Raw genomic sequence first — 57,671 nt, forward strand, 5'->3', positions numbered from 1 at the left:
TAGTTTAATCATGTTATTGAAGTCCATAAGTTGATGAGTTGACAGGTAATACCGACTCTTTGTGAACCTGGTAAATAACTTAGCCTGTCAAAGGCTGTTGAAATAACGAGCAACTGTCTTGAACATAAAAATTATGGAGCAACGTGATGGTACGATTCATTCCATTCTTCGTTCTTTCTGAGCATCGCATTCAGGATAGTCAGCAACTTACGCATACAGGCAACCAGAGCCACTTTTTTGGCTTTTCCGGCGGCAAGCAGACGCATGTAAGACGCTTTTATCACTGGATTAAATCGGGCTGCCACAAGCGCAGACATGTACAGTGCCGTTCTTACCCCGGCCCTGCCGCCAAAAATGCTTCGTCGACCGCGCATAGTGCCCGAGTCTCGGTTTATGGGCGCAACACCCACAAGTGCGCTGATTTCACGCCGCGAGAGGTTACCCAGTTCCGGAACCTCAGCCAACAATGCTGCAACCGTCATAGTGCCAACACCTTTAACGCTGCTCAGCCGTTCAGAAAGCTCTTTAAAGTGGCTCTTGAGATGCCCATTCATATCTGTATCGATTCGGGCAAGTTCACCTTCCAGCGCGTTGATAATGATATTAATGCTCTTTTTGCTTTGCGGATGGGAAGGGTGCAGTCGGTTACGTTCAGCCACCAACATCGTAATCAACTGGCGTCTGCGCACCACCATAGCCGCAAGAACCTGACGTTCAGCATCTGGCAGAGCCCGGATAAAACGTTCCCGTTCTGGGTGATGATTAATGACCTCCGCCATCTGTGCGAGCACTCTGGCATCAATACGGTCAGTCTTTGCCAGGTATCCCGTCGCACGGGCAAAGTCACGTGCCTGCCTGGGGTTAATGACAGCAACGTCAAAACCTTCTGCCTGAAGCGAGCAGGCCACGGCGGCTTCAAGCCCGCCAGTGCCCTCCATCAGAACCAGTTCAACGGAGTGCTTTCTCAACTCAGCAAGAATGGCATCAAAACCATCAGAGTCGTTACCTGCAGTGAACTGTGCAAACTCATTACTGGCAGTGATGTCCAGTGTTGTTTTGGAAACATCAATTCCCACACAGAGTGGATTTGGCAGACTCATTATTACCCCTCCTTGCAAATACGTTATGGATGACGGACAACTGTTCGGGTTTCAGATGAGTAGCTCAGTGTATGCGCCAATTGCTCATTAACGGGCTTTAAACCCCAGGGCAGAACAGGGCATACACTGTGCCAAATCTAATCGTATTTATTTTAACCTACATTTAAGATACAAGGGCAGAGAGTGCGGATTTTCATCAGGACTCGTTAAAGCCGAATATATGTTTGCGACTACTTTTGTCAGAAAAATAGGTTACCCACTTGAATTGAGTCGGTGTCCATATAGTTATTTAAAAGAATGAAACAAACTACATTAGATAAGTGGAAAGTAGTTCAAAACCGAAGAGTGATTCTTAATGATCGAATCAAATTTACCATCTTACAGGCAGGGTAATACCGTAATGGATATAGCTGAACAAACAGAGGCATTGGGATATTGTCATGTAACTTCTGCGATAGAACCGAATATTATAGATAAACTTAAAGCTAAAATTATCGAAATCGCCAAAGAAGACTATTACTATGGAAAAAAACATAAAGTAATGGTTCTTGATCCACAAGAAGAAATCATCCGTGCACTATGTAAGGAAAAAATTATAATAAATAACATAGCAAAATATTTGGGAGATACTTTTAGGGTATCCATGATAGAAGGCGCTTGCAGCGGCCAAGAAGAATACGAGGAAATCAATATTACAGAAGGGTTTTCAAGTGATACTTTTTTAGGATGGCACCGAGACGGTGGTATTTTAAATGAACATTTCGACAACGTATTGAGAGAAAAAAAATTAAGCATAAAATGTGCTGTATGGCTGAGTGAAGTGAAAGATGGCGGAGGTAATCTATTGTTTCTTGAAGGAAGTCACCGTGATTTCCAAAAAAAAAATGAGGAATATAAATTAAAAAAAATCGCGGCAAGTCCAGGAGATATCACTTTCTTTGACCGCCGTATTTTGCATACGCGAACCCCTAACTTTCTTTTAGAAGAAAGATTGGTTATTTTCATCGAGTACTCTGTTAAATGGCTCAAACGGAAGCAAATAATGAACTTTAAAGTTACTGATGATGAGATTGACATTAGCTTGTTCAGCAACGAACAAAAAGGTTGGGAATTATATAAACAGGATGGATGTTAATGAATCAGAGTATTGGAAGACTATATTTTTCCCGGAGACTAATAAAATCTTACATCCATGACCATGATTTTGTGATTAAGAATGCAGAAAACATAGACCTACAACATGCCAATATTAATAAATTATTACCAATAGTTGAGTGGCATTTACGTCGTTTTTCAAGAACTAAAGAGTTAAATTCTAGGAATATCGAAATGATATTTCACTATAACAGGCATCAAGCATGTAAACAGCGTGTGGTCGAAGAGTATTTTCATGCTTTTGTAGTTGATAAATTAAAGAAAAAAGATATACGCTGGGCGTTAAGAAAAGGGATGTCATACACGAAATATTACAAAGAAATATCACACCGAACCTATAACGATATTGATTTGTTAATCTCTGAATGTGATCAAATAAAGTTTGAAGATGCTATGTTAGAATCTGGTTTCGAATGCGGTATCTATGATAGTGAAAAAGGGAAAGTAATCAAACACAACAGAGAAGATATTTTATATTATAAAATGAGCCCAGATCACCTTCCACACTACACTAAAATTTTAGAAGACGGAACAGATATACGGCTTGATGCAGCATTTACACTTGCTTGGAATAATTATGATAATAAAGAAAGACTGGCCGAAGTTTTAAATCTAGAACAGAAAAAAAACGGAGGAACACATATCATGACGGCGGGGGGACACTATCTTGAATGTGCTTTCCATTTATATCGAGAGATGTTTAGTAGATCATCTAAAAAATCCAAAACTTTCAGAGCATCAGGATTGCTAGATCTGGCCCTAATACGAAAAAATATTGATTATCACTATTATGATAGCCTATTCCCAGAAGTTAATATAGTTTCTAGAATACTTGATGATTTTCTGGATATTGATATCCCAGATGAGCAGCTGTTGAATAAAAATTATGGTGACGTTCTTAACAAAGTTAAAACAAAAACGATATGGTATTTCGCAAGCTATAATAACATATGATAGAAAACATTATAAAGATTATTATAATGGGCGATACAGCCTCGGACACCTGAAAGGAAAAGACGTTGAGGAAACATTCCAATTATTACGTGATAAAATCCCACTCTGTTGGATTAATTTAGGTGTAAGCGGAACTTCGATTTATTTATCTATGCCACTATTAAGTGTGATAGTATATTGATATCAGATATGTAATATGGAGAGACTCAAATTTTCCCTTAGACATATTATTAATCGTAAATCAGAAGATAATCGCCGTTCATAAATTATCATCCATCATTCCGCAGCTATATCTGTAATATACTGAATTTAAACCGTTTGTATAAAACTCATGTGTTTGTTAATTCTTAATTAAAAAAATTACGAATGCTGTGCGGAATGTTGGATCATTATAATTATCGATACTTTCCAACCTTGGGAAAATAGTGAAAAAGCTGATCTTGTAACTGCATTTGGAGTGCTTAGCTTATGTGGAAATTACACGCGGTTTAATGATTGCTTCAGATACACACTGACAATCATTGATGAAAAATGAGATTTGATTGGTGGCAACTAGCTGCTCGCCAGTGAATATCCCAGAAGAATAAATATGGATAATAGTTTTGTATTGCGTGAAAGTATTTATCAAAATTGCGAAGGAAAATAATTCAGGATTTATTGATTGAGATCGAACTCTGAGATAAAACTATTCAAACGTAATTATTTATAACTTAATAAGGAAATAGAATGAAATTTCCTCGGGTAGGTGTTACACATCTTATTAAAAGAATAGAAGACTTATACTTAGATGAAATCTACAGCGCCGAAAGCATCACGTTAACAACATCTTCACAACCCAATAGTGCTCCTCATGTTGGAACATTGCTTACTTTTTCATATGTTTTTAACATTGCAAATTATTTTAAAAAAAAGTATGCCAAGAAAGTAAATATCGTCATCGACTTATTAGATAATGCTCCAAGCCAAAGAAAGGTAATTAATGGCGTTGAATATCAGTATATGTTGAAGCAGAGTAATAATGGGTTTAATATATTTGAAGTTAATAGAGAGATCTATAATAACTGCCTAAGAGTTTTATCGTCATTTTCGGCTGTCGATTATAAAATTCGCGATTACAGTGATTTTTGTCTTAATTCTAATTTCTACTATGCTTTAAATAAAATGTTAGTCGAAAACATTTATTTCAATAAAATAACCAATCCGGGAGGAAGATCTGTTCATATTAGAGCTCCTTGCCCGGAATGTGGGATAATTGAAAAAGACCCATCATCCTCTCCTGTCGTGCTTAATGAAGATAAAGAAGTAAAACTCAGTGCAATATGTCCTATACATGGTACGCATGAAACCATAGTTAAATCGAGTAAACCTGTTTTCTTAGATACCGGAACAGCACCACGAGACATAGCTAAGCAATATACGTTAGCAAAGAATAGTATAGACAACGGTACGCTCGAAATTATGATTGATGGTAGCGACTGGGCTGGAAACTGGTTTCATGATGTGATATTACCCGGATACTGCAAATTAGGTATTTCTACGAAGTACATACCCAAAAAGATTTATACTCCAGTGGTTATCACCGATAATGGCTTAAAGCTATCCAAATCTATATATATGAACAAAGGGTATGGCAGCGATATACCACCATTTCTTCTAGACATAACCAAGCTGGACGATTTAGGCATGGAATCCTATCTCTGGACTTTGTATATGCTAACCGCTCAGTGGGTTGAAATGCCGGAGAGATTATTTCATGCGCTTCCCATAAATGAAATAGTGAGTAAACTATGAATCCATTTGAACACCATTCTCTATCAAAAATTGTTGAACGCTATAAAAGAGATGGTTTTTACATAATAAAAAAATGTGTAAATGGCACTGATCTGAAAATAATGTCGGATTATTTAACAAATAAATGGCAAGCTTATTTCCAAAAGGAAGGTTATAAGAAACCACATACTAAACTCGAGCTTCATGGTGATACCTTACTTATTTCTCCAGCCTTCAGAAAGTTGGCACTCAACGATCATCTACTAAAGCTTGCTACTCTGTTACAAGGTGATGATATTCAGATTAATTATTTTGGTGCCCAGATAAATCCAAAACAGAAACCCGAAAAAAATGGAATGTCCATTCATAGAGATGGCGGTGAATTGTATGAAAATTTAGGTTATCCGTTCCCAGATCTTGGCGTAAAGTTTGCACTGTGGCTAACAGACGGTATGGAGTTAAATCGTGGAAACTTTATAGTAATCCCTGGTACACAATATCGTGAAGTAGAAAGTAATAATGACGAAACGTACAGTTTGAAAATAGAAGCTGGCGACGTGATAATGTTTGATCCGAGAATGTTACATGGCAGAGGTCCTAACCATAGTGATATTATACGGCAAGTGATATTTATGGAATATGGTCCTAGGTGGTTAGAGCCGAAATGGAATAATAGCAACTTATTAACAATTAAAAGTAATTTAAGACCAATTGAGTTTCAGTTATATTCATTATTTGATGATCCTTGGCGCTCTTTTGCACCACGCTGGATAGAAAAACCCCTTCACCGTCATCTGAATAAGGATTGAATTAATGAGCATCAGTATTTCGACATTAAATTATCTTTGCGAACTTAAAAAAAATCACGATATACAAGGAAATATATTAACTCTTGGAAAACAGATGGTATTTTTCGATTATGATACTTTAAACAGAGTGCTAAAAGAAAAAGATATACCAAATTGCAATGTAAATAAGAGTTGTGAATTTTCCCAAGACTTTGAACACCTGAAATTTGTTGAACCATATTCGCAATACTGTAATGATAAAGCTGTAATATCATCCTTATTTGGAGTTTCACCAAAAGTAATGGACATTACTGACGAATCCTATGTCGACTTTAGGCAGGATCTTAATTATAAGGTTGGCAATTGCTATGAACAGAAATTTTCTTTTATACTGGACGCAGGTACTATCGAACACATTTATGATATCCGTACTGCTCTTAATAATATTGATGCGATGTTAGTAAAGGGTGGCCTTGTCGTTCATATAACACCTGCTCATGGTTTTTTGGATCATGGCTACTATCAAATCAGCCCTCAGTTATATTATGACTTTTATTCATCTCGTGGGTATCAAATACAGCACTGTTACCTAGCCGAGATGTCTGTCAGAAAAACAAATCATTCTCAGCAAACATTTTGGCACTGGGACTGGAGTATTTCCAGGAAGAAACTAATATCTGAAAAAATGCTATTAGTCTACTTCTGTGCCAAAAAAATAAGTAATAGTGTCAATAACTTTGAAGCACCTGTCCAGGTTTTTAATGATCAGATAACCAATTCAAACATTAATAATGAGTCAATTCCTTGGGGACTAAAAAAGGTTGCCAACCTTCAACCTTTAAATGTATGAGAGCAGATATGTCGATTGGTATTCTGAAAGAGCTTATCACCAGCGAACGTCGCGTTATTGCCAACCCTGAAACTGTAAAAGCTTTATGTGATTTGGGCTATGTTGTTATTGTTGAGGGAGGTGCAGGTGAGGCCATAAATATTTCTGATCAAGAATATATGTTAGCAGGAGCTAACATTAGTGATGCGGAGACGATTTGGAATAACTGTGATTACATCATTAAATACAAAGCGCCTATCCCAGAAGAGTACAATAGAATTCAGGAAGATCAGCATATATTTGCGATTTTTCATGCAGAAGACAATGAAGACCTTATCCGGATCTTATTAGAAAAAAAGGTTACTGCGGTTTCTCTTGAATTTTGTCATGATGGCAATAGTTTCTGCCTTGCCAAAGCTGGCGGAGCCATGGCAGGACGAATTGCGGCTATATACGCACTCTATCACTCGTTGTTACCAAGCGGTAGAGCTGGCAAGATTATCTGCAATGATAAGTCGATTAACCCAGTGACAAATGCCCTGATAATTGGTAGCGGCAATGTCGCAAAAGCTGCGGCCAAAACTTTCATTGAGAATGGATGTGAGGTGACTTTCTTGGTATCTGGAGAACGATCTCTGGATAAATTAAAAACTGAGATGTTTGACTTCGATTTTAATGCTTATATCAATGAGCCTAAGCGCCTGACAGAGATGCTTAAAGTAGCTGATATTGTGATTGGCGCTATACTGATATCAACCTATGATACGCCAACAATGATCTCTGAAGATATGGTTATTAGTATGAAGCGAGGTTCAATCTTAATTGATGCTACTGCCGGTTATGGTCCCGGGTATATAGAAACCTTTGCGCATAATACAAACTTGCGTGACCCCTATTTTTATCTACATGATGTAATGCATATCAAGATCGACAATCTTCCAGCCGCTGCCCCTATTAGCAGTGTGGCATATGCTAACGAAGTTTACCGACCTTATCTTATCGAGTGCTTTCAACACATTCAATCCAGCGGAATAATGAGTGAAACTTTTCGCAACGGTATGATTACCGAAAATGGAGAAGTTACTCATAGTGTAATTAAACATCATCAGGAAATACTACAATGGAATTTTTAAAGAAAAGCCTCACACAAGAATGTGAACCATTTATCATTGCTACGGTTGGGATGCCATGCTGTGAACCTGACGGAATTGATTTACTTCTGCGAAATGGTGTAAATGTATTGCGATACAATATTGCAGCTGATTTAGGCTATTTAGAACATAGTCGAAGAATAAAACTGGCGCGTGGCGAGATATATAAAGCTGGCAAGGCAGGTAATGTTGCGATTATGCTTGATTTGCCGTTTCCCGGAAGAAAAATCAGGATTGGAATGCTGCCTGAAAGGAAGCATACAGTGAAGAAAGGTGAAATTGTGACCTTCAAAACTGGCAAGGAAAGTATTAATTTTCATGACTTTATTCCGGTTAATTACCCTAATATTGCACGTTTTGTCGAACCGGGAAAAGATATTAGCATTGGTGATGGGGAACTGGCTCTTAAGGTTAAACAGCAACTGTCAGATGAAAGCTTCAGTGCAGTTGCCCTGAATGATGGTTTTATACCTTGCCAGAAGTCGGTTAATTTTGGGCATATCGTTGAAGCAGAAATAGATGAGGAAATGTTGGCTTTTGTAGCGGAAACTCGACCTGACTGGATTGCTCTTTCATTTATCAATGATGTTCAGCAGTTAACTAAGTCTTTCGAAATAATGTCCCGATACGGGATTACACGATTAAACACTTCCTTCGTTATTAAAATAGAGACACAGCAAGGGGTAGATAACATTCATCAATTTATAAAATTAGTTGATGCAGTTATTATTGCACGTGGTGATCTTGCAGTTAGCGCAGATTACTTCAGACTTGGTATTAACCAAAAACTTCTAACTGATGCTTGTAAGAGAGCCAAAATGCCAGTTATCTTATCAACACAAATTCTTGAAAGCAGTTGTGAGTGGCATGTACCGGCCAGAGCAGAAATTTCAGGTCTAACGTATGCTATTCTTGACGGTATTAATGGTATTATGTTAGCTAAGGAAACTAGCAGTTTGAATAATATCTCACGCCCATTGATAGTGATGAACGAAATTATCAATGAGTGTAAGAAATTTAAATTACAGTAGAGAAAGGAGTGATATAGTTTGAAATTACTTTCCGCGGCAGATACTATTATATTAAGTCTTCATGAAAATGCGTGGAATATGATAGTATCAGGAATGAAAACTCATGAATTCAGAAGACGATTTCGCCGAGAACAAACATTGGCTTTTATATATGTAACTCATCCCGTAAAAGAAATTAAGGGTGTGATTTTTTTGGATAAACCAATAGAGGGAGATGCTGAGAAAATTGCCAAAATAGCTGAATCTTCTATTCCTGGGAATGGAAAGTCAGTTTATGAATATTTTATTGAGAAAGATTTTGGTCTGGCTATTCCCGTGAGAAGTGTACGTAAAATTAAACCTCTAAGGTTGGACTACTTACGAGAAAAATATAATTTTACTGCCCCCCAGTTTTACTTATCACTAAAAGACAGAGATTCGCTGTATTGTGAATTAATTCAGGCAATTTTGTAATCCCTCTCTAGTTCCTCGACAGGAATTTAGCCATACTGGTTGTTTTCTGTTTGAGGAATTTATTTGCGCTATTTTCATTCTGTTTACCTAATGGAAGCATCAGCGTGTATGGCTGAAATGCCCACTGTTCCGTCGTGCTGGCGACCCGCTTCCAAGCATCCTGGAGAAGCAAAGCCCCTAACTTTTTCCCTTGATATTCCACATCGACAGCCAGACGGCCGAGAAGCACTACAGGGATAGGATCTGGCATATTGCGTTTAAGCGATGGTGTAGATTCAATATGATTAATTGAACCGGCGCTTAGACAATAATAACCGATAACGTCTTTTGTGTCTTCCTTGCAAATAACAAATGTGCGGCTCGCGCCGAGCTTATTATTTTTTAAAGCCCGGCATGAAAGCCATTCGTTTAATGTTTCATTCTGGCAATAAAAATCATTTATATTATGTTCAGCCATTAATATTTCAGGTGCGCTTATTCCCATGGTACTTTATATTCCATGAGTTTTTAAAACCTGCATTATCAGAAAGCGGTTGCTCCAGCATCTGCATGAACGCATGATATTTTTCGTCGTTAATGAAAAAGTGGCTCTGATTGAGTATGGCCTATTCGGCAGCACGTCAGGCAGCATCCAAGATGAAATCAGTTCGGGTCTTTGAGTGCAGGTTTGCTGCATGGTCAATAAGCTCCCGCTGGAAGGCTTTCGCCCGGATGTTGATCGGGGTTTCTTTAGGTTGTGTTCTCATGAATCATCTGTGTAGCAAATTGATAGACAGCCATTATAGCAGTCGTGTAACTAACAGCTAATTTTGTCCGTGAGACTAGAGTCACCATTCAAGATTGTAAAGAGGTAGGAACATACACCGATTCTAGGTCAACAGAATATTATTGTTTGGCAGGTATTGCACAAGGTATTGATGAATGGGAGGATGTTGCCAGAGACAAATCTATTTCAAATAGAGCATGGGCCCACCATGGAATGGGCGACGGTAATATTTATTACAACCCCATTAAGGGACAAATCCTATTTTCACATTGGGCGGGTATGGTTCGTGTTTATAGTTCAAGGGGCTTTAATGACAGCTACACCGAAGATCATCGGCTCGTTTCCGTGTAAGAAAGTGGCGGATTAATCTGATGTATCAGATGTGAAACAGTAGCAAGAACACACAAGAGGTCTGAATGAGTTCAGAGAAAATAGCTTTCATTTTTCCTACCGCAAAAGATGCCGAAGGTAGGGAAGGGCCGATCCTTAATTTTCAATGTGCAGCATTACCTGTTGAAATGAAACTCGCTATTGCAGCTGCTTTTGTTGGACTTCAACAATCTAAAAACTACCTGATTTCTATAGATGTTACTGATAGAAATGGCACAACAGTTTTAAACGGTCAGGCAAAAGAAATACCCGTAAAAATACCAGTAACCGCTAATGATCCTGAGGCAGAACCAACTGACGTGCCTGGGTTTTTGAGTATTTCAGTTTTGACTAGAGTAGCAAATACCGGTGTTCATATATACCCTACGGATTTCAAGATGCATCGCGACGGCAAGGGAGTGAATCCCCGGGAGCATAGCAAACTATGTGACCGGGGTGAGCGAGTGCAGCCAACAAAGAGGCAACTTGAAAGATAACGGGTATAAGATGTTCTATAGCCCATGCTGATACGCCTGACGAGACTATTCATGAAACAGAAGCCCGCTTTAGGGTAAATCTTACCGGAGGCGTGCAATGAACAATGAAAATTCTGTCATTGATGGTATGCAATTTTCTAATGGTCGGTGGTTAGCTAGTAATATTTCACCAAGTAGACATTCACATGATAATGGTTCATCATTAAAACCGGGTAGCGGAGATGGTGGAGGTGGAGATATGTTGGAAGCTCGTGTTGCGAGACTTGAGTCTGATGTTGAGCATATTAAAGCCAGTATGAGCGATATGAAGGCCGATCTGAAATCGGTTACTGGTGATGTCAGCTCAATGAAGACCGACGTTGCTGTTATCATGCAAAAATTAGATGGAATAAGTAGCGTACTATCTAAGGTACCAACAGATGACAAATTGAACATCAAATTTGAGATGATTAACACCAAAATTAGTGAAGTGAAAAGCGAAGTTACGCTACAGGAAGCCAAGACGGAAAGTAAAATCAAAGACGCAAGATTACATATAATTTTGTGGATACTTGGCTTACCATCTCTCGCTTTTGCGCTCTATCGCGCTTATCTGCTACTCTAAAATCATACATCAGCCCGCAAAGCCCACGAGGGGCTTTTCATTTCCAGGCCGCTTAACTGCGGTTTTTTTATGGGGTTTCCCCATGCCAGTATCAACAGAATCCAGAACCGGCGATTTGTCCGAAACGCTGAAAGCGATAAAATTCACGTTCCGTAGCTGCTGTTTAGCTTCCTTAACCGTTAACGGCACACGGGTAATAAGGCGTTGTTTTTGTTGATGAAGTGAAGATATTCGCTTCACTATACAGCGTGGCATCCGCGACAAAATAGCGGCTGTTTTGCGCCGCTTTCAGACAACTAATGTGGTGTTTTGTGACTTCCGCGAACGCTTTGGCATCGTTGGTATTCCCACTCATTTCAAATGGTTTAATCTTTCTTGGTGCTAAGGATATTTTCAATGAGTAAATATGAAAAGCTTGGCATTGGTGTTAACTATAAGTCATCTTTTTCAAAAGAAATTTATAAAAATATTCAACATATTGATGTTCTTGAAGTACACTCCAAAAAATTTTTTTGGGATAAGGAAGACACTTATTTAGAAAAATGCTGTAACGAGGTACCGATTATATTTCATGGTCTTGATATGTCATTGGGAAGCGAGGAGAGCTTGGATAGTGAGTATATATATCTGTCATCTTTCAAGTTGCTTCTTTGTTGGCTGCACTCACTCACCCCGGTCACATAGTTATCTATGCTCCCAGGGATTCGCTCCCTTGCCATCGCGATGCATTTTGAAATCCATTGGGTATATACTCAAGATACTTCAAAGTGCATGTTTGAAAAACGATTATGTTGTTGAATTTAAATGTTTTTATATCTGACGGCTCAAGCATTTTGAAGTTCATTCGGTATATAACATTTTTAATTGAGTTGCTGATTTCTCTTGCAGAAGAGAAAGTTGTTATTTTTAGTTCTCATGATGATAGATTTTTGCAGGAATTGAACTTTATTACCTATGAAATAAAAGGTAACAAAATATCCTGTCCCTCTATTTAGAACTCAACAATGCAGTATTATATCCGCTCGTTAACATTAAACGAGCGAATACGGGTTCAATTACACGATCGCGTCAACGGCCAAATCATTTTCATCCTCACTCACGATAAACCACGGAAAATATTGGCTCTGTCGCAGCCAGCCTTTTGCGGTGATAACCCGGATTTCCCGCCCAATCGGATCATAGATATGCGTATCGGCATAGGCCCCTTTTCTGGCACTGTCATCACTCACATATCGCCAATCGTTGAGGAAATAGGGCTGATAAGTTCGTATCGTCTGACCCTTATTATCATATTCGGTGCGTCCCGTGACCGCCCAGCGCGTTTTGGTATCCTCCATTTTTGTCACCAAAGAGCCGTCTTGGTTACGTTGCCAAGCTTCGCCTGCCTCATGCCGTACAGACGCTTGCAATAGACGGCCAAAACCATCACTGAATGCGACTTGTTGACGAATTTGCTGTTCAGAATCATGGTCATAACGATCCGTGGTCAGTGTAAGGTTATGGGGAGGAAAACCGATGCTATTGGTTAACAGGTTAACCAATGGTGTGCTAGCCTGTTGACTTTGTAGCCAACGGCGGCGAGCTAGCGCGCAAATACGCCAATCTTCCGTGATAATCCGTAAATCACGCAGCGTTTTCTGCTCTTCTTGCGTTAATGTGTTGAAGGTTTCCTGACTGAATGGTGGCATCCAACTGTCTGGCGCATAGACCAGACACAGCGCGACAGGGAGTGGCCCGGTCAGATCAATGGCGGTATTAACATCGGCTGGTGGAGAGAATGGTTTTTCTTCTGGTGAAGAGTAACCTGTTGCCACACCACTTTCGATCCCCCAGAAGCGTTGTGTGACAGGGCGCCCCAGTGCATCCAAGGTCATGAGATGCACATTATCATTGATATCAGTCAGTTGCACAGGTGTGAGAAAACGCCAGTCATAATTGGCTGAGACAGTCAAACCAGCAGCGTCTTGGGTTTGAGTGATGACACAGTAGTAGGTATCCCATTTCAGGGTCGTTTTCCCAGTTAACAGGGTGTTACGTTGTGCGACAGGACGCCAAAATTGTGTCTCAGTCCCGTAATCGGTATAGCCTTTACGTGCTACCCAGACTTTGTTTTCGCCGGTGCGTGGGAAAAGGTAAGGTTCTTGTTGATATCCTGCTTGTGTCAGAATGCCGGGTAATTCATCTGGCGTGATACCGCCATCGAATGCGGATAACAGGGATTCTGTCAATACCGCCGTTTCGGTAAAGGCGATTAAAGCTTGCCATGTCGGTATTTCCAATGGCGCTTGGTTTTTTCCATCGGTATAGAACGTTCGTTGCTGGTTGAGGTATTCGCGTGGTTTATCATCGGCAATCAGGCTATTTTCAGCACATAGGGCTTCCAGATTTAAACCGTCAATAGGCACATGTTTGGCATCGTAAGTAAAGGCATCACTGCGTGTACCATCCGGTAATCCCAACACTCTGAGTTCATTACCGATTAGATGGTGCCAACTGGATTGCTGGTAGGTTAACTGCAATCGCTGTTGTTGGTCGTCATAACTGCTGGCAAACAGCGTATCCGGTAGTGTATCGGGATACGGATTGGTTGTTGGTTTATTGCGGCGGGGATATTGCACTGAAACCTGTTTCAGGGGTTGTCCGAACAGGTCACTGGACAGCGTGATATCCTGATTGCACAGGGGATCACTGATAATACGTTCATAGTGATAACTACGGCTCTCGACGACTGAAGCCCAGAGCACCGGGGAAGAGGTAGTGTCATCTTGTAATTGGCGCACTTGTGGACGGGATTCAGTCACTGTATAGGGGATCTTTTGCTGTGGGCTGCCATCTAGCCCGTAGAGTTCACTACGCAGTGGTTGGCCTTTTAGTGCCCGGTTTAACCAGTACCGATTATGCTCATCTTCCGGTGTCACAGGAACATCTTTGCCCTCTTTCCAGAGAGTAAAGCGTGGCGTAAAACCGGTGAAAGCTTGCTTATCGCCACGCCAATACCCGGCGGATAGCGTATTGTCTACCTCAGGGATTCCGGTGGCATACCAGTTTTTGGTGAGTGCCGATGGTGTACGTTCCGGCGCATTACCTTGAGCCAGTTGATGGCTGTCTGTCTGCTCAACATAACCAAAGCCACGAAATTCCCGCTCATGTCCATCCCAAGCGCCGTGAGCGTAACGTAACGTGGTCACTAATTTGTTGCCGCTGATTTCATCCTCGGTTTCTGTTTGCCAAAGGGTATGGACCGGGAAGGGCAGGTAACAGACCGGTGTTTGTCCGGTCGCTAAGGCTGCGGCTTTTTCATCCAGCCAGAACTGGACAGAGCTACGGTAATGCAGGGTGTGATGAGCGCCCATATTGTTGTTCATTTCACTGAGTAACCACGGTTTCGCGTTAGTCAGATCGCAGCGCCAATGATGTGGTGCCATATGCGGTACGCTCAGGATCAGGCTGACAGCCCCTAATCCTTGTACATCGGCCACTTGTAACTGGCAAGTATCATCAAAATGCAGGCCGTCAGGAAAATGGAGTGTGAATGGTTTTGCAAAACCGTTACCACTTTCATTTCTGAAAATCTCCAGACGGTCAGCATGAACATAAATCAAATCGGCAGGACCGCTGCCGTCCAGATCGGCCAGATGAATCCGGTTAGGATTAAAATTGGCGGCAGATTGGCTGAATCCCGGCAATGTGATTGGCTGACCAAAGCGGCCATGTCCCAAATTTGGCCAGCAGGTGACTTGAGTTGCACTAACTTCAACCAGATGTGCTTGGCCCGAACCGAGTACGTCACTAAATGCCACTAACTTACGGGCATCGGCACCCGGTAACGGCAGGGTGATATCACCGGATTGCACCACATCCCGTCCTTCGGTAAAACCATCACGGTTATTAGCATACAAGCGCACGCTTTTGGGACCAATCAGCACTAAATCGGATAGCCCGGCCCCCATTAAATCGGCAAGTTGAGCGCGAGGATGAGAATATTCTATCGGCAAAGCATGTAATGGTGTAAAACGTGTCCAGCTACCATCCGGGTGTTGGCTGTGATAGCCCCTTAATCCCGGCCCGGTGATAATCCAGTCCAGTTGCCCGTCACCGTTAATATCCATCAGTGAAGCGTTATCCTGCAAAGCTGGCATGATGGGGAGGAGTTGCATTTTCCCCCAGGTAACCGCATTTACCTCTTCCCCTGCCTGACGTTGGGCAGATCGGTACCACCAGCCATTTCTATCCTGATACAGAATACCGGGTACGCCTTCTCCTTTAAGGTCAAGCAGTTGCCAGCGCTGAATGGTGTTGAAATTTGCCAGTACATCCATTGGTTGCCAGAGTGCTTTTTGTTCTGGCTCAAAAGGCTGGTAAGCCAGTTCCAGTGGTGGCAGTGAGATGACGGTATTGTTGTCCTCATGGCCTATCCGACGGACAGAAACGAGCGTGCTGATCACCGCGTTTTCATCATAATCCAGTATCAGACGTGAAACCAAAGCGGGTTCATCGTCTCCTTTTGTTTGACCAGACAGGGTTTGTAGACGGTGAAACATCAGTATTTGGCGGCATAGACGCCGGGTACGCAATTCAAAACCGTATTCATAACGGGAAAAACGGTCTTGGCGGCAAAGCCAGTGACTTATGGCTTTAAACGGCGGCATTTCAGATAAGCTGTTTTTGCGCTCACCGTAATCAAATACTAAACAGAATAACCAGCTAGATTTGAGTGGGTCATCTCCGTTTAGTGTGGGAAAAACGTCGCTGGCGGTCAGGTTACCGTAATGTACTGTTTGCAGGTAGCGCTGAACGGTTGCGTTCGGGTGGGCTGTGAGCTCGTCAGTTTCACAACCTGTTTCATCTTCGGCGCGATACTGATAATAAATCTGCTCACCGTGGGATGATACCGAGGCTTCCAACAGCCATTGTGCCGTTTGGTTAACATTGAGTGGATTGCTGATACGTGCCTGAGGATTTTTGCCCAGTAAATGGACCTGTCCGTCGGGGCTGTATATCAGCCAGAAATCGGTTGTGCCGGTTGTTTGGGGTTGCCAGTATTCCAATCGGCTAAAGTGGCTTTCCAAACGGGAGCGATAACCGGTAACGGTGAAAGTCGCCCCTAAATTGATGCCCTGCAATGAGGATTCACTGCGGATATCAGCTTGACCGCTCTCATTTAATGCTATTACCAACACTTCACCTTCTGGCCCCAGAAAAGTATCGGTTTCATCGTAATTCGGCACGCCAGTACTGGTGCGACGACGAATTGTCATGACGTTGCAATCCCAACCGAGACCAAACGGGCTGTTACCGGTTCCGCTGTTGTAATTCAAGGTGAGCGATGGGGAGTAACCCCGCCCGGCAGAAATGGGTAATGGCAGGGATAAGGCGGCCATACCATCCGGCCCGGTGGGTGTTAATGCTTCACCCATACCGGTAATGGCCCCGCCGCCCTTGGGTAATGACAGCTCGGCAACACTGAATGTCTGTGAATTCTGCATGAAAACTCCTTACAGGCTCCGATTCGGAGCCTGTTTTAGTACGTTGGGACGGTTATTTAATGGTGTAGCGAATATGCAAAATGATATCGTTCAGGGTTTTTAGCATAGTGGTTTGTTTACCTTTGTCCGGCGTTGATGCATTTGGGAAGCACAGGGTCAGCGTGCCTTGATCAATGGCGATACCTTCGAATGGCAGGAATTTGCCATCGTTGAAATCGAGCTGGAACTGGCCGCTGTCATTCATACCGTGAGAAACAGCCAACGCTTCACAGCCGTTAGCTAATCCGGCTTTATCGCCGTAAGACAATATTGCCTGCACATCCTGATAGGGTCCCAGTAGCGCGGGCAGGGTGACACTGATCTGTTTGATACGTCGAATTTTGCCAATGGATTCCGGGTAATCTTCACGGATTTTCAAATCAGCTAATGAAATGGATGCCTGTAAAGAGGTTTTAGTGTCCGTGCCAGCGCCAAATGCCAAATTATTATTGCCACTGCCGGCACTGCCTGAGCCTTCATTCACCAGCTTCTCGATTTCCTGAGTCAGGGAGAATGGACCTTTATCTTGTGGCAATCCAGCATAAACTTCGGCCAGCGACACCGTGCGTTCGACCTCCAGTGCGCGTTTATCGCGTTTCAAATGGGCATCTTCCATTTGTGCCAGACTCAACATCAAGGTTTCACCAGCAAGCAGGCCGGCATAGGTTCCTTGCCAGGCGCCCGGTTTAATAAAGCGTGCAGAGTCATCATTGAGTTCCCAACGGTAAGCCTGTTCTGCCATTAAACAACGTGTGACAGCCAAATCGTAGAACTGGAAGTAAATCGCCGCCAGTCGGCCCCGTAGCCAGTTGTACAACGCTTGATTGCTGAACTTACGTTGCAGGAAGGCCAATTGGGATTGAGTCTGTTCTTGTTGGGTTTTCAGGCTGTTTTTTTGCAATACGGCGGCTTCACGGCGTACTGCCAACGATTTAAGTTGGGCGTCGAGTTGTTTCAGTTCCGCTTCGGCATTATTACGCTGGATCTCCCACTCCTGACGGCGGCGACGGTAGGTTTCAGATTGGCTAATTTTATCCGCTTCGGTGTTCATAACATTAGCGGAGAATTCCATCACATAACCTGTTGCCTCAGCGATGGCCCCCCAACGGCTACCACCACCGGCGAAGCCGAAGATGTTAGGCACCAAATCAGCCGCCGCGCCAGCCAGACGGGATGCCTGAACTGCCGTGGTGAGCCCGGCTGCGGTCGCTCGTAGCGTCATGGCTTGGTTTTCGCCAGCGTTGATGTTTTCATCGTACAGTTTGCTGTAGCTATCAAAGCGCGATTGTGCCCCCGCTTTGGATTTTTCCAGCACGGTTTTCTCGGCATCCAATTCTTCAATGGTTTTGTCCTGAATGCTCAGGTTAGTCAATATCAGATCTGCGGCCTGATTTTGTAATAACGCATTGAGTGCTTCCGCGTCCTGACGCTCGATAATATTTTGTAACGTGGAGCCGAACTGGATGAGTTGGCTAACCATGCCGCGTGCATTTTCCAGCATGTGCGGGAAGCGCCACAGGGACATAAATGACTCTGGTAGTTTGCCTCCACTTTGAGAAGTGGCAACGGCGGCGCTGAGTAACGCTTTTGGATCTGCTGGTGCGGCATAGATTGGCAGATAGAGCGGCTGACCGTCGATAGAGAGGTTATGACGCAGGTTGTATACTCTCTGAGCTAATGTCTGCCAGTAATTCATCATCACTTCATTGATTTGCGGCAGGAAGAGATCGGTCAGACTGTTAGCGCTGCGTGATGATAAAGGTGTCGGTATACCCTGCCGCAGCGCGTTTATCGCGCTGGCGTAAGCATTTTGGGTAGTAATATCTGCGGCGCTGTCCAGCCGTGGATTGCCCCATGTCGTACTGAGTGACAGATAAGGCTTGTCGCCCAATAGATGCAGTGCTTGCATATACCACATCTTCGCTTCGTTAAGTGTATCTCGCTCCAGTTGGCGGTAAGCGTGATCGCCGCGTGCTATCAACAGATCAAGGGTGCGCATAAAGGTTGAGACTTTGTAGTGCATTGGATCGTGTTGTGCTACCGCGTCAGGATCGACGGAATCTAAAGGATCACTGTTCCAACTGGTATCTTCCAATAACGGGCGGACGTTCCACTGGTAGTTTTGAATCTGGCCGTGGACAATGTACCCGGATGGACTCCAGACATATTTCAGCCAGCGGTTAGCTTCGTCAAAGTTTTGTTCATGCAACAAACGTTGAGCAACCAGCATCGGGGTATAGTAGAACAGTTCCCAGAAATAAAGGCTGTTAGCGCCGCTGAAATCCATTGGTTCTGTGAAAGTGGGCACGACTCTAGCTGATGCAAGCCCTGGGAAGGTCCCACTCTTATAGGTAGTGTCGAATATAGCGAGTTCATCATTATTATCCTTTTTAACAAAGCGAATAGCATTTGTTTCCTGTTTTTGATAAACCGCATAGATATAGAGATTATCTTTGTTTCCATGAGCATCATCAAAACGGGATAAGAATAATTGTATTTTTGTTGGCGCTATATCGCTTAATGTCCCTTGATAAATAGGGAATTTATCACCCGATTTAAAAATATCATAATACATAATCGTAAAGGATTTATCAGTGCCGTGGGTTTCTGGATTATATTTATCCATAACTAATTCCACGTAGGCCCCAATTCCCATCATAGGTTCTTGGATATTTTGGGTTTCCATACTCAGAATCGTATCGATTCCGGTAGTAGCGCGTGCAACCAACTGGCGGGCGAATAGGGTATTCAGGCGAATACGATAGGCTTGCCATTGCATATATTGCGCACCATTTTCATTATGGTGAAGGGTCAGGGCATTATCGGTACTCACCTTGCGGGTGACAGGAATAGTGAAACTTTCATAACCTAGCTTGCGCCCATCCTCCGCTAATGCAGTAAAGGTGACATCAATACTGGCTGAATTATTATTAAAATTCAGACCAGTGCCATCTATTTCGAGGGTATTAAATTGATAATACATTTCATCAAAACTAGGTGATGGCTGAACGGAGACATCTTCATCCGCGGAAAAAGTTTGTTTTTTGCTACCTGCTTTTACTGTTACCTGAACTTTTGCAGCAGGAATTGCAGTTTTGATCTCTTCCGCGTTATAGACATCAGTAGCAATAATACGGAACCCATTATTCGTGTCCTCCATATAGAGATATTGCTTAAATAAAGGTTCTTGATTAGACGTGTCTATAATATAGCCGTTATCACTATTGGTAACTTCTGAATATAGGCTTTTCCCCCAATTAGGAAGAAAGACACTTACTTTACCAATTTGGTTATCCCGATAAAACAGTAATCTACCCTGACTATTATTAGTGGTGTTTCCACTATATTGATAAACCGGGTATATTAACTTCTTATTTGATGTCCATTGTGTATTGACACTCAGATTGGTATAGATAATAAATTTATCACCTAATTTGCCATATTTTTTTATCAGGTCGCACTGATGACGAGTTCGCTCATCAGCTCCTTCATAGGTAATTCTTAACTTAGGTGAGATATGGATTTTTAAATCACTTGATGAGGCTTGGTAACGGATAATTGGAATATCTCCGCCATGCACCATACTGAGGTTATATTCTCCTCTGCCATAACTGTTATTGCTATTTACCGATGAAGGAATTTCATAATTCTCTGCGTAGCGGTTATTCACTCTTCTGACGCTATTAGTATCGAATTGTTGATAGCTGTTATCCCGATAAACATTGCTCTGTTCTGGGGTCATATCTTTGGATGCCATATCGGCAAAGATATATAGCCCTTGCATTGCAGCGGTTTTATAACTATCCAGTGTATCTTGTTGATTATAAAACATCACCAGCAACGTATCTTCACCCTGATAACCGGCACAATAGAGCCCAGGCGCTTTATTTTTTGCTAGTTCTAGCTTGGATATTTTTTCATTGACATCAAAGGTGATTGGCGTATTCCAGGTACCGTCATAACGGATATGTGCTAATTTCAGCTCATAACGATAATCTGTCTCGGTTTGATAGCCATCTTTACTATTTCCGGTCTGTTTGGTGATCTCCTTTTGTTCCAACCAGAGCAGATACAAGCGGGATTTGTACATTACTGGCCGAATCGTGCTTTGGTAAGGGTTAATTGGACAATCAATTTTGTGCCACTCGCTCCAGGCGTTAGCCGCGAATTTGCCATCATTGAATTTGCTGTGATCGACACTGCGCCAATAATATTCACCGGTATCAGTTTCACTGAGGCCGATAAAATAGGTCAGCCCTTGATCGTTGTTAATATTATCGTGATACGCGCTAATAACTTTAAGATTAGCCACCTGCTCAAACGATGTCAGGTAAGACATAAAGGCGTCTTCGACGGTATCGGCGTTTAATTGGCTTTGGCTGACGGATTGCAGTAATGCGTCCATCATTTTGGTTTGCCCGATGCGCATGGTCGGATCAATATAGTTTTCTGGATAGTAAACTAATTGAGAAACACCCGCCCAGGTGCTGTAGCGTTTGTTGTATTTGTCCCAGTCGATAAAGAATTGGCGGCTGATAACCCCTGAATTAGCATTTTCTTCCACATTTTCCAATGCCCGGTTGACGTACAGTTGAATGCTGGCAATGGCTTCAGCGATCCGGGTGGTTTTGATTGCAGCGGAAACTTGATTATCAATCAGTAAATATTGATACAAGTCATCACGGCTTTTAATAGCCGCCGCTGCCTTAGCAACTTGACGGATATAGTAGGTGCTTAATGCGGCACTGCGAGATTCATCCAGAAAAGCGTGTAATGTATTGGCCTGTTGTGAATTCAATCCGGCGGTTAACACGCCTGCCGCATTTTCCCACTGGGCATAGGTCGGTGTCTCTTTCATTGATTGAATATAATCCAGCCCGACCAAAGCGGAAACGCCCTGCGGGGCGACATTCAATTGTTGTGCAACATTAATCCATTGCAGGATAGTATCGATAGATGTCCAACAGGAGAACGCATTTTCTTGCGTCACTGGCGGAAGATGTTGATGGTTTTGGGCTTGAGTACTGGCTTGCAACAACAAATTAGCATCAAGATTCATGGCGTCAGCCAGTTGTTCTGCCGTTAACGTGTTAGCTTCAAATGCCGCTAATACGGAGGAGGCTTTTTCGCCTAGTGCGTTAACCCAATCCGCAAAACGTGTCAGCATGATCAATGAAAGTGCATCATGCGTAGGAGCTGCCTCAGTCGCAGCGCCAAACATCTCTGGTTTTGTCACAAACAGGCGGAAGGCGTTTTCGTTAATGCTGGTGGAATGGTAAACCATTTCCAATTGTGCCAGAGCCTGACAGTACTGAACGATATGTTCCTGCATTTCTGCTGCTTCCGATGAACCTGGCGTATACTGAGTATTCAACCAGTCCCAGAATTTTTCTGCTGTCATTGCGCCGTCGCCGGGCTTTAACTTGTCTGCCCAAAGTAGCACTGAATGGGCGACATTTTCTGATGATAATTGCAAGGTAGCCGCAATATAAGGCGCCATAACATGTAGTAAATCTGCTTTGTCTTTATCAAAACCTTGTAAACCGTGGTAAACGGTATCTAGCAGATTCTTAATTTCAGGCGTTAGCGTTTTGTTATAGCTGGTGGAGGTCATAATAAACAACTGGAACACGCTCCACTTCTGTATATGTAACCAGCCGGTAATGGTATTGAGTTTTCTGATCAGGCTAGCCAATTGCTTATCATTGATAGCGGATAAATTAGTTTCTCCTTCACCCACAGCGACCAGCAATAAATCCAATTCATCAATGGTTAATTGATGGATTTCTGCCAATAATTTCCCAATATATAAATTGGAAAGATTCCTTAGGCTATTTTTAATCTTTCCGTCTTTATTATTATGGTCGGTAATTTTAAGCAGGCGGTAGAGCGAGACATCATCGATATTAAATGCACGCTTGAGTATGGTTTTGCGCCAATCGCCGGTGCTGCCTGGATTTAAATCAACCTCTTCATCTCCTGTAGAAAAATATTGGCCGTTCAGTAATGGCGTATTAAACAGGCGATCAAATTGGCTAGTTTGATTCTCATATGAGCGTTGTGAAATAAGCGCATTGCAGAGTATTAGGGCAGTTTCAGCATCAATAGCATAACGCTGCATATAATATTTAGTCAGAAAAACTTTACCTAATACTTCTGTGTTGATATCCAGTTGCTGATTAACACTGCGCACAATGCCTTCCAGAATCGTGGGTGACAATTCTGTTGCACGGGATAGACGAATCGCTTTATTGAGTTTTAGCAGGAAAGAGTATTGGTTATATTCCTCAACGGTAAATTTTGCGGCGGCATAGGCGTAATTAGTATTAGGAAGTACTCGTGTCAGGCCAATTTCAAAAGGTTGACTGATATCAGTGGTACTTAATGTGATATTTTCAGAGTATTCTATGTTGACCTGAGGAGCGCCTTCAGTTCGAATAAGCTCTCTTTTGTCATTTAACTTGATGGATAAATAAGTGGCATTCCAAAAATCTTTGAATTTATAATCTAACCGATAATTTTCACCACCGAAGGGAAACAGTTCCACGTCCACTTGATAGGCATTTGTTGTATATTCGCGGGTAATCCGATATACCTTAACCGTGCCATCACTGCTGTTAACTACTGGAGTAATAAGCTGGTTATGACTATATTCCTGTTGACCAAAATTGCTGGCTTTACCAATAAACTGGCTAAGTTCTTCATCACTTAAATTGTAATAACGTTTAAGATATTCCGGCATAGCCAGTGAGGCCGGTTCGATATTACCAAAATTTTTCTCATAAAGTTCCTCAGCATTACCTTCGGTAATCTCCTCCGTCAGGATATTAAACAACTCAGGTGAGATTGAGGCGTTAATACCCAATAGGGAGGCTTGATGCATTAGCCCGGCAATTGCCGGTGATGCATTTAATTGCTCAAGCCCAGGATCTTGTAGCTGGATAACTTCACGCACATTTTCATAAGCATCGTGATAAGGCGTCGCGCCGGAAGGACGGAAAGTGGAGAGCATTTCCATCACTTTAGTATAGTTATCCAGCTTAGACTCAGTTTTAATACTTTCCAACAATAGCTCATTGGATAACGAGAGAGTGGAAAGTTCGGTATCCATATTTTGTTGGCTGAGCGCCATTGATTTGAGATCTGGGCGGCGGGTATCCAGATAATAAACGGAGTTGCTGGCGTGTAAATTGCGAGCCTCACGATAAAGCTCAGTCAAATAAGCGGCGGGGGAGAACATGGAGGAAACGGTACCCGGTGCGACATATTGACTGGCTCTACCGCTAAATTGGCTGTTATAGCCTATCAGTTCGACATTAGGGGCGATGATGGCAAGATGTACGGCATTTTGTAATTGAGGATTCGCGCGTTTAAGAATACGGGCTTCATATAGCCGATTATCCTTTTGGGCCTGTTGGGCATCATGATATAAGTCGTGTGCTTCGGACCAAGAGAGGTGAGCAGATACTTGTTGGTGAAATTCGTTAAAAGAGCTGTGGCTAATATCTGTCAGGCAATTAAAACCACATTGGTTTTTTAATACATCAGGTATCTCTTTTACAGGCGAATTCATATTTATTCCTTTTAAATCATAAAGTAAATGAAACATCCGTGTTGCCTTTACATCATGGATCAATCAGAGAATGATTCCGTTCCATCGGAAGAAGATATGATTAAGTACAGGCTTTGAGAAATAGCTGAGATATGCATAGAAATAGTTTGCGAGGTGTAAAGAGGCATATCTTGATCTCTCAGAGAATCACTATCTCACTGTTTTCTTTAAATAGCTGTTGCAAAAAAAGCAGATGCAAAATTTGCAACTGATTTTCTAATCAGAGTTGGCTGGAAATGGCGCTGTGTTGTTTTCATGATGAACTGTACGAGGGAAGCGAAGTTCAGTGATAACTAATATAAATTATTAAGTTTATTTAATCTTAAAATTGCAATCATTACATGTTGAGCATGATAGTGTTTTTCAACTAATTGAAATGTTTAATTAAAGAGCTAATCACGCCTATTTTTCCGTAATGATAATATGTCAAATTTCTTTATAATTATTATTGTAACATAAGGTGGGGGTATATTTATTTTGCAACAATAATAAAAATTGTTTGATAACTGCTAAGAATAAAGATGATAAAACTCAATCTCAGTTAATGCATACTTTGATGTTAAATAATGCAAAGAAGAAAAGTCGTTGTAATGTTTTCTTGTTAATATTCCATTCTATTTAGGATGGAATGATTAGTTAAAATAAGAAGGATATATGATGCTATTTTGTTCAAAGAACTTGAAGTATTTTATGGAGTCAGCGAAAAGAGAGTCATTCACTTTAGCAGCGGATACGCTTTGTATTACTCCCCCTCCCTTAAGTAGGATCATATATCAACTGGAACAACGTGTAGGTTGCCAATTATTTGAAAGATTACCGGGAAGGACTAAACTGACTGAGGAAGGGATGGCCTTATATCAGGAGCTATTGCCGTGCTATGAGAGGATGCAGCGTGTTGAGGATAACTGGCATTATCGGAGAAGCGAGAGATTAACGAACGCCGGCAAACTTATTATTGGGACCAGTGGAGAATATATTAATAAAATTTCGGCAGTGATAAAAAGAGCGGTGCAACGTTATCATTATCGTGATATTTACATAAAAAACAATTTTCTGGTTGATGATTCAGCAAGAAAAGAGGCAATATTTTCTTCTTTAATGAAAGAAGATATAACCGTCTATGTGACGACTGAACATTATCCTGATAACGATAATATTATAAGAATAGATGGAACTTATCAGGTGCTGCGTCTTGCTATCGCTAATGATATTTTGGGATCGGAAAGTCATGCTGATGATATTATATCCACATTGCCTTTGGCTCAGCATAATAGCGCTTTCTTGAAACAATGTGACGGCTTTATTCCACTGAATGGTCTACCTGAGTACCAAAATTTAACTTTGCTAACTGTTCCTGATTTCTCTAATCGGTTGGATTTAGTGAGATCAGGTATCGCGATAAGTTTAATGACACCTAATGAAGCGATCTGTTCTGCTGATCTTCATAAAGGTATTACCTTTTTGAATTTTAAATCGTATCCAACACCATCAGTGAAATATTGTGCTTATACTCTTAGACACAAATATAAAGAACCATTGAATTTATTGATTTCCGATTTAATTGTCTAGGATTGATCTGAGATATTTATCATTGCATTAATTAAACCATTTGTCTGGATTAATGAAATATTATCGTGATTGAATGAAACTTTCTTGAAATTTTAATGATTGGTTGTGAAATCCCCTGAATTAAAGTTCAGGGGATCGTTTATTAATTACTATTTTATCAATTTAATTTGTACTGGATGATCTAAAGCTGCCGGTATAAGTATCACGTACATTCCTATGAGTAATCGCTGATGGTTTAATATCTTGTAATAATACATAGGTATCTCTACCTTGATGTCTCATTGAAACAACTTCGAACGGTGTTTCTCTGGGGAATAGTATTTCTGCTTGCCCCGCTTCTGGTCCATTGGCTCTTATTTTCAATTTTTCAACAAAGCTTTTCCTAGAATCATCTAAATCCATTTTAAATACTTTCTCCGCACTTTCGTTATTATACTTAGATTTTGCTGCCACATTGACACCTGCATTGGTTAAAAATGCCATTTTGACATATCGAGTTTCACTGGTTTCTTTTTTATGCACAAAATTCAGAAAACCACGATGGGCCGATGTTGATAAATAAGCATTATCTGAAACGATATCACCAACGTTGATGCTATTTCCTTCCTGTGGAGAGTGCCAAGGGGAGGGCTTGGAATTATCTATATAGGTCATCACTCGATAAGTTACCCGCATTTGTCTATCTTGCAGGGCAGATAATGAGGAATCTAAATCTTTCACTATCGATGTAATACGGTTTTCTCTTATTGCAGTATTAATTTGCGAGCTATCCGTGGTGTAATCTTTAATTGGGCTAGTATCTACACCGGGATTGTTGGCCAATAATTGATGGGCTTCTTGCTCTGTTTGGGTAGCGATAGCTCTTTGGCGTTTGAAAGTTTGAGGTTTCGCCATTTTTTTATAAACGGCTTCTTCCATTCCTGTAAAGGAACCCTGTTTTATTATCGCTTCTTCTGTTCTGTTGGCTGGAGATAATCCCTGAACATCAAATTGCGTCACCGGGTTATTTCTCACCATGCGATATAAATTCAGTCCATCAATGGTTCCGGCCGGGTCTGCACTTAACCATCTGCCCGCCCACGGTTGGTAATAACGGTAGCCGTAATAATACAGCCCGGTAGCATCCCGCTCTTTACCTGAATAACGAATGGTTTTATAGCTGGCTTCGGTTTGATTCCTTGCTGCCCACAGTGCTGTACCGCCAAATGGATAATATTCTTCCTCACTGATAATTTGTCCTTCGCTATCTAATTCAAGTTGGCTGGAACCGATAAGATTATCGTAGCTGTAACGAAGTTGATTGTTGTTGATATCTTCGGGTTTTCCGCTCTCCCAATGTAATACCCGGACTTGCGCACGACCAGCTTTACCGAGTGTGATAACTTGCAAATATTCCGTGGTAGTACTGCCATGTTGGGTTGTGCGTAGTTCTAGCCCCGGCAGATAAGTGACTCTTTGCTGTTGCGCGATATTCTGAGTTTGTTGTTCATTCACTTTTAGCTGTCGTGTGCCGTTGCTATCGTAGCGATACCACTCATTTCCTGCGCTACTGTTGACTTGTTTCAATTCGCCTCGCGGTGTCCATATTAGAACTTGACCGGATAATAAGTTGGTTTGATGGCCTCCCGCATCAAATAAGGCATCAACTTGGGTTGGATCTTCGGTCAGTGTGCTTAATACGGCACGGTTGCTGTAATTAGAAACCGTTATATTCGTCGTGTAGTTATTTTGCGTGGCAGGTGAACTATGCTGAATTTCCATCAAATTGCCGCCACGGTCATAACTATAGGTGCGGGTGTAGTTAGTGTAGGTGTTGTTATCAGCAGGTAGCGCAGGGGAGGGTAGTGGGTTATTTGGCTGACCTATATTGGCCATTTCACATCCGGTGGCACTGATAAGCTGATACAGGGAATCATAGGTATAGCTATTCTCCGGGATGACTTTTTGATTGCGCCAAAAGCGGGTGGCTTCCGCATCGTTACGGATATTGATCACATTGCCTACCGGGTCATATTGATAGCGTAGGTCTTGCAACACCTTGGCGTCTGATGGACGGTGAGTGGTAATGCCGATAAGCCGCTGAGTTTCCGGTTCATAGTTGTATTCGGTAATAATGCCGTTACCGTGCTCTTCGCGTAATTTTTGTCCGGCGGCGGAGTAGGTCAGCGATTTGATAATTACTTGTTCGGCCTGACCTTTTAATGTTAGCCAGCTCCCTTTTAGCTGACCGGCCACATCATAGGCTTGCCGCTGAATGTTGCCTTTAGCATCGGTCTGGGTAAGTAAAGCCCCGGTGGCATCGGTTTTATTTTGGGTGGTATAAACATCACTACTCAGTTTTTGCTGCCAGAGGTTCTGGTCTTCACCTGTCCAGTCGGCATCTTGGTTATCGACGAGCAGTTGTTGAGATTGTGATAAAACGGTGCCGGTCAGGGCAAGGCTGTTGAGTTGAGTGAGCCCTGCGGTATCGTAATGGCGGACACGCTGACCAACAAGGTTGTACTCTTTTTCCTGCGGCGTATTGCCGGCCCAGATAAGACGCTCGGTTGTTTTCTCTTCTGTCTGTGCTTGTTCGGTGATTGCGAGTAGGCGACCGGGTAGGGTGTTATCTTCATAAAGGTGATTTTGGCGGACACCGGTTGCGCTGATGGTCAATACCGGGCGACCTTCAATATCGTTGAGGGTAATTGTTCGGCCAGCATCGACGCTCTCTGTTCGCAGGATATTGCCGGTCAAATTATGCTGCCAGATAAAATTCGGTTGTACGGCGTTGTTAGTCTGCTTAGCATCATACAGGCGAGGATCAATGCTTTGGTTCAAATATCCGCCGGCATTATATTGATGGCGAGTAATACGCGGATCGGTATTTGCTTCTGCGGTAGCGCGGTGAAAACTAATATTACGGATAGCGAGTCCACGGTTATCGTGAACACTGACGGTCGGCGTATGGTGATAAAGTTTAGGGTCAATGTTTTTCATCGTCATTTACTTCCTTTGTTATGTTGAATAATTTGTGCAATTGTTATTTTGTCTGCATTACAGTGAACTAATGTTAAATTCAATCCTGCTATATAATAGGGATAATTTTTCTATTCAGGTAATTGAAATAACAGTGGCATGTAAGATGATTTTTAATAACAGGCCCTGATTAGGGCCTGTGGCAGGTGATGGCTATTCGAGAATAGTGTAACGAATGTGCAGAATAATGTCGGTCAGCATCTGTAATATGGTTTTTTGTTTACTGGTGGCATTGGGGAAACTTAGCGTTAATGTTCCCTTGTCATTAATATCGATTCCTTCAAACGGCAGGAATTTGCCATCGTTGAAATCGAGTTGGAATTGACCATTGTCATTCAGGCCGTGGGAGACCGCCAAGGCTTTACAACCTTTAGCTAAGCCGGTGGCGTCACCACCATAAGACAGAACCGCTTGAACATCTTGATAGGGTCCCAATAGTGACGGTAAGGAGACACTAATTTGTTTAATGCGGCGTGTTTTGCCTAACTGCATCTCTTCCGGGTAATCATCTTTGAGTTTCAGGTCTTGCAGGGTTAGCGTCGCGGATAGCGTATTGTTGGTTAATTTCAATTGATTACTGTCATTACCGACGGAAGTCTCTTTATCTTCTTGTAGCAACGCTTCAATTTTATCTTTCAATGTAAAGCTTTTTCCCTCTAAGGATTGGTACACCTGCGCCAGAGAAACCGTGCGTTCCACTTCCAGCGCACGTTGTTCTTGTTTCAGGTGCGCATCTTCCATTTGGGCCAGATTCAACATTAAGGTTTCTCCGGCAAGCAGACCGGCATAGGTTCCTTGCCAGGCTCCCGGTTTAATAAAGCGTGCAGAGGTATCATTGGTTTCCCAACGGTAAGCTTGTTCTGCCATCAGACAACGGGCGACGACTAAATCGTGAAATTGGAAGTAAATGGCAGCTAACCGACCACGTAACCAGTTGTACAGCGCTTGATTGCTGAATTTTCGTTGCAGGAAAGCCAGTTGAACTTGAGTTTGTTCCTGTTGGGTTTTCAGGCTGGTTTTTTGTAATACCGCTGCTTCGCGGCGTACCGTTAGCGATTTAAGTTGAGCATCGATTTGTTTCATCTCTGCTTCGGCATTATTACGCTGGATTTCCCACTCTTGACGGCGACGGCGCCATATTTCAGATTGAGAGACTTTCTCCGCTTCAATTAATAGACCGTCTGCGGCGATCCCGCCGCCAATAGCAATGGCATTGGCAATTGCCCCAAAGCGCGTTCCCCCGACCGCAAAGCCGTAGATGTTGGGTACCATCTCCAGTGCGGCGGCAGCCATATGCAAGCCTTTCAATCCGGCGGTAATACTTTGGGAAGCTATTCGCATATCCAGAGCTTGACGTTCACCGGCGTTGACATCTTCATCGTATAACTTGCTGTAGTTGTTAAAGCGCGATTGTGCCCCGGCTTTGGATTTTTCCAGCACGGTTTTTTCAGCATCTATTTCTTCGATGGTTTTGTCCTGAATGCTTAGCGTCGTTAATATCAGCTCCTTGGCTTGATTTTGCAGCAGAGCATTTAGGGCCTCAGCATCTTGGCGTTCAATAATATTTTGCAACGTGGAACCGAACTGTGTGAGTTGAGTGACCATGCTACGGGCATTTTCTAGCATATGCGGGAAGCGCCACAGTGACATAAATGGCTGTGGAAGCGAGCCGCCGCCTTGAGACGTAGCAACGGCAGCGCTGAGTAACGCTTTCGGCTCGGCCGGTGTGGCATACATCGGCAGATAGAGCGGTTGACCATCGATGGAGAGATTATGACGCAAGTTATACAGGCGCAGTTCCAGTTTGTTCCAGTAGCTCAGCATAACGTCGTTGATTTGTGGCAGGAAAAGATCGGTCAGGGTATTAGCGGAGCGCAATGATAATGATGGTATTTGCGTGCCTTGCCGTAGGGTGGTTATTGCGTAGGAATATGCTTTTTGTGTGGTAGTACTTGCGGCATTGTCCAGACGTGGATCATTCCATGCGGAACTCAGCGGCAGATAGGGTTTCTCACCTAATAGGTGCAGCGCTTGCATATACCACATTTTGGCCTCATTCAGCGTATCCCGCTCCAGTTGGCGATAGGCGTGATCGCCACGAGCCATCAACAGATCGAGAGTGCGCATAAAGGTGGCTACTTTATAGTGCATTGGATCGTGCTGTGCCACCGCGTCAGGATCGACGGAATCCAAAGGATCACTGTTCCAACTGGTGTTTTCCAATAACGGGCGCACATTCCAGCGATAGTTTTTAATTTGACCACGAATAATATAACCGGATGGGCTCCAGACATATTTCAGCCAACGGTTAGCTTCATCAAAGTTTTGTTCATGTAGCAAACGTTGAGCAACCAGCATCGGGGTATAGTAGAACAGTTCCCAGAAATAGAGACTGTTAGCGCCGCTGAAATCCATTGGTTCGCTCTTAACATTATTCAGGACATTGACGCTCTTAAAATGGGTCAAAATGGATTTAGGGTTTATTGTTACTATTCCTTTATCATCTCTAACAAAGTGAGGACCCCACCAGGTACCATCTGATTGAGATTGTTTAAAGGTCATATAGACCTTGACGTGGAAATCTTGATGCAATGGAACATCATCAAGAGGAATAAATAGCGTGGTGCTTACACTTGTATCTTTTAACTGGCCTGAATAGATAATATGTGAATTATCATCAGCAACATGTTTGATATAAAGCTTAAACCAACGTTCATCACCATGAGTTGATGAGTTATAGGGAGGCATCACGAACGTAGCATAAAAACCTTTACCTAATTGTGGTTCCTGAATATTTTGAGTTTCCATACTGAGAATTGTATCAATACCCGTAGTAGCACGTTCAACTAATTGGCGAGTAAATAGGGTATTCAGACGAATACGATAGGCTCCCCATTGCATATATTGAGCACCGTTTTCATTATGAAAAAGAGTGAGTGCGTTATCGGTTTTAACCTTTCGGGTAACCGGGATATTGAAAGTTTCATAGCCCAGTTTGCGTTCATCATCTGCCAGTGCGGTAAAAGTGACATCAATACTGGCTGAATTGTTAGTAAAATTCAGATTAGAGCCATCTATTTCGAGAGTATTAAATTGGTAACACATTTCTTCAAAGCTAGGTGATGGTTGAGCGGAGACATCCTTATTCGCCGTAAGAGAGTATTTTTTGCCAGCATTGATTGTGACTTGAACTTTTTCAGAAGAGATTGCAGTGTTGATATCTACTGGTCCACTAATATCGGTGGCAATCTGGCCTTCTTTATCTTCCATATATACCCTATGGATTTCAAGATGCATCGCGACGGCAAGGGAGTGAATCCCCGGGAGCATAGATAACTATGTGACCGGGGTGAGCGAGTGCAGCCAACAAAGAGGCAACTTGAAAGATGACGGGTATAGAAATATGATTTAAATAGATCTGTATTATTAATCTTATCGATAATACAATCTTGGTTACTACTCGTAGTTGTGGTTATTTCTTCTTTAGTTGTTGGGAACCAAGCCCTTACAGTACCAGTTGTATTGCTCCTATAAAATAGCAGACGTCCTTTTTCATTATTGCGGTATTGATAAACGGGATAGATAAGCTTTTCATTTTTAGAGTGATTTGGGTTTTTATTTATATTTGTATAAATAATGAATTTATCACCCAATTTGCCATATTTCTTTATTAGATTACACTGAATGCGCTCTCGACCTTCTTTTCCATCATGGATTATTCTTAATTTTGGTGAAATATTGATTTTTAAATCACTTGATGCAACTGTGTAATTGATAACTATACTTCCGCCATATACTTGGCTAAGATTATATTTTCCCCAATCATGGCTGTTGCTATGATTCATCAATGAAGGGATTTCATAATCCTCTGCATAGCGGTTATTTATTCTTATGATGCTATTAGTATCGAAATGTGTATAACCGTTATTTCGATAAGAGTTACATTGTTCATTGGTCATATCTTTGGAAGACATATCGGAGAAAATATATAATCCTTGCATTGGCGCAGTTTTATAATCATCCAATTTCTCTTTTTTGCTATAAAACATTACTAACAAGGTATCTTCCCCTTGATAACCTGCGCAATAGAGTCCAGGAGCTTGAGATTTTGTCAGTTCTAAAGCGAGTATTTTTTCATTTACATCAAAAGTGATTGGCACATTCCAGGTACCATCATAACGAATATGAGCCAATTTTAATTCATAGTGATAGTCAGTAATGACTTTATTATCCTTATCTTGTTTAGCTGTTTCCTTTTGTTCCAGCCAAATCAGATATAAGCGGGATTTATAGATAACTGGGCGGATGGTGCTTTGGTAGGGATTAATTGCGCAATCAATTTTATTCCATTCACTCCAGGCATTGGCGGAGAATTTACCGTCATTGAATTTACTGTGATCGACGCTGCGCCAGTAATATTGATTAACTTCTGTTTTACTGTGCCCGATAAAATAGGTCAGCCCTTGGTCATTATTAACGTTATCATGATAAGCACTAATGACTTCCAAATTAGCGACTTGTTCAAACGAGGTCAGGTAAGATTTAAATGCATCTTCTACCGTATCGGCATTTAATTGGCTTTGGCTGACGGATTGCAATAGTGTATCCATCATTTTCGTTTGTCCGATACGCATCGTCGGATCGATATAATTTTCGGGATAGTAAATTAATTGTGAAATGCCAGCCCAAGTACTATAACGTTTATTATACCCGTCATCTTTCAAGTTGCTTCTTTGTTGGCTGCACTCTCTCACCCCGGTCACATAGTTATCTATGCTCCCGGGGATTCGTTCCCTTGCCGCCGCGATGCATCTTGAAATCCATTGGGTATAGGAATATTGTGAAATAGGTGCGTTACATAGTATTAAGGAATTTTCAGTATCAATGTTGTATTTCTGCATATAGTATTTAACTAGAAATATTTTTCCTAATATTGTTGGAGTAATGTTCTGTTCTGGAACAATTTCATCTATTTTTAAAATCGGCAAGTTTACAGCTCGTGATAATAAAATAATTTTATTGATTTTTAGTAAATGTATTTTCTGAGCATTCAGTTCATTATTTGGATATTTGTGAATAAATTGGCTGAGCTCTTCATCACTAAAATTATAATAACTTTTCAGATATTCTGGCATTGCCAGCCAGGTAGGGTCAATATCGCCAAAGTTCTTTTTATAAATTTCATCTGCATTAGCCTCGGTAATCTCTTCTGTCAGAATATTAAGCAGCTCTGGTGAGATAGAGTTATTAATTCCTAGCAGTGAAGCTTGATGCATTAATCCGGCAACAGCGGGTGATTTCTGAAATTGCTCAAGTTTAGGATCTTGTAATTGGATAGCTTTACGCACATTTTCGTAAGCATCATGATAAGGTATTGTGCCGGAAGGACGGAAAGTGGATAACATTTCCATCACTTTAGTATCGCTGTCCAGATTAGACTTATTAGCTTTAATTCCTTTCAACAAAATTTCATTAGACAGAGAAAGCGTGGAAAGCTCGGTGTCCATATTTTGCTGATTGAGCTCCATTGATTGGAGATCTGGTCGGCGTTCATCCAGATGATAAACGGAGTCGCTGGCATGTAAATTACGTGCTTCACGATAGAGTTCAGTTAAATAAGCGGCGGGGGAGAACATAGAGGAAACCGAACCCGGCGCCACATATTGGCTGGCTCGGCTACCGAATTCATTATTGTAGCTTCTCAATTCAGCATGAGGGAGGGTAATACCGAGGTGCACTGCATTTTGTAACTGTGGGTTAGCGCGTTTGAGAATACGTGCTTCATATAATTGATTCTCTTTTTGTTCCTGTTGTGCATCACAATATAAACGGTTGGTCTCTGACCAAGAGAGATGATCAGAGACTTGCTGGCGGAATTCATTAAAAGAATAGTGGCAAATATCGGTCAGACAATTAATACCACATTGGCTTTGTAATACATCAGGTATCTCTTTATTCACGTATGCGTTCATGTTTATTCCTTTTAAATCATAAGGTAAATGAAACATCCGTGTGATCTCTGTACCATTGATACAATAAAAGAATGATTCCGTTCTATGGGAAGATGAGGATAATCACTATGTCACTGTTTTCTTCAAATAGCTGTTGCAAAAAAAGCAGCCGCAAAATTTGCAATTGGTTTTTGATTAAAGCTGGATGTGGAAAATCAGTAAAGGCCAGTTTTTTTATATATCGTGGACTGATTCTTTTGGGAATGGGGTTGCATTCTTCATTATATTTACAATAACTTAATCTTTTATTGAATTTGTAACACTTCCTTACAAAATCTACTTTTTGTAAATTAAGAAAATGAAATTTTTTCTTGCTATTTGATGATGATTTAATAATCATAACTTAAGTTCCATCATATTGGATAATATGAGGGAAATCTCAACTCCTGTTCCCTTATTCAAAGGGATTAATCGATGGGAATACATTTCGTCTTCCTGTTGTTCAACTCGCTATTACTCACGGCATAAACGGTGTTTCTTATCTGTGGTAATAGGATTTTTACTATCTTGTTTCTTTAGTGACGCAATCAATCACGGCTATTCCCGACAGGATATTTATGCTGATGAAGGTGATTGATAGCCGGGCGGGGAAATAACGTTAAAAGAAGGGAGTAAAACTAATGGGTATATCAGATCCACGCTTATGCTTTGATTGTAAACGGTTTCTGAAAAACTGGGTGGAATTTCAGTTGGTGGATGAACAGGGAAAGCCGCTGGTCAACATGCCTTATCGCCTGATCAGTCGCGGAACCCCAGGTTATGTACGCCAGGGGACAACCGACGGTTTCGGTGTGCTCAGAGAAGAGGATCTGTTGCCTCATCCGGTAACTTTGTATATCGGCGCCCAACCACTGGCCGACGAAATGGAGCAGCGTCCGTTACGGGAAAAACGGGGAGAAGAATTTTCAGTGGTGAAACCAAAAGCAGAAACCGAAGGCCATCAATATCGCTATGTGACTATCGGGCAGATTAGTGATGGGTTGCCAGTGCTGGATGATTGGAATGATCCCAAAAAAATTCCACCTCCCTATCATTTCCCAGACCCGGAACCAAAAGGCTATCAGGTTCATCCGTTAAATCGCCGGTATGTGCTAGAAATATGTCCTTTTCGAGCCTGGGTTTTGCAACTGCATCATCAGAAGGAATATTCCATTGTTAATGCCTATAACCAGTGTTTGATGAGCGTACTGGCCTATGCCGATGGGGATGTCAATGTAGTAGGCTCTGTGAAACACTTTTTTAACCGGCAAATGGTGGATGTTTCAAGATTGCCCTATAAAGTGGAAGAATTGTCGGCAACACCTGTCGTTTACGATGTGCCGTTTAGTGAATGTTATACGCGAGTAGAATTTATTAATTCAAAATCAGGAGATAATAGGCAGGGTAATACCCAGTTGTTTTATGTAGCCAGTAAAAATGATGTGATTGTCAGTTGGCGGGGTACAGCCAGTACAGAGGATGTTCTGACTGATGCTACATATCAACCTTTGAGGGTAGATTGCGATGAAAAAGCCCTATGTAGCGGGTTCATTCACAGCGGCAAAGTACATAAAGGGTTTTGGGAAGCATTCAGTCTAGTTGCAAAACTAAGAGTTCCCAGCGATAAGAATATAGCAGTATTTAGTGATGTGTTGGATTTGGCTAAAAAAAGAAAATTATTTGTTTGTGGTCACAGTCTAGGAGGAGCGTTAGCATTACTGCATAGCGCACAATTAAAAGACCATAATCCTTGCTTCTATAGCTACGGGATGCCTAGGGTATTAACCTTTAATGCGATACGGGAATTGGTGGATATCATTCATTACCGTCATGTGAATGAAGATGACCCGATCCCTTCTTTACCACCGGAAAAAAATTTGGATAACTGGCTATATAATTGTTGGGGGCCGCTAGGCTATCTATTCAGCCCTGTTGAATTGTTGGATTTTACCAAAAGTGGTGAAGTTTTCCTGCATCACGGAAAAATAGTGCACTTTTGTAAAATCAATCTGGTTATTGAATGGCTGGAAGAACGTAATCCAAGCAACTATATACGGCTCAGAACCACCTTACCCACTAAAACAAAACTGTATTTAATTCCGTCGCTAAACCGTGAAACCGAAAATAATCTAAAGGACGCGAGTGAAATTCAAAAAGGATTTTTTAAACAGATAAGCGATGCAGATAAGGCCAAATGGTTTCCGCTGAGCGAAAACCCAACTTTAAAAGATGCTTTGGGTTTCCCTGATCACAGTTCATTAAAATACGCCCGTTATATTGGTGCGCGATTGGCAGAGCTAATCGCACCGGGCAAATACCATTTTTTCCGAGATCAGGAGCAGTTATTTGAAAAAACGCTGAATGAGAGGCCCGATATTGTTGCATGTATTCGGCAGCGCGATGCACTATTTTTACAGATGGACCATCACTTAAAGCAAGCGTTGATTTGCACTCAACAGGATCAAAAAGGACTTTTAGCCTTAACACGCTATATAGATAATGCTGTAGGAATTGAGGAAAACTTATCATGATAAATATTAAACAATACTTATCGGTCTTATCAGTGATTTTAATATCGGGTTGCGCTGACTCCCATGAGCCGCTTTCTCCTCCTAAAGAGAATCAGTGGATAACCGTAGAAGGTGTGGCGCCGAAGTATACAAAACCATATGTGTCCGCTGTGTATATATCAAAAGACTGCCTTAAATATCGTCTGGATTCCAATATGTCGCCTTTTAAAGTACCAACTTATAATGGATTGAATCTGGATGTAAAGGTCAATCCACAAACCGGTTATTTTCAGGCAAAGTTACCTTTTAATGGAGGAGGCCGGTGTAAATGGAAAATTGACCGAGCCTTTGTTACTGTAGGTTATACCGATGTCCGCCATTTGATGAAAGATGCTACTCAAGAAGCAGGAACTGGGGGCATTGGTTTAACTGCATTTATCAACGATGCAACCCAGACAAATCTAAGCGAAACGGCAGCATTGAATACTATAGATTATAGTCCGGTTATTTACCCTGTATTGGAAATGGTTAATAGATTCCCCAAAAGAATATTCCTACAGGGTGAAGTAGGAATGCGTCCCTTTAGATTAGGGTTAACTCCAGGTGCTGAATGGAAAATTACCTATAAGCCTAAATTAGACGAAACCAAAATGCCTAAAATTATTATCCCACCTGGCAAAGAACCTTCAAGAGTTGAATATCCTGATGGCAGAGTTGATTTAAACAGAGACTCTATTTGATTACTGGAAAATAAAATAATGCCCCCTCTGTAGGAATTGAGGAAAACTTACCATGATGAATATTAAACAATACTTATCGATCTTATCGGTGATTTTAATATCGGGCTGCGCTGACCCTAATGAACCGCTTTCTCCTCCCAAAGAGAATCAGTGGATCACAGTGGAAGGGGTGGCACCTAAGTATACAAAACCATATGTGTCCGCTGTGTATATATCAAAAGATTGCCTGAAATATCAATTACATGCTGACATGTCACCTTATAAGGCGCCAACCTATAATGGGCTTCGCTTGAAAGTGAAGGCCGATCCACAAACTGGTTACTTTCAGGCAAAACTACCTTTTAATGGCGGAGGCCGATGTAAATGGAAAATTAACCGTGCCTTTGTGACTGTAGGTTATACTGATATTCGCCATTTGGTGAAAGATGCTGTTCAAGAGGAAGGAGCTGAGGGAACAGGTTTAACTGTATTCATTAATGATGCAGCCCAGACATATCTCAGCGAAACTAACGCATTGAATAATATAGATTACAGACCGGTTGTTTATCCTATTCTAAAAATAGTTTATGGGCGCCCAAACAGAGTATTTCTACAGGGTGAAGTAGGAATGCGTCCCTTTAGATTAAGGTTAACTCCAGGTGCTGAATGGAAAATTACCTATAAACCTAAGTTAGATGAAACCAAAATGCCTAAAATTATTATTCCACCAGGCAAAGAACCTTCAAGAGTTGAATATCCTGATGGCAGAATTGATTTAGACAGAGATTCTATTGATTACTGGAAAATAAAGTAGTGTTATCAGAGTTTCCAGTAAAAATCACTGACTGTGAGCCAGTAGGAAGAACAAGGAACATTGGCCTTACAACATTACTGTGATAAGAAGGAATTATCAGTATGAAAATATTGAAGATAACGCTGTCCTTATTATTTCTCTATTTTATTTACTGGGCGTTTGGGGACACTTTTTTTGACTGGCTTTTTCCTTTTCCACCTGACGAGAAGAAACAATTGATTACGGTGGAAGGCGTCGCGCCTTAAGTATCCTGCCAGACCGCTTTGTGCTGTGCAGGCTCAATTGGAAGCTAACTTGATTATCGATAACCAGGAGGATGTATGAACACTTCTATGAACTGGAAACAATGGCTGACTACGCCTAATAAGCCGCCTGTTTTCTTTATGCTCAATTCACTGGCGGAACCTAACCCGGTGGCGCTCTTTTATCGTAATGACTGGGTAGAGCAGGCTTTTCCGCTATACAGCAATACACCGATGGATCACATGCTGGCGCAAAGCCCCTGGCTGATTCAGCCTAAGTCAGGTTGTCTGTCAGTAATCGGTCATCTGCTTGATAGCCATACCCTGAGCGATAACAGTTGGGGTTGGGCTTATCGCAGTGAGGATTTATGGGCGCGACAGCTTAATCATTGGCGTTCACGCCAGCAGGTGATATTACAGGAGAAACAGGTGCTCTTACGCAGTATGGATGCGCATATCCTCGGTCAGTTATTACCGGCAATGATAGTCAGCGATTGGTCGGCATTTTTGACACCGGTAAGTGAACTCATGATCGATATGCCCGAGCCGCAGATTTATTATCGGCCTGAAAATTGTGGTCACGGTGGCAGTGAACAACCCTTTGTCTTGGGCGACCATTTAATTGAGGCTTGGTTACATTCTGATTATGCTTTTCAAGGTCAGGTATTCGCACTTATTAGCGATTTATGGGAAAACCACGGTGAATTGGCTGATAAGCTGGATAAGCCAGCAGGGAAATTACAGGAACGGATTATTGATTGGCTGAAATCGCGTTTAGAAAGTGGATGTAATATTAGTCACCTGACCAGTGCAGATTATTTACAGACGCTCGATGAACAATATACGGGCATTAATTAGCGAGTAAATGGTCAATATTTTACGAATTTATAAACCTATCATTATGATGGCTATTTTAAACAAGAAGAAATGTGGTTAGTTTCTTCTTGTGAAATATTAATAAGTTGTGGTTGATGTAAATTATTTGATGTTATATTTTGGTTTGTTTAATGGAAATATTTTTGTAATAAATTGAAATATAAAATATGAATGATGATAAGATATATTTATATTCAATGAAATGATCTGGGTTTTCATTAAAATCATTATTCCAACATAGTGGTAAATTATATTTATTTTATAAATATAATGTAATTATTAAACAAATATTAAGAATTAAAGTGGTGAAATACAATATCAATTAATGCATGTCCTAATGTAAAAGAATGCAAAGTAGAAACATCGTTGTCATGTTCTATGGTTAATATTCTATTTCTAGAATGAAAACAAGAGGGTATGTGATGATATTTTGTTCAAAGCAACTAAAGTATTTTATGGAATCAGCGAAGAAAGAGTCATTCACGTTAGCAGCGGATACGCTTTGCATTACCCCCTCTCCACTTAGCAGGATCGTATATCAACTGGAACAACGTGTGGGGTGCCAATTATTCGAGCGACTACCGGGAAAAACCAAGCTCACAGAAGAGGGTAAGGCATTATATCAGGAGTTGTTACCGTGTTATGAAAGGATCCAGAAAGTTGAGGATAACTGGAATTGTCGTAAAAATTATAAATTATCAAACAGAGACAAATTGGTTATTGGCACAAGTGGAGAATATGTTAATAAGATATCTACGGTCGTAAAAAGAGCGGTGCAACGTTATCATTACCGCGATATTTGTATAATCAACAATTTCCTCATTGATGATTTAATAAGACAAGATGCAGTATTTTCTTCCTTAATGAAAGGGGATATAACGGTTTATGTGACGACTGAATGTTATCCAGATAATGATGATATCATCAGGATAGATGGTGCTTATCAAATGTTGTCCCTTGCCGTATCCAATGATATTTTAGAACCAGAGAGTCATGTTGATGAAATAATATATAGCTTTCCTTTGGTTCAGCATAATAGTGCCTTTTTAAAACAATGCGATAATTTTATGCCATTGAATTATCTGCCTGAATACCAGAATTTAGCGTTATTGACGATCCCTGATTTTACTAATAGATTGGATCTGGTAAAAGCGGGTGTCGCGATAAGTTTAATGACTCCCAATGAAATGCGCTATTCTGCCCATATTGATAAAGGTATAGTATTTTTGAATTTTGAATCACGTCCAGCACCATCGGTAAGGTATTGTGCTTATGCTCTCAGAAATAAATATAAAGAACCATTAAATTCATTAATTTCTGATTTGATATTTTAGTATGAGAGATAAGGTATTGTTATTTTAATTGGTTAGATATTGTTTTAATTATGTAATATTGAATGTTAAAAGTCATCAAGCCATGAGATAAATATTCTCTCATGGCTTGTCCCTAATTATTTCTGGATAAAGTTTATTTTACTGTTGTATCCCTTCCTATAGGCGTGGCGAATTTCAGAGAAAGTTATTGCTTCGGCATATTCATTCGGACCTTCTTTCCTTCTTTTTCCTGTTTTCCAGGGTTTATCTGAATTTAGCTGCTCGATAGTCAATTTTTCCCCGTTATATCCAGCCATAACAAATCTGAAATCAGGTGATGCTAGTTGTTTTATAAACCAATCCATACCTAATTTACTTGTTTGTCTAAAGAATGCCGTTGCAATAGTATTTTTTAGCCATGATTGGTCTGCTGCTGATAAGGTGCTTTCAAGTTCTCCTGCATTTCCTGCGGAAGCAAATTTCGTTAATATATCTCTCTGCCTTTGAATAGTGAAATCGCTACCATCACTATTTTTTAAAATAAATGCGTCTAATTTCTGGAATCGTTTTTGGCCGGATAACCCACTGAAAAGTCCCTTTGACGGTAGAAGGTTTTTTATTTTACTCTGAATATCTAGTTTTCCTTTATTTTCTACCATATGAAAACTCCATGACGCAGTGTAAGCATATTGTTGTTCATAGGCTTCCTGTTTGATTTTAGCAGTAGCTGAACTTTCCTCTATACCCATTGCATCCAGATATTTACGTGAGTTAGTTCTTATATTTCCCTCATTCAATTTAGGTGGACTGTCTTCTTTAAGATTTTGAGAAATTCTAAAATAATCAGACAGACTTAATTCACCCATGATACCAAGCCCGGCATTATATTCATCGATGGTAACCGGATTCTTATTAGCTGCGAATGCTTTTCCCATCTCAGATCCGCGGTGATGGCTGAAACCATATATCACAGTGTGTTCGACATCTTTAATTTCAGGGGCTCTACCATCAGTATCATGATATTTAATTGGATTATTCCTCACCATCCGATATAAATTCAGCCCATCGATTGTTCCCGCCGGATCGGCGCTTAACCACCGTCCTACCCAAGGCTGATAATATCGGTAGCCGTAATAATACAACCCGGTGGCATCCCGCTCTTTGCCTGAATAACGGATGGTTTTATAACTGGCTTCTGTCTGATTCCTGGCTGCCCATAATGCCGTGCCACCATAGGGATAATACTCTTCCTCACTGATAATCTGTCCTTCGCTATCTAATTCAAGTTGACTAGAGCCGATAAGATTATCGTAGCTGTAACGTAGCTGATTATTGTCGATATCTTCCGGTTTGCCGCTCTCCCAATGTAATACTCGTACCTGTGCCCGGCCCGCTTCTCCTACGGTGATAATTTGCAAATCTTCGGTTGTGGTCGTGTTGTTTTGTGTTAGACGAAGTTCTAAGCTCGACAAATAAGTTATTCGCTGTATTTGAGCGTTGTTGCTGGTCCGTTGTTCGTTGACTTTTAATGTCCTTCTCCCATCACCACTATAACGATACCATTCCCGATCATCATTGGCACCCTTGTCCCGTTTCACCAATGTTACTTGTTGCAGTTCACCGCGAGTATTCCAGTTCAGGTTTTGTCCTGATATCAAGGTGTTCTGATGCCCGCCAGCATCAAACAAAGCGTCTACTTGCGCCGGATCTTCGGTCAGTGTGCTGAGTACTGCGCGATTGCTCTGGCTAGAAACTGTGATATCCGTGGTGTAGTTATTTTGAGCAGCCGGTGAACTGTGCTGGATTTTAGTCAGATTACCGCCACGGTCATAAGTATATGTACGGGTATAGTTGGTGTAGGTGTTATTGTCAGAAGGTAGAGCCGGGGAGGGAAATTGGTGACTTTGTTGACCTATATTCGCCATCTCGCGCCCGGTGGCGCTGATAAGCTGATACAGGGAATCGTAAGTGTAGGTGTTTTCCGGCACCACTTTCTGATTGTGCCAAAAGCGGGTAGCTTCCGCATCGTTACGGATACTGATGATATTGCCCACCGGGTCATACTCATAGCGTAGATCTTGCAACACTTTGGCGTTTAATGGATTGGCGTCTGACGGACGGCGGGTTTTGATACCAATAAGCCGTTGGGTTTCCGGTTCATAACTATATTCAGTAATAACACCATTGCCGTGTTCCTCGCGTAATTTTTGTCCGGCAGCGGAATAGGTCAGGGATTTGATAATCACTTGTTCCGTCTGGCCTTTTACTGTTAACCCGCTCCCGTTTAGCTGCCCGGCCACATCATAAGTTAGCCTCTGAATGTTCCCTTTCGCATCGGTCTGAGTCAATAAAACGCCGGTGGCATCGAAGGTGCTCAGGATGGTGTAGATGTCATCAGCCAGCATGTTTTGCCAGCCGGTTTCGTTATTACCTGTCCAGTTTGCCTCTTGAGTGTCGATCAAGAGTTGGTTGGATTGAGATAAAACAGTACCGGTCAGTGACAAACTCTCCAACCGGGTAACTCCCGCCGTGTCATAGTGGCGCGCGCACTGGCCGGCAAGGTTATGGTTTTTCTCTGCTTCGCTATTGCCAGCCCAAATCAGGCGCTCGGTGATACGGGATGTTTTTTCCTCTGGTGTTTGTTCGGTAACAGATAACAGACGGCCGGGCAGGGAAGAAGTTTCATATTGCCGGGTTTGTATGACACCTGTTGCAGTCACTGTCAGCAGCGGACGGCCTTCAATATCATTCAAGGTGACCGTGCGACCTGCATCAATGCTCTCTGTACGTAGGGGATTACCGGTCAAATCATACTGCCAAAGAAAATTGGGTTTGATCGTACTGTTGGTTTGCCCGACCTCATAGAGGCGCGGATCGATGCTTTGACTTAAGTGTCCGTGAGTATTGTATTGATGGCGGGTAATACGGGTATCGGTATCACCGTTTGCGGTGGTGCGGTGAAAATCGATATTACGGATTGTCAAACCACGGTTGTCTTGGACGTTGACGATAGGGGTTTTTTGATAAAGTTTGGAATCAATATTTTTCATGATTTATCTCGTTGTTGGGTTGTTGTGTGTAATCCTTTCTGCAATCGCAATTTTTGTCTGCATATTAGTTTTCTTACGATAGTGTAGTAGATAATTTCCCAGTTTAGCTGGAGACAGATGGTTTGCTGTGGCAGTGGGCATACCTTATTGCTTCCAAAGTTACTAATCCGCCCCAAGCCGCAATAAAACCAATGATCAACCAGATAATAAGTTGAGTATTTGACGGTATTATGAACAACACCTTTCACCTCTATCTATGTTTCCCGCCTGTCAGCCAGACGGGGTTGATCAAGTTACATATTCACCTCAGCAGCTGTGTCATTTTCATCCTCATTGACAGTAAACCAGGGAGTGAACAAGGTTCGGCGTAACCAACCTTTTGCGGTGATAACCTTGATTTCTCGACCAACGGGATCATAGACATGGGTATCTGCATAAGCTTCTTTTTCCTGCCGGGCACTGTCATTGCTAACGTATCGCCAGTCATTGAGGAAATAGGGCTGATAGGTGCGTATCGGTTGTCCCTTATTGTCATATTCCGTCCGTCCGGTCACTGCCCAACGATTCTCGGTATTCTTGACACTTATAATCAGAGAACCATCTTCATTACGTTGCCAGGCCAAGCCTGCCTCATGTCGGGCAGCAGCTTGCAGCAAGCGGCCAAAGCCATCACTAAATACTACCTGTTGGCGGATCTGTTGCTCAGGATCGTGGTCATAACGATCCGTAGTCAATGTGAGGCTGTGAGGGGGTACACGGGGGCCGTTGTTTAATAGGCTAATGAGTTGAGGAGTAGCCTTTTGACTTTGTGCCCAGTGGCGATAGGCCAGTGTACATATGCGCCCATCTTCGGTGATGATTCTGGCGTTGTATAACTTTTGCCGGTCTTGCTCTGCCAGTCTATCGAGGGCTTTCTGACTTAATACTGGCATCCAGCTTTCTGGTGCGTAAACCTGACACTGTGCTACAGGGAGCGGTTTTTTTAACTCAATAGCGGCGTCTACATCGGATGGTGGAGAAAACGATGTTTTTTCCGGTGAAGAGTAACCAGTCATCTTGCCGTTTTCAGTTCCCCAAAAGCGCAGTGTGATTGGTCGGCCCAGTGCATCCAGCGTGATAAGGTGCTGATTGTTATTGATATCCGTGAGTTGTACAGGAGTCAGAAAACGCCAGTCATATCTGGCTGAGGTTGTCAGTCCAGCAGCATCTCGGGTTTGTGTGACAACGCAATAGCTTGCATCCCAAGTGAGTGTAATTTTGCCCGTGAGTTGGGTGTTGCTCTGTTTTTGTGGGCGCCAGAACTGTGCAGCTGTACCGTAATCGGTATAGCCATGATGAGCTACCCAGATTTTCTCTTCTCCAGTGCGAGGGAATAGATAATTTGTTTGTTGGTATCCGGCTTGTTCCAGCGTCGTTGATAATTGAACAGATGGGATACTCCCATCAAACGCTGATAGTGTGGATTGACTAAATACCGTTGTCTCGATAAAGGCAACCAGCGCTTGTCGCGTTGGCGTTGCATTTTCTCCATTGGTATAAACGGTTTTTTTCTGGCCGAGGTATTCACGCGGTTCATTATCCGCAATCAGACTATTTTTATCGCTCAGTAGTTCCAGATTTAAACCATCAGTAGGCACATTTTCAGCGCCATAAGTAAAGATATCACTGCGGGTACTATCCGGTAATCCCAATACCCGGACGGCATTGCCAGTCAGATGATGCCAACTGAACTGTTGATAAGTGAGCCGTAATTGGCGTTGCTGTTCATCATAGCTGTTGGCTAACAACTTATCAGGCAGTGTATCAGGATACGGACTGATTGCCGGTTGCGGTCGGCGTGGATACTGTACCGAAACCTGTTTTAGCGGTTGACCAAATAGATCACTGGATAGCGTAATATCTTGGCTGCATTGCGGGTCGCTGGCGATACGCTCGTAATGATAGTTGCGGCTTTCAACTACAGATGACCACAGCACCGGATATCGGTTATCGGTATGCTGTAATCGACGTACTTGTGGGCGGAATTCAGTGACCGTGTAGGGAGTTTTCTCCTGTGTACTGCCATCCTTCCCGTAGAGTTCACTACGTAGCAGTTGGCCTTTCAACGCCCGATTTAGCCAATATTGACTGTTGTCCTCTTCCGGTGTTAGTAGAACATCTTGACCATCTTGCCAGGTCGTAAAGCGTGGTGAAAAACCGGCAAAAGCCTGATTATCACCACGCCAATACTCTGTCGATAATGTGTTATCTATTACGGTCAGCCCGGTGGCATACCAGTTTTTGGTCAGTGCGGGTGGTGTGCGTTCTGGCGCATTGCCTTGAGCCAGTTGATGGCTGTCTGTCTGCTCTACATAACCAAATCCGCGAAATTCCCGCTCACGTCCATCCCAGGCACCACGAGCATAACGCAGTGTTGTGACTAATTTGTTGCCGCTGATTTCATCTTCTGTTTCCGTTTGCCATAGGGTGTGTACCGGAAAGGGGAGATAACAAACCGGTGTTTGCCCAGCAGCCAGTGCCGCAGCTTTTTCATCCAGCCAGAACTGAGAGGAACTGTGGTAACGCAAGGTGTGATGGGCCCCCATATTGTTATTTATTTCACTGAGTAACCACGGTTTTGCGCTGGTTAGATCACAACGCCAGTGATGGGGAGCCATATGTGGCACGCTCAGTATCAGGCTGGCGACGCCTAACCCTTGTACATCGGCCACTTGTAACTGACAGGTATGATCAAAACGCAAGCCTTCTGGGAAGCGCAATGTCACTGGTGCGGCAAAACCATTGCCGCTTTTATTCAGGAAGATATCCAGACGGTTGGTGTGAACATAAATCAGATCAGTTGGGCCGCTGCCATCCAGATCGGCCAGATAAACTTGAGCAGGGTTAAATATAGCTTCTGGCTGGCTGAATCCCGGCAGGGTGATGGGTTGACCAAAATGTCCGTGCCCCAGATTAGGCCAGCAGGTGACTGTAGTTGCGCTCACTTCAACCAGATGCGCCTGACCGGAACCTAATACATCACTAAACGCCACCAACTTACGCGGATCGGCACCCGGGACTGGCAGCGTGACATCACCGGATTGCACCACATCTTGCCCTTTGGCAAAGCCGTCACGAGTATTGGCATATAAACGCACACTGTTAGGGCCGATCAGCACTAAATCAGAGAGCCCGGCTCCCATTAAATCCGCGAGTTGCGCACGTGGATGAGTGTATTCCACCGGCAGAGCGTTGAGTGGGGTAAAACGTGTCCAACTGCCATCCGGGCGTTGACTATGATATCCCCGTAATCCCGGTCCGGTGATAACCCAGTCAAGTTGGCCGTCTCCGTTGATATCCACCAGCGAGGCGTTACTTTGCAAGGAAGGGATAACAGACAAAGGCTGCATTTTTTCCCAAGTGACGGTATCTGAGCCAATTTCACCCAAGCGCTGTGGGGAACGGTACCACCAGGCGTTTTTATCCTGATATAGCAGGCCCGGTAATCCTTCGCCTTTTAGATCAACTAGTTGCCAGCGCTGAATAGAGTTAAAATTAGACAGAACGTCCATCGGCTGCCAGTGAGCATTATGTTGCGGTGAAAAATCCTGATACGCCAATTCTAATGGTGGCAGGGTGACGGCAGTACCGTCTTGCTCGTGTCCCACTCGACGAATAAATGCCAGCGTGCTGGCGATTTCGCTTTCGTTATAATTGAGTATCAGGCGTGAAACCAGCGTTGGTCCGTTGTGTTCTGTTATCTTATTATCCAGCGCTTGCAGGTGGTGATACATCAGTATTTGGCGGCATAAGCGGCGGGTACGAATCTCAAAGCCATATTCATAACGGGAAAAACAGTCCTGACGACACAGCCAGTTACCCGTTGCTGTAAATGCTGGTGGCATTTTCAGGTTGTTACTGCGTTCGCCGTAATCAAATATCAGGTAGAACAACCAGTCTGTTTGTGATGGGCCGCGACCATCCAGACCGGGTAACGTTTCGCTGGCTGTCCGGTTGCCGTAATACACTATGTGTAAATAACGTTGTGCTGTGGCCTGTGGATGGAGCGTAGTTTCATTAGTTTCACAATCTAAGTTATCTTCGGCTCGGTACTGATAATAAATTTGCTCACCATGTGGTGATACGGAAGCTTCCAGCAACCATTGTGCTGTTTGTGTGATGTCTGACGGGTTGCTGATCCGCCCTTGCGGTGATTTACCCAGTAAATGTACTTGCCCATCTGAGCTATATATCAGCCAAAAATCTGTTTTGTCTGTTGTCTTGGGCTGCCAATATTCCAATCGGCTGAAATGACTTTCCAGACGGGAACGGTATCCGGTAACGGTGAAGGTAGCGCCTAGATTGATACCCTGTAATGTCGATTCATCACGCGGTTGATCCGCTACTACCAGTACTTCGCCTTCCGGCCCAAGGAAAGTATCGGTTTCGTTATAATGGGGAACGCCAAAATGGGTGCGTCGGCGGATGGTCATAACGTTGCAATCCCAACCCAGACCAAATGGACTGTTACCGGCACCGCTGTTGTAATTCAGAGTGAATGAGGGCGCATAACCGCGCCCGGCAGAAATAGGCAATGGTAGAGATAGCGCGGCCATACCATCCGGTCCGGTGGGGGTTAACGCTTCCCCCATTCCCGTGATAGCGCCTCCCCCTTTGGGCAATGATAGTTCTGTAATACTAAAATCTTGTGAATTTTGCATGAAAGACTCCTTGCAGGCCCCATTTAGGGGCCTGTTTTAGCACTTAATTGAGATCGTTATTGGCGAATGGTGTAGCGAATATGCAGAATGATGTCGCTTAGACTCTCCAGCATGGTTTTTTGTTTGCCCTCTTTGCTTCCTTCACCAATTGCATTTGGGAAGCTTAATGTCAGCGTACCTTTATCGATGTCGATTCCTTCAAACGGCAGGAATTTGCCATCGTTGAAATCCAGTTGGAACTGGCCGCTGTCATTCATCCCATGAGAAACCGCCAACGATTTGCAACTTTCAGTTAATCCAGTGATATCTCCGCTGTAAGACAGAATTGCCTGCACATCCTGATAGGGTCCCAGTAGAGCGGGCAGGGTGACACTGATCTGTTTAATTCGACGAACGTTACCGACTCCGCTGCCTTCTGGGTAATCGTGACGAATTTGTAAGTCAGCTAACGAAATAGACGCTTGCAGAGAAGTTTTGGCATTTCCTTCACCAAAACTCAGTGTGTTATTTCCGCTACTGGTAGTGTCTGGTTTCTTATTCACCAGGTCTGCAATTTTCTCGGTCAGAGAAAATTGACCTTTCTCTTTATAAACTTCTGCTAGTGAAACGGTACGTTCTACTTCCAGTACGCGTTGATCCTGTTTCAGATGCGCGTCTTCCATTTGTGCCAGATTCAGCATTAAGGTTTCTCCCGCCAGCAAACCGGCATGAGTTCCTTGCCAGGCACCGGGTTTGATAAAGCTTGCCGTGGTGTCATTAGTCTCCCAGCGATAGGCCATTTCAGCCATCAAACAGCGAGCTACCGTTAAATCATAGAACTGGAAGTAAATGGCGGACAGCCGACCACGCAGCCAGTTGTACAAAGCTTGATTGCTGAACTTATGTTGTAGGAACAGCAGTTGTGCTTGGGTTTGTTCCTGTTGCGTTTTCAGGCTGGTTTTCTGCAACACCGCGGCTTCGCGGCGTACTACTAGTGATTGAAGCTGAGCATCGATTTGTTTCAGTTCTGTCTCGGCGTTATTACGCTGAATTTCCCATTCCTGACGACGCCGACGGTAGGTTTCAGACTGGCTGATTTTATCCGCTTCGGTGTTCATAATACTGGCGGAGAATTCCATGACATTACCTGTGGCTTGGGCGATCGCGCCCCAATGGCTACCACCATCAGCGAAGCCAAAGATGTTGGGGGCCAGATCAAGTGCAGCGCCTGCCAGATGTGATGCTTGAAGGGCCGTAGAGAGGCCAGCGACGGAAGCACGCAACGCCATCGCCTGTTTTTCACCTGCGTTGATGTCTTCATTGTAGAATTTGCTGTAGCTATCAAAACGTGATTGGGCTCCGGCGCGTGTTTTTTCTAGCACAGTTTTTTCAACATCCAGCTCTTCAATGGTTTTGTCCTGTATGCTGAGATTGGTCAATACCAGTTCTGCCGCATGATTCTGCAACAGTGTGTTTAATGCCTCTGCATCCTGACGTTCGATAATATTTTGTAATGTGGAGCCGAATTGAGTGAGCTGACTGACCATGCCGCGGGCGTTTTCCAGCATGTGTGGGAAACGCCACAGTGACATAAATGACGTTGGCATATTGCTTCCGCCTTGTGAGCTGGCAACAGCGGCACTGAGTAACGCTTTTGGATCGGCTGGTGTGGCGAAAATAGGCAGATGCAAAGGTTGACCATCAATAGAGAGGTTATGGCGCAGGTTATACAGCCGTTGTTCCAGTTTCTGCCAATAGCTCAGCATCACTTCGTTGACCTGTGGCAGGAAAAGATCTGTATTGCTTCCACCTGTAGACTGGCCTTGTCGTAAAGCTGCTACTGCTTTGGCATGTGTCTTTTGTTTTTCAAGATCTGCGGCCTCTTTTAGTTCTGGATCATTCCATGTTGAACTGAGTGGTAAATGAGGTTTATCACCCAAGAGATGCAGTGCCTGCATATACCACATTTTGGCTTCGGCGAGTGTGTCCCGCTCCAATTGGCGATAGGCGTAATCTCCCTGTTCTATCAGCAGATCAAGAGTGCGCATAAAAGTAGCGACTTTGTAGTGCATTGGATCATGTTGAGCTATGGCATTGGGATCAAATGTATCCAATGGATCATCGTTCCAGCTAGTGTCCTCTAGTAATGGGCGGACATTCCAGTTGTGGGGATGTTGCTTTTGACCATTGGCAATATGGCCAGATGGGTTCCAGACATATTTCAGCCAACGGTTAGCTTCATCGAAGTTTTGTTCGTGCAGCAAACGCTGAGCAATCAACATCGGGGTATAGTAGAACAGTTCCCAGAAATAAAGACTGTTAGCGCCGTTGAAGTCCATTGGTTCCATTGCATCAGGGGAATCTTCTCCTAATTTAGGTTCCTGAATATTCTGAGTTTCCATGCTCAAAATAGTATCTATTCCCGCGTTAGCGCGGCTAATTAATTTACGGGCAAACAACGTATTAAGGCGAGTACGATAGTCTCCCCATTGCATATATTGTGCCCCGCTTGGATCGCTGTGAAGGGATAGGACATTATTAGTTTCCGCCTTTTTGATAATACGGATACTAAAATGTTCTTCGCCTAGGTTACGATAATCTTTATCACCTTCATCAAATTTCTCAGCAAATGCTGTAAAGGTGACATCAATACTTGTTTCATTATTATTATATGTCAGCTCGGAGACATCTATTTCTTCGAGAGCTTTAAATTGATAATACATTTCTTCGAAGTTAGGGGTTGGCTCAGTAGGCACATTGTTGTTCTCGCTTGCTATAAACGTTTTTCCTTCGATACCGGTAGCCTTTATTATGACTTTAACATTTGAAGACTTAATATCGGTATTAATAAACATTGGCCCCGAAACATCAGTGTCAATACCACCGTGGTCATCCATATAGAAATATTCTTTGAATGGATTGTTGTTACTATGTTTATTATCAATATAACCATAGTTACCACTAATGTTACCGCCGGTGGTTGTGGATATTTCTTGAGAGCCAGGGGGAAGGTTAGGGAGCCAGGCTCTTACAAAGTTAGTGGTACTATCTCGATAAAACAGTAGTTTCCCTTTTTCGGGAGTGTCTCCATATTGATAAACAGGGTAGATAAATTTTTTATTTGATAAATTATTCGGGTTAATACCTAGCGTGGTATAAATAATAAATTTATCACCGAGCTTGCCGTATTTCTTAATCAGATTGCATTGATTACGTTGTCGACCTTCATATCCATTATGAATAATTCTTAACTTCGGTGAGATTTGGATTTTTGAACCTTTTAATAGGGGGCGGGTAATCAGAATACTCCCGCCATATACCATACTCAGGTAGCCTTCGCCCCAATCATAACCGTTATTACTGTTTACTGATGAAGGGATTTCGTAGTTTTCTGCATAGCGGTTATTGACTCTTATAATATTAGGAGTATCAAACTGTTTATAAGTATTTGTTTTGTAATTGTCAGGATTCATATCTTCATGTGATATATTTGATGAAATATACAGTCCTTGTATTGGAAAGAATTTTTCTTCTATTTCTTTTAATTTTTTCTCTGCTAGTTTTTTTTCCTCTGCTGATTTTTCTTTTACGCTGTCTATTGTTTTTGATTTTATTTCTTCTTCTGCTTTTTCGTTAGAATACCGCTCTACATCTTGTTTGATATAAAACATCACCAATAACTTATCTTTGCCTTGATAACTTGCACAATAGAGCCCTAACGCTTTATTCTTCGATTCTGGATTTAGAGTAGATATTTTATTATTCACATCAAAAGTGACTGGTGTATTCCAGGTACCGTCATAACGAATATGTGCCAATTTCAGTTCATAATAATAGCTTGTGGTCGTTTTGCTTCCTTGTTTGTCTTTTTTTATTTCTGATAGAGCTTCTGCTTCTGATCGATTAGTTACCTTCTTCTGTTCCAGCCAGATAATATACAGGCGGGATTGGTAGACTACTGGACGGATAGTATCTTCGTAGGGATTAATTGGGCAATCAATTTTATGCCACTCGCTCCAGGCATTAGCGGGGAATTTGCCTTCGCTGAATTTATTGTGATCCACACTGCGCCAATAATATTGATTCACTTCTGTTTTACTGCGCCCGATAAAATAGGTTAATCCTTGGTCATTATTAATGTTGTCATGATAGGCGCTGATGACTTCCAGATTAGCCACCTGTTCGAATGACGTTAGATAAGATTTAAAGGCATCTTCTACGGTATCGGTATTCAATTGACTCTGGCTGATGGATTGCAGTAGTGCATCCATTGTTTTTGTCTGGCCGATCCGCAATGTCGGATCGATGTAATTTTCAGGGTAGTAAAGGAGTTTAGCAATGCCGGCCCAGGTGCTATAGCGTTTGTTGTATTTATCCCAGTTAGTAAAGAATGAACGGCTGGTGACACTTGTGTCGGTATCTTCCTCCATATTTTTCAATGCGCGGTTAATATACAGTTGGATACTGGCAATAGCTTCCGCAATTTCCGTGGTTTTGATGGCGGCGGAGACCTGGTTATCGATCAATAGGTATTGATATAGATCATCACGGTCTTTAATTACCGTATGTTTTCTTTCTTGTCGATCTTTTTGGTTATGAGAATAAATATAGTATGTACTTAATGCAGCACTGCGAGACTCATCCAGAAATGCATGTAGGGCATTGGCTTTTTGGGTGTCTAGCCCGGAGATTAATATCGAAGTGACATTTTCCCATTGGACATAATTAGTGGAAGATTCTATGTCTAATACTTGCGCCAGTTCAGAAATACCTTGTGGAGAGATATTCAATTGACGTGCGATATTAATCCATTGCCGGATAGTGTCGATAGATGGCCAGTTGGAGAAATCAGCTTTTGCTTGAGTCTTGGCTTGTTCCAGTAGATTTTTATCAAGATTCATGGCGTTAGCCAATAGTTCTGCTGTTAATGTTTCTTTTTCAAATTCGGCCAGTACAGAAGAGGCGTTTTCACCGAGTGAGTTAACCCAATCAGCAAAACGCGTTAGTATTATCAGGGAATGATGTGTTGGTGCTGTTACCTCTGTCATGCCGAAAAGTTCAGGTTTTGTCACAAACAGACGTATGGTGCTTTCGTTAAGGCCGGTAGAACGGTAAATCAGTGCTAGTTGTGCCAAGCACTGGAAATACTGGACCACGGGTTCAGCTTGTTTTTGGAATTCTGGTTGAGCGGTAACGGGATTTGTCCGCAACCAGTTCCATAATTTTTCCGCTGTCATTTTTCCTGTGCCGGGTTCTAGTTTATCTGCCCAGGTGAGTATGAAATATGCCGCATGTCCAGATGGTAATTGCAAAGCGGCGGCGATATAAGGAGATATGGCTTTTAATAGCTCTTCTTTGGTTTTTGCCTTTTTCTTGTCAAAGTTTTGCAGGCCGTTATATACAGTATCCAGTAAGTTGTGTACTTCTAGGACTAGGATTTTGTGATAGTCGGTGGTGGTCATCACAAGTAACTGATATACACTCCACTTCCGTGTACGTAGCCAATTGGTAATGGTATAGAGTTTGCTAATTAGAACCGCTAAATTATCATGAGTAATCTCAGATAAATTGGTTGTTCCTTCATTTATGATTTCCAGAAGTAAACTCAGTTCATCAATAGTTAATTGATGGATATCTGCTAGTAATTTTGTGCGATAGAGATGAGAGAGATTATCTCTATTATTAACCATTGTTTCTTTAGTGTTGTCTCCATAGGTAACCTTTAGTAGTCGATTTAATGAGATATCATCAACGTTAAAAGCACGTTTAAGTACTGTTTTGTGCCAGCTGTTGGTACTGCTTAGATTGAAATCAATCTCCTGAGTGACATTGGTGGAAAAATCCTGACCATTCAGTTTTGGGGAATTAAATAAACGATCAAACTGGCTTGGATGGTCGCCATTGCTAAGTTGTGAAATTGGTTCCTTGCATAGTATTAATGCAGTCTCAGCATCAATACCATAACGTTGCATATAGTATTTAATACAGAAGATTTTTTTTAACACTTCTTCATTGATGTTGAATTCTGGACTGATACTGCGGAGGATTCCACTTAATACCGTTGGTGATAAGTTTATAGCTTTGAATAGACGAATAAATTTATTAATTTTCAACAGAGCACGATAATCAGTCTTTTTAGTAGCATGCGATGCAGGTTCAGTAATTGCTATTTCTTCTGGGAGAGGTATAGTTCTTATTTTAAGGAAGTCGCTAAACTCTTCATCACTCAGATTGTAATAACTTTTCAGATATTCCAGTTTTTCTATCAGAGAAGGTTTAATATCACCAAAATTATTCTTATAAAGAGTTTCAGCAGTAGATTCGGTAATTTCTTCTGTCAGAATAGTAAATAACTCTGGTGAAACGGAGGCATTAATATCCAATAAGGAAGCTTGATACTGCAATTGAGAGAATGTTGTTTCTGGGAATACACTTAATTGCTCAAATACTGGAGCCTGTAATTGAATAATCTTACGTACACTTTCATAGGCATCGTGATATGGCATTGAGCCAGAAGTGCGGAAAGTTGATAACTTTTTCATCACTTCCGCGTGGTTGTCCAAATTAGTCTGAGTCTTAATACTGTTCAGTAACATGTTATTAGACAGAGAAAGCGTGGAAATTTCCGTATTCATATTTTTCTGGCTGAGTACCAATGATTTTAGATCTGGGCGGCGCGTATCCAGATGATAAATGGAACCTTCTGCATGTAAATTCCGCGCCTGGCGATAAAGTTCAGCCAAATAAGCCGCAGGAGAAAACATAGAAGAAATTGCGCCAGGGGCGGCATATTGACTAGCGCGGTTGCCAAATCGGCTATTATAACCTTGTTGGTCAGCATGAGGTGTTGTCAGGGCAAGATGGACCACACTTTGTAATTGAGGATTGGCGCGTTTCAGAATGCGGGCTTCATGCAGGATATTATCCTTTTGCATCTGCTGTGCTTCAAGATATAAGCTCTGGGTCTGTGACCATGAGAGTTTGTCCTTCACTTTTTTGCGAAGTTCGTCAAAAGAGAGATGGCAAATATCGGTTAGATTATTAAAATCTGCTCCTAACGCTTGTTGATATTCGGGCTTTAGTGTGTTCATGCTTATTCCTTTGAAATGTTGAGTCAATAAAACATTTATGCTGGCCTGCATATCGAGGAGATAAATAAGGTTATTTGTCTCCATCAAAATAAAGACAACACAGGTAACGTCTGATAGCGGTCTGAAATTAGGTTAAAAATAATGGTCAAATAAAAAACACCATTTAACTATCAACTATTTCGTAGAGTTATTATTTGTTTAAATGGCTGTTGTAATGCAATAACAAAAATTATAATTACATCATAAGTAATATAATTTATTGACAATAACGTAATGAAATAATTGCATTTGTTACATATTGCCTGCTATAAAAAAGAAGAGGGTTGATATTTTATAGTAGGCAATCGGACTCACTCACCCCGGTCACATAGTTATCTATGCTCCCGGGGATTCGCTCCCTTACCGTTGCGATGCATCTTAAAATGCAGGATTCAAGTTGATTGAGTATATATACAAGAAACTTGCTGTAAAAAAATGAATATTGTGATTGGACTCAATATATAGATAATACTCATATACACATAGTTGTATTTGTGTCATTTTGATATTGAATTTTTTTCACAATGGGGTTCTGGAGGAGGGTGATCAATTTAAAGAAAAAGCAATATTGCTAAATATGATTTAGGTATTGCAAAAACCAATTTATTATTTTAGGTTCTATTAGACCTTTTATTTAACTCAGTTATGTTTTTTCTTAGCAAAAACCGCCGTAAACTCTCGTCCAATGCGGACAGGGATATAAGGCGAAAAGTCCGAAGGACTTTAAAGAGCAATTTTTGGTTATTACTACACATATATGAATATGAGATGACAAATGAATACTGACTGGATGAATGAAGAGGTTTCAAACTTATTCGATCAATATGATGATTATTTGGAAGAGAGACTTGGGTACACACCGTTGATTGAGAACCTTAAGGAGAGCTTGGGGCAAAACATATCGGTTCTTGATTACGGTTGTGGTGGTGGGAAAGTGTCACGTCGGCTAATTGCTGGAGGCATAAAAACGGTAACGGGAGTAGATATCTCACAAACTATGGTGGACAAAGCCGCCAGCAATATCAATCGCGGCAATAGCTCTTATCATCAAATCAAAACTGGTGTCCTTAACTTCAATGATAATACTTTCGACGCAGCTATATGTTGTTACGTGTTCATCGGTAGCAATAAAAAGTCTGATCTTTTAAAAATCGCCA

Annotated in this window: 27 protein-coding genes and 5 pseudogenes (1 of these 32 running past the window's edge); 20 read left to right on the top strand and 12 right to left on the bottom strand. The window is 42.0% G+C overall.

Features of this window, described 5'->3' with window-relative positions:
• Positions 1–131 precede the first annotated feature (131 nt).
• Positions 132–1,100: an IS110 family RNA-guided transposase gene (locus LGZ98_RS07985; RefSeq protein WP_262977921.1), complete on the bottom strand. Its 969-nt coding sequence runs from the start codon at positions 1,098–1,100 to the stop codon at positions 132–134.
• A 400-nt stretch (positions 1,101–1,500) separates the two neighbouring features.
• Here LGZ98_RS07985 and LGZ98_RS07990 point away from each other — a divergent pair, with 400 nt between their 5' ends.
• From LGZ98_RS07990 to LGZ98_RS08025, 8 genes are all read left to right on the top strand, one after another.
• A complete protein-coding gene (locus LGZ98_RS07990) occupies positions 1,501–2,235 on the top strand; it encodes a phytanoyl-CoA dioxygenase family protein (protein WP_262977922.1) in 735 nt (244 codons plus the stop codon).
• A complete protein-coding gene (locus LGZ98_RS07995) occupies positions 2,235–3,209 on the top strand; it encodes a nucleotidyltransferase family protein (protein ID WP_262977923.1) in 975 nt (324 codons plus the stop codon). The genes LGZ98_RS07990 and LGZ98_RS07995 overlap by 1 nt, the downstream gene beginning before the upstream one ends.
• A gap of 726 nt (positions 3,210–3,935) precedes the next feature.
• Positions 3,936–5,000, top strand: a complete 1,065-nt coding sequence (locus LGZ98_RS08000) for a hypothetical protein (protein ID WP_262977924.1) — start codon at positions 3,936–3,938, stop codon at positions 4,998–5,000.
• Entirely contained in the window at positions 4,997–5,788 is a 792-nt protein-coding gene (locus LGZ98_RS08005; RefSeq protein WP_262977925.1) for a phytanoyl-CoA dioxygenase family protein, read from the top strand. The genes LGZ98_RS08000 and LGZ98_RS08005 overlap by 4 nt, the downstream gene beginning before the upstream one ends.
• A 4-nt stretch (positions 5,789–5,792) precedes the next feature.
• On the top strand, positions 5,793–6,617 hold the full coding sequence (locus LGZ98_RS08010) for a class I SAM-dependent methyltransferase (protein ID WP_112895480.1): 825 nt from the start codon (positions 5,793–5,795) through the stop codon (positions 6,615–6,617).
• Positions 6,618–6,625: 8 nt separating this feature from the next.
• Positions 6,626–7,729 (top strand): NAD(P)-binding domain-containing protein, encoded by a 1,104-nt coding sequence (locus LGZ98_RS08015; protein WP_162120460.1) that lies wholly within the window; start codon positions 6,626–6,628, stop codon positions 7,727–7,729.
• The gene (locus tag LGZ98_RS08020; protein WP_262977926.1) at positions 7,717–8,778 is read left to right on the top strand and encodes a pyruvate kinase; all 1,062 of its coding nucleotides are present in this window, start codon (positions 7,717–7,719) and stop codon (positions 8,776–8,778) included. Before LGZ98_RS08015 ends, LGZ98_RS08020 begins: the two co-directional genes overlap by 13 nt.
• A gap of 18 nt (positions 8,779–8,796) precedes the next feature.
• Positions 8,797–9,231 (top strand): hypothetical protein, encoded by a 435-nt coding sequence (locus LGZ98_RS08025; protein WP_262977927.1) that lies wholly within the window; start codon positions 8,797–8,799, stop codon positions 9,229–9,231.
• Positions 9,232–9,238: 7 nt separating this feature from the next.
• On the opposite strand, the gene LGZ98_RS08030 is transcribed toward LGZ98_RS08025, so the two are convergent.
• Positions 9,239–9,715 (bottom strand): GNAT family N-acetyltransferase, encoded by a 477-nt coding sequence (locus LGZ98_RS08030; RefSeq protein WP_262977928.1) that lies wholly within the window; start codon positions 9,713–9,715, stop codon positions 9,239–9,241.
• A gap of 136 nt (positions 9,716–9,851) precedes the next feature.
• A complete protein-coding gene (locus LGZ98_RS08035; RefSeq protein ID WP_238399177.1) occupies positions 9,852–9,977 on the bottom strand; it encodes a type II toxin-antitoxin system TacA family antitoxin in 126 nt (41 codons plus the stop codon).
• Between the two features lie 146 nt (positions 9,978–10,123).
• Between LGZ98_RS08035 and LGZ98_RS08040 the strand changes: the two genes are divergently transcribed.
• The 3 genes from LGZ98_RS08040 (at position 10,124) to LGZ98_RS08050 (ending at position 11,467) form a co-directional block, all read left to right on the top strand.
• A complete protein-coding gene (locus tag LGZ98_RS08040) occupies positions 10,124–10,348 on the top strand; it encodes a hypothetical protein (RefSeq protein ID WP_262977929.1) in 225 nt (74 codons plus the stop codon).
• Positions 10,349–10,413: 65 nt separating this feature from the next.
• Positions 10,414–10,863 carry a hypothetical protein gene (locus LGZ98_RS08045; RefSeq protein ID WP_262977930.1) on the top strand — a complete coding sequence of 150 codons (450 nt, stop codon included), beginning with the start codon at positions 10,414–10,416 and terminating at the stop codon, positions 10,861–10,863.
• A 97-nt stretch (positions 10,864–10,960) separates the two neighbouring features.
• On the top strand, positions 10,961–11,467 hold the full coding sequence (locus tag LGZ98_RS08050) for a hypothetical protein (RefSeq protein WP_262977931.1): 507 nt from the start codon (positions 10,961–10,963) through the stop codon (positions 11,465–11,467).
• A 126-nt stretch (positions 11,468–11,593) separates the two neighbouring features.
• Here the strand turns inward: LGZ98_RS08050 and LGZ98_RS08055 are convergent.
• Positions 11,594–11,822: pseudogene (locus tag LGZ98_RS08055) on the bottom strand (IS1634 family transposase); the annotation flags it as partial.
• A 41-nt stretch (positions 11,823–11,863) separates the two neighbouring features.
• Between LGZ98_RS08055 and LGZ98_RS24220 the strand changes: the two are divergent.
• Positions 11,864–12,031: pseudogene (locus tag LGZ98_RS24220) on the top strand (hypothetical protein); the annotation flags it as partial.
• Between the two features lie 491 nt (positions 12,032–12,522).
• Here the strand turns inward: LGZ98_RS24220 and LGZ98_RS08060 are convergent.
• A complete protein-coding gene (locus LGZ98_RS08060; RefSeq protein WP_113042137.1) occupies positions 12,523–16,953 on the bottom strand; it encodes a SpvB/TcaC N-terminal domain-containing protein in 4,431 nt (1,476 codons plus the stop codon).
• A gap of 52 nt (positions 16,954–17,005) precedes the next feature.
• Positions 17,006–24,565 carry a Tc toxin subunit A-related protein gene (locus LGZ98_RS08065; RefSeq protein WP_262977932.1) on the bottom strand — a complete coding sequence of 2,520 codons (7,560 nt, stop codon included), beginning with the start codon at positions 24,563–24,565 and terminating at the stop codon, positions 17,006–17,008.
• Positions 24,566–25,261: 696 nt separating this feature from the next.
• On the opposite strand from LGZ98_RS08065, the gene LGZ98_RS08070 reads away from it, so the two are divergent.
• Complete coding sequence (locus LGZ98_RS08070) at positions 25,262–26,173, top strand: LysR family transcriptional regulator (protein WP_262977933.1); 912 nt, start codon at positions 25,262–25,264, stop codon at positions 26,171–26,173.
• Between the two features lie 162 nt (positions 26,174–26,335).
• Here the strand turns inward: LGZ98_RS08070 and LGZ98_RS08075 are convergent, their stop codons facing one another.
• The 3 genes and pseudogenes from LGZ98_RS08075 to LGZ98_RS08085 all read right to left on the bottom strand — a co-directional run.
• Positions 26,336–29,152, bottom strand: a complete 2,817-nt coding sequence (locus LGZ98_RS08075; RefSeq protein WP_113042151.1) for an RHS repeat-associated core domain-containing protein — start codon at positions 29,150–29,152, stop codon at positions 26,336–26,338.
• Positions 29,153–29,344: 192 nt separating this feature from the next.
• Positions 29,345–32,455, bottom strand: a pseudogene (locus LGZ98_RS08080) (Tc toxin subunit A-related protein); the annotation flags it as partial.
• A 131-nt stretch (positions 32,456–32,586) separates the two neighbouring features.
• Positions 32,587–35,163 (bottom strand): annotated as a pseudogene (locus LGZ98_RS08085) (neuraminidase-like domain-containing protein); the annotation flags it as partial.
• A 659-nt stretch (positions 35,164–35,822) separates the two neighbouring features.
• Here LGZ98_RS08085 and LGZ98_RS08090 point away from each other — a divergent pair.
• The 6 genes and pseudogenes from LGZ98_RS08090 (at position 35,823) to LGZ98_RS08115 (ending at position 41,676) form a co-directional block, all read left to right on the top strand.
• Entirely contained in the window at positions 35,823–37,712 is a 1,890-nt protein-coding gene (locus LGZ98_RS08090; protein ID WP_113042133.1) for a lipase family protein, read from the top strand.
• Positions 37,709–38,450 (top strand): annotated as a pseudogene (locus LGZ98_RS08095) (hypothetical protein). The gene LGZ98_RS08090 and the pseudogene LGZ98_RS08095 overlap by 4 nt, the downstream one beginning before the upstream one ends.
• Before the next feature lie 33 nt (positions 38,451–38,483).
• The gene (locus tag LGZ98_RS08100; RefSeq protein ID WP_113042131.1) at positions 38,484–39,224 is read left to right on the top strand and encodes a hypothetical protein; all 741 of its coding nucleotides are present in this window, start codon (positions 38,484–38,486) and stop codon (positions 39,222–39,224) included.
• Positions 39,225–39,325: 101 nt separating this feature from the next.
• Positions 39,326–39,469: a hypothetical protein gene (locus LGZ98_RS08105; protein ID WP_158536545.1), complete on the top strand. Its 144-nt coding sequence runs from the start codon at positions 39,326–39,328 to the stop codon at positions 39,467–39,469.
• A gap of 75 nt (positions 39,470–39,544) precedes the next feature.
• Positions 39,545–40,324, top strand: a complete 780-nt coding sequence (locus LGZ98_RS08110) for a DUF4123 domain-containing protein (protein ID WP_113042130.1) — start codon at positions 39,545–39,547, stop codon at positions 40,322–40,324.
• A 440-nt stretch (positions 40,325–40,764) separates the two neighbouring features.
• Entirely contained in the window at positions 40,765–41,676 is a 912-nt protein-coding gene (locus tag LGZ98_RS08115) for a LysR family transcriptional regulator (protein ID WP_113042129.1), read from the top strand.
• 116 nt (positions 41,677–41,792) lie between these two features.
• On the opposite strand, the gene LGZ98_RS08120 is transcribed toward LGZ98_RS08115, so the two are convergent.
• From LGZ98_RS08120 to LGZ98_RS08130, 3 genes are all read right to left on the bottom strand, one after another.
• Positions 41,793–44,705, bottom strand: coding sequence for an RHS repeat protein (locus LGZ98_RS08120; RefSeq protein ID WP_262977934.1), 2,913 nt, complete (start codon positions 44,703–44,705; stop codon positions 41,793–41,795).
• Positions 44,706–44,998: 293 nt separating this feature from the next.
• A complete protein-coding gene (locus LGZ98_RS08125; protein WP_262977935.1) occupies positions 44,999–49,405 on the bottom strand; it encodes a SpvB/TcaC N-terminal domain-containing protein in 4,407 nt (1,468 codons plus the stop codon).
• A 56-nt stretch (positions 49,406–49,461) separates the two neighbouring features.
• On the bottom strand, positions 49,462–56,475 hold the full coding sequence (locus LGZ98_RS08130; RefSeq protein WP_262977936.1) for a Tc toxin subunit A-related protein: 7,014 nt from the start codon (positions 56,473–56,475) through the stop codon (positions 49,462–49,464).
• Positions 56,476–57,289: 814 nt separating this feature from the next.
• Between LGZ98_RS08130 and LGZ98_RS08135 the strand changes: the two genes are divergently transcribed.
• On the top strand, positions 57,290–57,671 hold the 5' portion of the coding sequence (locus tag LGZ98_RS08135; RefSeq protein WP_113042125.1) for a class I SAM-dependent methyltransferase. It continues 338 nt past the right edge of the window; the window shows 382 of its 720 coding nt (coding positions 1–382); it begins with the start codon at positions 57,290–57,292; its stop codon lies beyond the right edge, outside the window.

Origin of the sequence: Photorhabdus kayaii, assembly GCF_025384895.1 — a bacterium.
Lineage (GTDB): Bacteria > Pseudomonadota > Gammaproteobacteria > Enterobacterales > Enterobacteriaceae > Photorhabdus > Photorhabdus kayaii.

Bases quoted from the DNA above. Each gene is read 5' to 3' on its own strand.
- LGZ98_RS07985 (WP_262977921.1), bottom strand. From the start codon at position 1,100: ATGAGTCTGCCAAATCCACTCTGTGTGGGAATTGATGTTTCCAAAACA.
- LGZ98_RS07990 (WP_262977922.1), top strand. From the start codon at position 1,501: ATGGATATAGCTGAACAAACAGAGGCATTGGGATATTGTCATGTAACT.
- LGZ98_RS07995 (WP_262977923.1), top strand. From the start codon at position 2,235: ATGAATCAGAGTATTGGAAGACTATATTTTTCCCGGAGACTAATAAAA.
- LGZ98_RS08000 (WP_262977924.1), top strand. From the start codon at position 3,936: ATGAAATTTCCTCGGGTAGGTGTTACACATCTTATTAAAAGAATAGAA.
- LGZ98_RS08005 (WP_262977925.1), top strand. From the start codon at position 4,997: ATGAATCCATTTGAACACCATTCTCTATCAAAAATTGTTGAACGCTAT.
- LGZ98_RS08010 (WP_112895480.1), top strand. From the start codon at position 5,793: ATGAGCATCAGTATTTCGACATTAAATTATCTTTGCGAACTTAAAAAA.
- LGZ98_RS08015 (WP_162120460.1), top strand. From the start codon at position 6,626: ATGTCGATTGGTATTCTGAAAGAGCTTATCACCAGCGAACGTCGCGTT.
- LGZ98_RS08020 (WP_262977926.1), top strand. From the start codon at position 7,717: ATGGAATTTTTAAAGAAAAGCCTCACACAAGAATGTGAACCATTTATC.
- LGZ98_RS08030 (WP_262977928.1), bottom strand. From the start codon at position 9,715: ATGGGAATAAGCGCACCTGAAATATTAATGGCTGAACATAATATAAAT.
- LGZ98_RS08035 (WP_238399177.1), bottom strand. From the start codon at position 9,977: ATGAGAACACAACCTAAAGAAACCCCGATCAACATCCGGGCGAAAGCC.
- LGZ98_RS08045 (WP_262977930.1), top strand. From the start codon at position 10,414: ATGAGTTCAGAGAAAATAGCTTTCATTTTTCCTACCGCAAAAGATGCC.
- LGZ98_RS08050 (WP_262977931.1), top strand. From the start codon at position 10,961: ATGAACAATGAAAATTCTGTCATTGATGGTATGCAATTTTCTAATGGT.
- LGZ98_RS08060 (WP_113042137.1), bottom strand. From the start codon at position 16,953: ATGCAGAATTCACAGACATTCAGTGTTGCCGAGCTGTCATTACCCAAG.
- LGZ98_RS08065 (WP_262977932.1), bottom strand. From the start codon at position 24,565: ATGAATTCGCCTGTAAAAGAGATACCTGATGTATTAAAAAACCAATGT.
- LGZ98_RS08070 (WP_262977933.1), top strand. From the start codon at position 25,262: ATGCTATTTTGTTCAAAGAACTTGAAGTATTTTATGGAGTCAGCGAAA.
- LGZ98_RS08075 (WP_113042151.1), bottom strand. From the start codon at position 29,152: ATGAAAAACATTGACCCTAAACTTTATCACCATACGCCGACCGTCAGT.
- LGZ98_RS08090 (WP_113042133.1), top strand. From the start codon at position 35,823: ATGGGTATATCAGATCCACGCTTATGCTTTGATTGTAAACGGTTTCTG.
- LGZ98_RS08100 (WP_113042131.1), top strand. From the start codon at position 38,484: ATGATGAATATTAAACAATACTTATCGATCTTATCGGTGATTTTAATA.
- LGZ98_RS08105 (WP_158536545.1), top strand. From the start codon at position 39,326: ATGAAAATATTGAAGATAACGCTGTCCTTATTATTTCTCTATTTTATT.
- LGZ98_RS08110 (WP_113042130.1), top strand. From the start codon at position 39,545: ATGAACACTTCTATGAACTGGAAACAATGGCTGACTACGCCTAATAAG.
- LGZ98_RS08115 (WP_113042129.1), top strand. From the start codon at position 40,765: ATGATATTTTGTTCAAAGCAACTAAAGTATTTTATGGAATCAGCGAAG.
- LGZ98_RS08120 (WP_262977934.1), bottom strand. From the start codon at position 44,705: ATGAAAAATATTGATTCCAAACTTTATCAAAAAACCCCTATCGTCAAC.
- LGZ98_RS08125 (WP_262977935.1), bottom strand. From the start codon at position 49,405: ATGCAAAATTCACAAGATTTTAGTATTACAGAACTATCATTGCCCAAA.
- LGZ98_RS08130 (WP_262977936.1), bottom strand. From the start codon at position 56,475: ATGAACACACTAAAGCCCGAATATCAACAAGCGTTAGGAGCAGATTTT.